At 46.6% G+C, this 57,284-nt stretch carries 61 protein-coding genes, 1 tRNA gene and 2 pseudogenes (2 of these 64 cut by a window edge); 53 read left to right on the forward strand and 11 right to left on the reverse strand.

The genetic code is table 11. The features are described from left to right. The 3 genes and pseudogenes from A3848_RS26725 to A3848_RS26735 form a co-directional block, all read left to right on the forward strand. Positions 1–2,158, forward strand: partial view of an nSTAND3 domain-containing NTPase gene (locus tag A3848_RS26725; RefSeq protein WP_074087999.1) — the 3' portion only. Its footprint begins 1,781 nt before the window's first position; the window shows 2,158 of its 3,939 coding nt (coding positions 1,782–3,939); its start codon lies beyond the left edge, outside the window; its stop codon occupies positions 2,156–2,158. Between the two features lie 181 nt (positions 2,159–2,339). Next, a pseudogene (locus A3848_RS26730) lies at positions 2,340–2,498 on the forward strand (DUF255 domain-containing protein); the annotation flags it as partial. A 139-nt stretch (positions 2,499–2,637) separates the two neighbouring features. Further along, the gene (locus A3848_RS26735) at positions 2,638–3,645 is read left to right on the forward strand and encodes a PIN domain-containing protein (RefSeq protein WP_074088002.1); all 1,008 of its coding nucleotides are present in this window, start codon (positions 2,638–2,640) and stop codon (positions 3,643–3,645) included. Positions 3,646–3,668: 23 nt separating this feature from the next. On the opposite strand, the gene A3848_RS26740 is transcribed toward A3848_RS26735, so the two are convergent. Then, positions 3,669–4,610, reverse strand: a complete 942-nt coding sequence (locus tag A3848_RS26740; protein WP_074088004.1) for a HEPN domain-containing protein — start codon at positions 4,608–4,610, stop codon at positions 3,669–3,671. 187 nt (positions 4,611–4,797) lie between these two features. On the opposite strand from A3848_RS26740, the gene A3848_RS26745 reads away from it, so the two are divergent. The 3 genes from A3848_RS26745 (at position 4,798) to A3848_RS26755 (ending at position 8,199) form a co-directional block, all read left to right on the forward strand. Beyond that, complete coding sequence (locus tag A3848_RS26745) at positions 4,798–5,715, forward strand: hypothetical protein (RefSeq protein ID WP_074088005.1); 918 nt, start codon at positions 4,798–4,800, stop codon at positions 5,713–5,715. A 359-nt stretch (positions 5,716–6,074) separates the two neighbouring features. Next, positions 6,075–6,236: a DUF255 domain-containing protein gene (locus tag A3848_RS26750; RefSeq protein WP_074088006.1), complete on the forward strand. Its 162-nt coding sequence runs from the start codon at positions 6,075–6,077 to the stop codon at positions 6,234–6,236. 37 nt (positions 6,237–6,273) lie between these two features. Continuing rightward, the gene (locus A3848_RS26755) at positions 6,274–8,199 is read left to right on the forward strand and encodes a thioredoxin domain-containing protein (protein ID WP_074088008.1); all 1,926 of its coding nucleotides are present in this window, start codon (positions 6,274–6,276) and stop codon (positions 8,197–8,199) included. A 122-nt stretch (positions 8,200–8,321) separates the two neighbouring features. Here A3848_RS26755 and A3848_RS26760 read toward each other — a convergent pair whose 3' ends face one another. Beyond that, positions 8,322–9,089, reverse strand: a complete 768-nt coding sequence (locus A3848_RS26760) for a PaaX family transcriptional regulator C-terminal domain-containing protein (protein WP_083612410.1) — start codon at positions 9,087–9,089, stop codon at positions 8,322–8,324. Positions 9,090–9,315: 226 nt separating this feature from the next. On the opposite strand from A3848_RS26760, the gene A3848_RS26765 reads away from it, so the two are divergent. Continuing rightward, the gene (locus A3848_RS26765; protein WP_074088011.1) at positions 9,316–10,002 is read left to right on the forward strand and encodes a metal-dependent hydrolase; all 687 of its coding nucleotides are present in this window, start codon (positions 9,316–9,318) and stop codon (positions 10,000–10,002) included. A 162-nt stretch (positions 10,003–10,164) separates the two neighbouring features. Continuing rightward, a complete protein-coding gene (locus A3848_RS26770) occupies positions 10,165–11,151 on the forward strand; it encodes an aldo/keto reductase (protein WP_074088013.1) in 987 nt (328 codons plus the stop codon). A gap of 187 nt (positions 11,152–11,338) precedes the next feature. On the opposite strand, the gene A3848_RS26775 is transcribed toward A3848_RS26770, so the two are convergent. Further along, entirely contained in the window at positions 11,339–11,554 is a 216-nt protein-coding gene (locus A3848_RS26775) for a hypothetical protein (protein WP_074088015.1), read from the reverse strand. 165 nt (positions 11,555–11,719) lie between these two features. Here A3848_RS26775 and A3848_RS26780 point away from each other — a divergent pair, with 165 nt between their 5' ends. The 7 genes from A3848_RS26780 (at position 11,720) to A3848_RS26810 (ending at position 18,107) form a co-directional block, all read left to right on the forward strand. Continuing rightward, complete coding sequence (locus A3848_RS26780) at positions 11,720–12,559, forward strand: DegV family protein (RefSeq protein WP_074088017.1); 840 nt, start codon at positions 11,720–11,722, stop codon at positions 12,557–12,559. Positions 12,560–12,815: 256 nt separating this feature from the next. Continuing rightward, positions 12,816–13,520, forward strand: coding sequence for a response regulator transcription factor (locus tag A3848_RS26785; protein ID WP_074088018.1), 705 nt, complete (start codon positions 12,816–12,818; stop codon positions 13,518–13,520). Beyond that, complete coding sequence (locus A3848_RS26790; RefSeq protein WP_074088020.1) at positions 13,498–14,916, forward strand: sensor histidine kinase; 1,419 nt, start codon at positions 13,498–13,500, stop codon at positions 14,914–14,916. The genes A3848_RS26785 and A3848_RS26790 overlap by 23 nt, the downstream gene beginning before the upstream one ends. Positions 14,917–14,950: 34 nt before the next feature. After that, positions 14,951–16,057 (forward strand): AI-2E family transporter, encoded by a 1,107-nt coding sequence (locus A3848_RS26795; RefSeq protein ID WP_074088021.1) that lies wholly within the window; start codon positions 14,951–14,953, stop codon positions 16,055–16,057. A 106-nt stretch (positions 16,058–16,163) separates the two neighbouring features. Next, entirely contained in the window at positions 16,164–16,511 is a 348-nt protein-coding gene (locus A3848_RS26800; protein ID WP_074088023.1) for an Asp23/Gls24 family envelope stress response protein, read from the forward strand. A gap of 79 nt (positions 16,512–16,590) precedes the next feature. Then, a complete protein-coding gene (locus tag A3848_RS26805) occupies positions 16,591–16,956 on the forward strand; it encodes a hypothetical protein (RefSeq protein ID WP_074088024.1) in 366 nt (121 codons plus the stop codon). Positions 16,957–17,090: 134 nt separating this feature from the next. Next, entirely contained in the window at positions 17,091–18,107 is a 1,017-nt protein-coding gene (locus A3848_RS26810; protein ID WP_074088026.1) for a S66 family peptidase, read from the forward strand. Between the two features lie 52 nt (positions 18,108–18,159). Here A3848_RS26810 and A3848_RS26815 read toward each other — a convergent pair whose 3' ends face one another. The 5 genes and pseudogenes from A3848_RS26815 to A3848_RS31955 form a co-directional block, all read right to left on the reverse strand. After that, a complete protein-coding gene (locus A3848_RS26815) occupies positions 18,160–18,456 on the reverse strand; it encodes a YxcD family protein (RefSeq protein WP_074088027.1) in 297 nt (98 codons plus the stop codon). A gap of 1 nt (position 18,457) precedes the next feature. After that, the gene (locus A3848_RS33195; protein ID WP_256701955.1) at positions 18,458–18,580 is read right to left on the reverse strand and encodes a hypothetical protein; all 123 of its coding nucleotides are present in this window, start codon (positions 18,578–18,580) and stop codon (positions 18,458–18,460) included. Between the two features lie 15 nt (positions 18,581–18,595). Beyond that, complete coding sequence (locus A3848_RS26820) at positions 18,596–19,174, reverse strand: beta-class carbonic anhydrase (RefSeq protein WP_074088029.1); 579 nt, start codon at positions 19,172–19,174, stop codon at positions 18,596–18,598. Positions 19,175–19,352: 178 nt separating this feature from the next. Next, the gene (locus A3848_RS26825; protein ID WP_074088030.1) at positions 19,353–19,607 is read right to left on the reverse strand and encodes an iron-sulfur cluster biosynthesis family protein; all 255 of its coding nucleotides are present in this window, start codon (positions 19,605–19,607) and stop codon (positions 19,353–19,355) included. Between the two features lie 78 nt (positions 19,608–19,685). Then, positions 19,686–19,925, reverse strand: a pseudogene (locus A3848_RS31955) (cytidine/deoxycytidylate deaminase family protein); the annotation flags it as partial. A 119-nt stretch (positions 19,926–20,044) separates the two neighbouring features. Between A3848_RS31955 and A3848_RS26835 the strand changes: the two are divergent. The 9 genes from A3848_RS26835 (at position 20,045) to A3848_RS26875 (ending at position 27,385) form a co-directional block, all read left to right on the forward strand. Continuing rightward, positions 20,045–21,562, forward strand: coding sequence for a carboxypeptidase M32 (locus A3848_RS26835; protein ID WP_074088032.1), 1,518 nt, complete (start codon positions 20,045–20,047; stop codon positions 21,560–21,562). Positions 21,563–21,655: 93 nt separating this feature from the next. Next, entirely contained in the window at positions 21,656–22,303 is a 648-nt protein-coding gene (trhA, locus tag A3848_RS26840; protein ID WP_074088034.1) for a PAQR family membrane homeostasis protein TrhA, read from the forward strand. Positions 22,304–22,451: 148 nt separating this feature from the next. Further along, positions 22,452–22,808, forward strand: coding sequence for a putative DNA-binding protein (locus tag A3848_RS26845; RefSeq protein ID WP_074088036.1), 357 nt, complete (start codon positions 22,452–22,454; stop codon positions 22,806–22,808). 21 nt (positions 22,809–22,829) lie between these two features. Then, a complete protein-coding gene (gene ffh / locus A3848_RS26850; protein WP_074088038.1) occupies positions 22,830–24,215 on the forward strand; it encodes a signal recognition particle protein in 1,386 nt (461 codons plus the stop codon). 368 nt (positions 24,216–24,583) lie between these two features. Further along, on the forward strand, positions 24,584–24,856 hold the full coding sequence (rpsP, locus tag A3848_RS26855) for a 30S ribosomal protein S16 (RefSeq protein ID WP_019910363.1): 273 nt from the start codon (positions 24,584–24,586) through the stop codon (positions 24,854–24,856). Between the two features lie 22 nt (positions 24,857–24,878). After that, positions 24,879–25,109, forward strand: a complete 231-nt coding sequence (locus A3848_RS26860) for a KH domain-containing protein (protein ID WP_074088041.1) — start codon at positions 24,879–24,881, stop codon at positions 25,107–25,109. A 105-nt stretch (positions 25,110–25,214) separates the two neighbouring features. Continuing rightward, positions 25,215–25,739, forward strand: a complete 525-nt coding sequence (gene rimM / locus A3848_RS26865; RefSeq protein WP_074088042.1) for a ribosome maturation factor RimM — start codon at positions 25,215–25,217, stop codon at positions 25,737–25,739. After that, positions 25,739–26,491, forward strand: coding sequence for a tRNA (guanosine(37)-N1)-methyltransferase TrmD (gene trmD / locus A3848_RS26870; RefSeq protein WP_074088231.1), 753 nt, complete (start codon positions 25,739–25,741; stop codon positions 26,489–26,491). Before rimM ends, trmD begins: the two co-directional genes overlap by 1 nt. 820 nt (positions 26,492–27,311) lie before the next feature. Further along, positions 27,312–27,385, forward strand: a tRNA-Pro gene (locus tag A3848_RS26875). 172 nt (positions 27,386–27,557) lie between these two features. Here the strand turns inward: A3848_RS26875 and A3848_RS26880 are convergent. After that, positions 27,558–27,764 (reverse strand): hypothetical protein, encoded by a 207-nt coding sequence (locus A3848_RS26880; protein WP_074088044.1) that lies wholly within the window; start codon positions 27,762–27,764, stop codon positions 27,558–27,560. Positions 27,765–27,993: 229 nt separating this feature from the next. Between A3848_RS26880 and A3848_RS26885 the strand changes: the two genes are divergently transcribed. Continuing rightward, the gene (locus tag A3848_RS26885; protein ID WP_074088046.1) at positions 27,994–28,245 is read left to right on the forward strand and encodes a hypothetical protein; all 252 of its coding nucleotides are present in this window, start codon (positions 27,994–27,996) and stop codon (positions 28,243–28,245) included. A 92-nt stretch (positions 28,246–28,337) separates the two neighbouring features. Here the strand turns inward: A3848_RS26885 and A3848_RS26890 are convergent, their stop codons facing one another. Further along, on the reverse strand, positions 28,338–29,285 hold the full coding sequence (locus A3848_RS26890; protein WP_074088047.1) for a hypothetical protein: 948 nt from the start codon (positions 29,283–29,285) through the stop codon (positions 28,338–28,340). Between the two features lie 363 nt (positions 29,286–29,648). Here A3848_RS26890 and A3848_RS26895 point away from each other — a divergent pair, with 363 nt between their 5' ends. The 11 genes from A3848_RS26895 (at position 29,649) to A3848_RS26945 (ending at position 38,972) form a co-directional block, all read left to right on the forward strand. Then, positions 29,649–29,936 carry a hypothetical protein gene (locus A3848_RS26895; RefSeq protein ID WP_074088049.1) on the forward strand — a complete coding sequence of 96 codons (288 nt, stop codon included), beginning with the start codon at positions 29,649–29,651 and terminating at the stop codon, positions 29,934–29,936. A gap of 148 nt (positions 29,937–30,084) precedes the next feature. After that, a complete protein-coding gene (rplS, locus tag A3848_RS26900) occupies positions 30,085–30,429 on the forward strand; it encodes a 50S ribosomal protein L19 (RefSeq protein WP_074088051.1) in 345 nt (114 codons plus the stop codon). Positions 30,430–30,620: 191 nt separating this feature from the next. Beyond that, on the forward strand, positions 30,621–31,241 hold the full coding sequence (lepB, locus tag A3848_RS26905; protein WP_074088052.1) for a signal peptidase I: 621 nt from the start codon (positions 30,621–30,623) through the stop codon (positions 31,239–31,241). Between the two features lie 29 nt (positions 31,242–31,270). Then, a complete protein-coding gene (gene ylqF, locus A3848_RS26910; protein ID WP_074088054.1) occupies positions 31,271–32,131 on the forward strand; it encodes a ribosome biogenesis GTPase YlqF in 861 nt (286 codons plus the stop codon). 203 nt (positions 32,132–32,334) lie between these two features. Further along, positions 32,335–32,946, forward strand: coding sequence for a ribonuclease HII (locus A3848_RS26915; protein WP_074088057.1), 612 nt, complete (start codon positions 32,335–32,337; stop codon positions 32,944–32,946). Between the two features lie 153 nt (positions 32,947–33,099). Further along, on the forward strand, positions 33,100–35,316 hold the full coding sequence (locus A3848_RS26920) for a hypothetical protein (protein WP_074088059.1): 2,217 nt from the start codon (positions 33,100–33,102) through the stop codon (positions 35,314–35,316). Continuing rightward, a complete protein-coding gene (locus A3848_RS26925) occupies positions 35,313–35,615 on the forward strand; it encodes an EscU/YscU/HrcU family type III secretion system export apparatus switch protein (protein ID WP_074088061.1) in 303 nt (100 codons plus the stop codon). The genes A3848_RS26920 and A3848_RS26925 overlap by 4 nt, the downstream gene beginning before the upstream one ends. Further along, complete coding sequence (locus A3848_RS26930; RefSeq protein ID WP_074088063.1) at positions 35,612–35,998, forward strand: YraN family protein; 387 nt, start codon at positions 35,612–35,614, stop codon at positions 35,996–35,998. The genes A3848_RS26925 and A3848_RS26930 overlap by 4 nt, the downstream gene beginning before the upstream one ends. A gap of 132 nt (positions 35,999–36,130) precedes the next feature. Then, a complete protein-coding gene (locus tag A3848_RS26935) occupies positions 36,131–36,547 on the forward strand; it encodes a hypothetical protein (protein WP_083606844.1) in 417 nt (138 codons plus the stop codon). A 45-nt stretch (positions 36,548–36,592) separates the two neighbouring features. Further along, positions 36,593–37,102: a metallophosphoesterase gene (locus A3848_RS26940; RefSeq protein WP_074088067.1), complete on the forward strand. Its 510-nt coding sequence runs from the start codon at positions 36,593–36,595 to the stop codon at positions 37,100–37,102. 199 nt (positions 37,103–37,301) lie between these two features. Continuing rightward, a complete protein-coding gene (locus tag A3848_RS26945; protein WP_074088069.1) occupies positions 37,302–38,972 on the forward strand; it encodes a YifB family Mg chelatase-like AAA ATPase in 1,671 nt (556 codons plus the stop codon). A gap of 98 nt (positions 38,973–39,070) precedes the next feature. Here A3848_RS26945 and A3848_RS26950 read toward each other — a convergent pair whose 3' ends face one another. Further along, positions 39,071–39,499, reverse strand: a complete 429-nt coding sequence (locus A3848_RS26950; protein ID WP_074088071.1) for an organic hydroperoxide resistance protein — start codon at positions 39,497–39,499, stop codon at positions 39,071–39,073. A 147-nt stretch (positions 39,500–39,646) separates the two neighbouring features. Between A3848_RS26950 and A3848_RS26955 the strand changes: the two genes are divergently transcribed. The 17 genes from A3848_RS26955 to A3848_RS27035 form a co-directional block, all read left to right on the forward strand. Beyond that, positions 39,647–40,111, forward strand: a complete 465-nt coding sequence (locus A3848_RS26955) for a MarR family winged helix-turn-helix transcriptional regulator (RefSeq protein ID WP_074088073.1) — start codon at positions 39,647–39,649, stop codon at positions 40,109–40,111. A 351-nt stretch (positions 40,112–40,462) separates the two neighbouring features. Next, positions 40,463–41,620 carry an ADP-forming succinate--CoA ligase subunit beta gene (sucC, locus tag A3848_RS26960; RefSeq protein ID WP_074088075.1) on the forward strand — a complete coding sequence of 386 codons (1,158 nt, stop codon included), beginning with the start codon at positions 40,463–40,465 and terminating at the stop codon, positions 41,618–41,620. A 30-nt stretch (positions 41,621–41,650) separates the two neighbouring features. Beyond that, complete coding sequence (gene sucD / locus A3848_RS26965; RefSeq protein ID WP_074088077.1) at positions 41,651–42,580, forward strand: succinate--CoA ligase subunit alpha; 930 nt, start codon at positions 41,651–41,653, stop codon at positions 42,578–42,580. A 203-nt stretch (positions 42,581–42,783) separates the two neighbouring features. Then, the gene (dprA, locus tag A3848_RS26970) at positions 42,784–43,902 is read left to right on the forward strand and encodes a DNA-processing protein DprA (RefSeq protein WP_074088079.1); all 1,119 of its coding nucleotides are present in this window, start codon (positions 42,784–42,786) and stop codon (positions 43,900–43,902) included. 32 nt (positions 43,903–43,934) lie between these two features. After that, on the forward strand, positions 43,935–46,031 hold the full coding sequence (gene topA / locus A3848_RS26975) for a type I DNA topoisomerase (RefSeq protein WP_074088080.1): 2,097 nt from the start codon (positions 43,935–43,937) through the stop codon (positions 46,029–46,031). Between the two features lie 23 nt (positions 46,032–46,054). After that, positions 46,055–47,413 carry an FADH(2)-oxidizing methylenetetrahydrofolate--tRNA-(uracil(54)-C(5))-methyltransferase TrmFO gene (trmFO, locus tag A3848_RS26980; RefSeq protein ID WP_074088082.1) on the forward strand — a complete coding sequence of 453 codons (1,359 nt, stop codon included), beginning with the start codon at positions 46,055–46,057 and terminating at the stop codon, positions 47,411–47,413. A gap of 115 nt (positions 47,414–47,528) precedes the next feature. Then, complete coding sequence (gene hslV / locus A3848_RS26985) at positions 47,529–48,071, forward strand: ATP-dependent protease subunit HslV (protein ID WP_074088084.1); 543 nt, start codon at positions 47,529–47,531, stop codon at positions 48,069–48,071. Between the two features lie 32 nt (positions 48,072–48,103). Continuing rightward, a complete protein-coding gene (gene hslU / locus A3848_RS26990) occupies positions 48,104–49,504 on the forward strand; it encodes an ATP-dependent protease ATPase subunit HslU (protein WP_074088086.1) in 1,401 nt (466 codons plus the stop codon). 378 nt (positions 49,505–49,882) lie between these two features. Next, entirely contained in the window at positions 49,883–50,290 is a 408-nt protein-coding gene (gene flgB, locus A3848_RS26995) for a flagellar basal body rod protein FlgB (RefSeq protein WP_074088087.1), read from the forward strand. Positions 50,291–50,296: 6 nt separating this feature from the next. Beyond that, a complete protein-coding gene (gene flgC / locus A3848_RS27000) occupies positions 50,297–50,746 on the forward strand; it encodes a flagellar basal body rod protein FlgC (RefSeq protein ID WP_074088089.1) in 450 nt (149 codons plus the stop codon). Positions 50,747–50,779: 33 nt separating this feature from the next. Continuing rightward, the gene (fliE, locus tag A3848_RS27005) at positions 50,780–51,088 is read left to right on the forward strand and encodes a flagellar hook-basal body complex protein FliE (protein WP_074088091.1); all 309 of its coding nucleotides are present in this window, start codon (positions 50,780–50,782) and stop codon (positions 51,086–51,088) included. Between the two features lie 34 nt (positions 51,089–51,122). Next, positions 51,123–52,712 (forward strand): flagellar basal-body MS-ring/collar protein FliF, encoded by a 1,590-nt coding sequence (gene fliF, locus A3848_RS27010; protein WP_074088092.1) that lies wholly within the window; start codon positions 51,123–51,125, stop codon positions 52,710–52,712. Between the two features lie 4 nt (positions 52,713–52,716). Further along, the gene (fliG, locus tag A3848_RS27015; protein ID WP_074088093.1) at positions 52,717–53,733 is read left to right on the forward strand and encodes a flagellar motor switch protein FliG; all 1,017 of its coding nucleotides are present in this window, start codon (positions 52,717–52,719) and stop codon (positions 53,731–53,733) included. Beyond that, a complete protein-coding gene (locus A3848_RS27020; RefSeq protein WP_074088095.1) occupies positions 53,726–54,577 on the forward strand; it encodes a FliH/SctL family protein in 852 nt (283 codons plus the stop codon). Before fliG ends, A3848_RS27020 begins: the two co-directional genes overlap by 8 nt. Then, positions 54,558–55,883: a flagellar protein export ATPase FliI gene (gene fliI / locus A3848_RS27025; protein WP_074088096.1), complete on the forward strand. Its 1,326-nt coding sequence runs from the start codon at positions 54,558–54,560 to the stop codon at positions 55,881–55,883. Before A3848_RS27020 ends, fliI begins: the two co-directional genes overlap by 20 nt. 6 nt (positions 55,884–55,889) lie before the next feature. After that, entirely contained in the window at positions 55,890–56,333 is a 444-nt protein-coding gene (gene fliJ, locus A3848_RS27030) for a flagellar export protein FliJ (protein ID WP_074088097.1), read from the forward strand. Between the two features lie 18 nt (positions 56,334–56,351). Then, positions 56,352–57,284, forward strand: the 5' portion of a protein-coding gene (locus A3848_RS27035) for a MotE family protein (RefSeq protein WP_256702564.1). 15 nt of this gene lie beyond the right edge of the window; only the first 933 of its 948 coding nucleotides appear in the window; the start codon lies at positions 56,352–56,354; its stop codon lies off the right edge, out of view.

Here is a 57,284-nt window from a genome sequence, read left to right on the forward strand (position 1 = left end):
TATTTTTGATGCAAGTGAAATATCTGAAGTAGCCAAGCGTGCTTTAGCGTCGTTAGATAAAGATATAAATCTATGTGCAATAAATTTATTAGAATGGTATTACAATAATAAGAAGGAAGATCATATTAAACAAATGATTTTTAGATGTTTAGACTCAATTTACCCATCAGTAAAGGATAGAGTTATAATTTTCTTTAATAACAACTTTTCTGAACTAGATGAACAGGAGCAAAAGAAATTTGCGGATTCGATTAAATTTCAAGACACTGCTGAAAATGAGGGAATATTATGGCACAATGGCAATCCATATTTTAATTTATCTAAAGAACGTGAATTTAGTTTTTTCTGGCTTCTTGGAGAAGATAATGAGAGTAAGGCTTTGAAACTAAAAGAAAAATTTATTGGGAATGAAATTTTGTCAGCTGAAGACATGTGGTATTTACTGAATTCTAAAAGTTTGTATCTCAACGACTCAGTAACTTTAGATTTGTTAAAATTAGGTTTAACGTATGACGAAAGTTTCATTAGGGAAAAGAGTATGTTTACGTTATTTAAGGACTATGCTTATCAATTTAGTGATCTGAAAAAATATTTTGACTTACATGAGCATCCCAATGTGATCTTTAATTTATTTAAAGGTGCATTAACAAGTTGGAATAAATACAATTTTGAATTTAAAGAAGAGATAATTTATTTTTATAAAAATGCACTATTTGTGACTACAGTTGCATTACGCTCAGTAAGGTTTTTAGAAACTTTTGAAGATGAGCATTCTAATGAGGGAATTAGCTGGTCGGAATTTAGTGAGCAAGAGAAAAGGGAGTTATGGTTAGTATGGTATGACGTTTTTATTGAATTATTACAAAAATTCCCTTCGAAGTTTATTACTATGAATGAAGCTCACATGGTAAATGTAATTAGAACTTCTTTAAAATATATTTTTGAGGAAAGTAAAGTTGTGGGCCTAACTAGTGCTTGGATAGAATGGATGGATGAATACTCTAAGTATTATTTTGTTGATGATTATGGTATGAGTGTAGCAAAATACTTAATGGAAGGAACTAAAGATGAACGAACATTAAGACAAAATGTATTTGATAAATTAGTTAGTGCTAGTAAAACAAGTTTTATTACGACTCATATTAAGACATTTGTGGACTATTGGGAATTATTATCGAATTATGAAAAAAGTACAATTTTTAAGTTGCTCAACTCAGAAAGAACTGATATAAATTGGATAATTGCAGTGATTTTAAATTGTGATATTGTACCTAGCGAAATTCAAAAAACAATTTTTGGAGAACTGTTATTTGAGAAAAACATTGAACAAATTGTTGATCGTTTAGATGCTCGAAATCTTTTGGAATATTGTGTTAATATACACTGTGGATTTCCACAACCTCTTTGGTGGAACGGGTATCATCATAATAATTATGAAGTTTGGGATAAAGTTATTTTAGAGGTTCTAAGAAGAAACAATACGTATAACAGATCATTTGATATTTCCCTGAGGGAATTGATAGATTGTTTATACAATCATAATAGAACCAGATTTAGAGAAGGAATCAAATTCTTAAAGAATGAATTTTTATGTGATCCCAGCAAGAGGGAATTAATGTTTAACAAACTACTAACAGTAACAATAACTCAAAATCAAGTCAATAAAAAATTATGGGACATATTAATTGATATGAGCGAAGATACGGAGCTTCAGTTTTATTTTGAAAAAATAGTAGAAGTGATTGAATCGGTCCAATACTACCAGACTAATTATGGCGATCTCTTAGGTTTATTCGATAAAGAAATTGTTTTTAATGAATTAATTCCTAGATTAGACTCGGACGAATTAATAATTCAATTTTGTAATACACAATATGAATTTAAGAAAATTTTTGATGGAGTTAAGATCCAAAATGGCGACCTTAAAGAAAAAATGAATACTGCATTTATTTTGTTTATTAACAAAGTATATAGTACAGATCCTCCTAGATTATCACTATCAAATAAATTTGTACTAAAAACTATGAAGAAATTAAATATTACTGATAAAGAAACAACAGATATGATTGAGAAAAATCGAAAATTTCAATCAGACACTGCTGTAAAAATGAAGGAACGATTTAATGATGAATATAAGCTTGATAACTGGATTGAATAATTATCTGTAACATTTTCTATGTATTGGCTAAATTAAAATCACACTATGAATCTGATGGGAGTGGCTCTTGAAAAACTAAACGATGTAGTTTTTTTATTCCCTGAGCCTTCCCCCACCATTTTGGGTAAACTAACCCTAAGCAATACTTTACCCAAATCCCACCGAAAAGAGGTGATGCCCCATGACAACTCAAATAGTACCCAATAGATTAGCCAAGGAAAAGTCGCCGTATTTGTTGCAGCATGCGTATAACCCGGTGAACTGGTTCCCTTGGTCGGAAGAAGCTTTTGAAATCGCCAAGCGCGACAACAAGCCTGTCTTCCTTTCTATTGGGTATAGCTAGTTTAGTGAAATATTTCCGGTTGCTATTGGCGGATGTTCGCGTGAATCAATTTGAAATGTAACCTTTCAATTTTAATTCTGTTATGATAAAAATTAAATCCCGAAAATTAACATTTCGTACAAAGAGGAGGGGGAATATGGAAAAAAAGAGTTGTGTTGTTTTTGATACTAATATTTGGGTGTGCGATACATATTTACTGAAAACACCTGTAGGTATATCTACTTTATATTATTTGAATACAAACAAGATGGTTATTGCTTTACCTGAAGTAGTAGAACTAGAGATGAAAAAACATTATTTGAAATTAGGAAATGAAGCAGTGAAACATATTGAAAAGCATTTTGAAACAATAGAGATTCTGATGGGTGAGAGAGACAAATACCACTTGCCAACTAATGAAGATTTGATTATGGCTTTCGATAAGCAGATTAATTTGTTGGAACATTTGATTATTAAAATTCCTTTAACTCTCCAACAAGCACGGAAGGCTTTGATGAAAACAATAGATGAAATTCCTCCCAATGCGTATAAGAATCAACAATATAAAGACTCATGTATTTGGGAAGCAATTATGGACTTGGCAAAGGAACATAAGGTTTATTTTATAACTCAAGATAAAGGTTTTTTTGAAAATAGAGAACCAAGAAATGGATTGGCTAGAGAACTTAAAAGAGAAGTAAGTGGGCATAATTTTGAAATTTACATATATGAAAGTTTAAACATTTTCCTTAATGATATTAAATCGAAAACACCAGAACTTAATCGGAGTAATTTGTCTGAACAGTTATACCGTAAAATTTTAAGCGACTATATTCCAGAAAATGAAGTATTAAGAGAAATGAAATCATGTGAACTTTCAATATTTTTGACAGAAAAGCTCAATTTTCTATCAATTTCCTTCATCCTTGAAGTGAAGGCCGAATTTCTAGAAAATGAATCAGAGGAAGCCCATTCAGGTTTTGTTAAATTTGAAGGTGAATGTTTTTACGATTCATTTTTGAATCAAGTAATCAGCGTCCAATTAAGTACTATTACCTACTATAAGGAAGATGGTACAAAGAAAACACGAACAGTTTATATGTCTGCACTTGCGTCGTATGGAAGAGATTCTAAGAAATACATGATAAGAAATTTGATTGAATAATATTCATTTAAATGAATGTATAATTACACAGGAAAATATCTACATAAGATAATTTCATTTTTCAATTCAGCAATAATGTCTTTTTTATTTTTTCGATATTCTAAATATTTTAAAATAGACTTCCTAACACATTCGCGGAGGTAAATAATATCTTTTTCTTGTATGTTTACGTTGCCTTCGTGGACAAAATTCGACCTTTTGGAGTATAAGTTCTTAAGCTTGGAGAAAATTATCAATCGTTCTTGTTGATCTTGACTAATGAAGACTGCGCAACGTTTAGACATATCTATTTTTTTGAAGTCGCCTTTTATCAAAAATAGCATTTCTAAGCATGTTATCAATAACAAGAGAGCATTTGCATAAGTAAGCTGATGATATGATAAGTCATAGAGCAAGTAGCATTGATTTAGATGCTGATCTTCAAATGGTATTTTAATTGTGCCAAGAGTTTTATTAATAAACTCTGCCTCTTCTTTTGTTAGAGAAGAGGCAATTGGACGGGAATAAGCCTCTTGAAGTGGTGCTTTTCCTTGCAAAAATAGTGTTTTAGTGTTATTTGAAGTCATTGAATAGATGTTATAAACAAATTCTTTAAAACGAATGGATTGTTCTGCAATTAGCCGTATTGTCCTAATTTGATTGTCCAGGATTGTTAACTCATTAGAAATTAATTGATGAAGTGCTTCAATAGAATCATTAGCCTGTTTGGGAGGAAACACAATCTGGTATTTCTTAATTGCACAAGCAATATTAAGGGAGCTATCTATAACAGCAGAATTATAACTTCTTCTCAGTTCTATTGCATTCACATTAAAAATTTCATCTAAATGGGATATGTTTGGGACCAAAGACATTCTCTCAATACGATAGTCGTTTAAAAGGTTAATATCAAATATTTTTTCATCAACTCCAAACAAAATAACATGTATCTCAACTAAGAAACAAGAACTTAGATTTTCTTGCATATTATTCTCCTTCCTGCGAGAAATATAACCGACTATAATTCATTCTCCAGGTGAAATAAATCGCTATTCTTTCCTGAAAATATTTATGATTAATATATCTGAATTTACTTGATGTACATATTTCTAGTCAATCACTTTTCTGGTTCAAAATATTAAAATTTTTTAAATGGCTATTAGGAGGATATTTATGAGTTCCTATGAAGGGAAATATTTTAAAGATAGAGATTTCTATGATTATGGAATTGACTATGAATTATTAAAGCTAAGAGAGAAATTTAATGAAGAAATAGACCAATTAAAATTCTACAGGCGTACTCTCTCTGAGATTACCCAATTTGGTTCGATTAACTTCAAAAGTTTACCAGACGCTGAAATGAAGATTATTGAATGCTATTTAGAAAATGCAACAATAGATGATCTTGAAAAAATAATGCATTCTCACAGAGATGATGTACGAGAAGAATTTTCATGGATCAGTAAAATTGAAGAATTAGAAAAAGATCTAGAAGAAAGAGACTCATTCGTTCAAACTATTATAGTAAGAGAATATATGAAACAATTACAAGTACATAATAAAATGTGTTTTGTGAATGCTTACACTATTTTAGATGATTATTTAAATGAAATAATCAAAGTGTTTGGTATGTATCTCAATGATTTTCTTATTGAAACGAGTATAAAAATAAGTTATAAACAACTAAATGAATTTGACAATAAAACAGACCTAAGAGAACACTTTGTTGATAGTATTATGATTAGCGATAAAAATATGTCGGGTGCTTTCAGTAAAGTTAAGTATTTATTGAAACACCTCAACCTTACTAACAACGATATGTTAAATGAAATAAAGATTTTTAATGAAGAAAGAAACTGTATAGTACATAATAGAGGGCTTTATAATAAAAAATCGATTAAAAATATTGGTGAGACCTTAGTTGAAAAAAATAATTTAAAAATCGATAGTAAAGTTATATTAAATAACAAAAAAGTTGACTCTTCAATTTTTCTCATAAAAGAAACTTTAAGTTATCTTATTGACATAGCAATAAAAGAGTTTTGCGACACTGGACCAATAAATTTAGACAGTTACGAATTAACGGAGTGAATGGTTTGGGAGAGCCCGTACTAGTAAAAATAAAAATGACTATAAGTATGATTTTTCGGAGTCTTCCTAAGACTTGATTATTTAGTTGGTACTTTCCATAGAAAGAAACCAATAATTCGCAGTGCTTTTTCGGAAAATAATAATGAATACATACACGCTCAAGGTGGCAAGTTGTAATAGATTGGGGGATTTTGCCCGTTTTAAGTTCGTTCTATTTTCCTATAGGGTAAATAAATTATTAAATCACTATGAGGTATTGCCCTCCAAGTAATTTCCCCTTGAGCCTTCCCCCACCTTTTTGGGTAAACTAACCCTAAGCAACACTCTACCCAAATCCAAGCGAAACGAGGTGATGCCCCATGACAACTCACAAAGTACCCAATAGATTAGCCAAGGAAAAGTCACCGTATCTGCTGCAACACGCACATAACCCGGTGAACTGGTTTCCGTGGTCAGAAGAGGCTTTTAAAGTCGCCAAGCGCGACAACAAGCCTATCTTCTTATCTATTGGGTATAGCTAGTTGTTGATTCACACGTACTTGTCATTGGTGTCACGTTATGGAACGCGAAAGTTTCGAAGACCAGGAAGTAGCGAAGCTTCTTAACGATCACTATATCGCCATCAAGGTAGACCGCGAGGAGCGGCCGGATATTGATGCGTTATATATGTCGGTGTGTCAGGCGCTGACGGGGAGCGGGGGGTGGCCGCTGACGGTGCTGCTGACGCCGGAGAAGAAGCCGTTTTATGCGGGGACGTATTTTCCGAAGCGGCAGATGTTCGGGCGCATTGGGCTGATGGATGTGCTGGAGCAGATTCACCGCAAATGGGAGCAGGATGGTGAAGCGCTGGACAAGCTTGGAGATGATCTTCTTGCGGATCTTCAGTCACTGGACCGCAAGAACTCGCTAAGTGTCAGTGAAGGAAGTGAGGGAATTCCCGGGGAAGAGCTGCTGCACGAAGCCTATGAGCTGTACCGCCGTCAATTCGATGAGGAATACGGCGGGTTCGGCAATGCGCCGAAATTCCCTTCGCCGCATAATCTGTCGTTCCTGCTGGCCTATAGCCAGACATACAACCAGCCGGAAGCGCTGCGTATGGTCGAGAAGACACTGGAGTCGATGTACCGGGGCGGCATGTACGACCATGTGGGCTTCGGGTTCGCGCGTTATTCCACGGACCGGGAGTGGCTGGTGCCGCATTTTGAGAAAATGCTCTACGATAATGCCCTGCTGGCGATTGCTTACTTGGAGGCTTACCAGATCACGAAGAAACCGCTGTACGCGGAGGTCGCTGAGCAGATCTTTGCGTATGTTGAGCGTGATATGACTTCGCCGGAGGGTGCTTTCTACTCAGCGGAGGATGCCGATTCCGAAGGGGTGGAAGGGAAGTTCTACGTCTTCTCCCGAGAGGAGATTGAAGAAGCACTTGGCCTGGAGGATATGCATTCCTACTGCCATGTGTACGGAATAACCCCTGAGGGAAATTTTGAAGGTGAGAATATTCCGAATCTGCTGGAGGGCTTGCCTGACGTGATGGCGGAGCGCTTGGGTATGAATCCGCTGGGTCTCCGGACAAGGATGGAGGAGTGGCGTGAGAAGCTGTTCGCCTACCGGGATCAGCGTATCCATCCGTCAAAGGATGACAAGGTGCTCACTTCCTGGAACGGGCTGATGATTGCGGCGCTGGCGAAGGGTGCGAAGGCGCTGCAAAAGCCCGAGTGTGCCCAAGCCGCAATAGCGGCGGCAGACTTTATCTGGGACAAGCTGCGGCGAGAGGACGGCAGGCTGCTGGCCCGCTACCGGGACGGTGAATCTGCGATTCCCGCTTATCTGGATGATTATACGTTTATGATCTGGGGCCTGACTGAACTGTACGAGGCGACGGGTCAATCCGTCTATCTGGAGCGGGCGCTGACCCTGAAGGATGGACTGCTGGAGCTGTTCGTTGACAAGGAGAAAAGCGGATTCTTTTTCACGGGGCATGATGGGGAAGAACTGCCGATCCGTTCCAAAGAATGGTATGACGGAGCGATACCTTCGGGAAACTCGGTGGCTGCGAAGCTGCTGTGGAAGCTGTCGGTAATGAGTCAGGATGTAGAACTGAAGATGGTTGCTGAGCATACAGCAGCAGTGATGGCTTCGGCAGCATCTGCTTATCCGCCGGGCTACGCCATGTATTTGCAGGCTCATCTGGCAATAGCATCTGGCGGCAGGGAATGGGTGCTATCCGGCAAACGGGAAGACGCTGCCCTCCACAGCATGTTGGCCCACGTCCAGCAGGCGTATCTGCCGGACGCGGCACTCCTTGTCAACTGGGAAGGGGATGCCGAAGGGATTCTCCGTCTGCTGCCGCATCTGGCGGACAAACCAGCCATGAACGGGGAAGCCACGGCTTATGTCTGCCGGAACTTCGCCTGCCGTGCTCCGGTAACGAATATGGAAGCGGTCAGGGAGCTGCTGGTCTCCGGCCATAGTGAAGTTTAGCGATAGAAATATGAAGGGCAGCCTGCGGTTTGGGCTGCTTTTTGTGATTTGTGCTTTTTTCCGGGGCAGCACAAAAAAGCCAACCATAGGTCAGCTTCTTCATCTGCCGCAGCTCATACGGCTCACCTGATAAATTGTGCATAAAAGGAATCCTGGGGAATCGCTCCAGCGAGTGTAGCCCCATATTCATTCATTTGTTGAAGAACGCGTTTGCCTGACCAATTGTCCGGCAGCAGTTCATCCGGGAGGTACGGGTCGGTCATGAACATCCCGCTTAGCTCCTCGCCCATCTGCAGATATAACAGGAAAAGCTGTAAAGGCTGCCCGGCCTCAAGCGCCTCATGCATTAATGGAGCAAACTCCTGCTGCAGCCAGCCTGATTTCTCCTGATATAAGGTATGGACCTTATCGAGCTGCCAGATGGACTGTGCTTTGAGCGGTGTAATCGAACCTTCCAGGAATTGGCCCTGCAGGATAGATACCTTGCCTTCGAGCTCCAGCTTCCGGATCTGTGCAACGACTTCATTACGGTAATTCCATGGAGAAATGTACACACTGTTATACAGAGGTCCATAACCTAGCTGTAAAAGCGCCGAACGAAACAGGTCGCGTTTTTTGCGTTCGGATTCAGGGACTTCGAGCATGACCACATCCCAGGTCTGATCCCACTGCTCCTGATAACGGGCGGGCTTGCTGTTAATCGCCTTGATGTATGCGAGGCCGGCTGCTGTAACTTGATACCAGGAGCGCGACGGGGATGTAATATAACCTTCTTTTTTCAGGCGGGATAAGGCATTTCGGATATAGGTGGAGGTATACCCCCTTTGTTGGTAGATCTCTACAAACTGCTGGGCGCCCATCTGCTCCACTTTGGATAACAGAAACAGCATGGTTTTTTCAACGGACAGCAACGTTCTTCACACCTCTCTTGACAATAGGCATTGATGGATATATCATAAAGTCATACGAACGGCATAAAAATAGTTATATTAACGATTTCCGGTGACGACCGGACTTCTGTGTATTTGGTGTCATTGTAACGTAAACTTTAGGGTTTTGCACGGTTTAGTCGATTTGCACCCAATGAATTTCCATTCGAGAAGAGGAGAGATACTTATGAAAATCATTTATCATGGCCATTCCTGTATACAGATTGAGGTGAACGGCAAGTCGCTGATTATCGATCCGTTTCTCAGAGGCAATCCTGCTGCGGTCACCAAACCGGAGGATATTCAGACGGATATGGTGCTGCTGACACATGCTCATGTGGATCATATTCTGGATGCAGCCCCGATTGCACTGCAGAATAATGTGCCGGTTGTGGCGAATGTGGAGCTGGCAGGCTATATGGAAGGGAAGGGCGTCCAGACCATTGGGATGAACATCGGGGGGACGGTTGATTTTGGTTTTGCGAAGGCGACGATGATCCATGCGTTCCACACTTCAAGCATTACACTAGAGGATGGACAGCGCATCTATGGAGGTACACCTGCGGGCTTCATTATTGAGGCGGAAGGACGCACCGTTCTGCATTCGGGAGACACCGGACTTTTCGGAGATTTGAAAATGTTCGGCGAGCTCTATGACATCGATCTGGCGATTCTGCCGATTGGTGGACATTTCACCATGGGACCGGAGCATGCGCTAATCGCCGCCAAATGGCTGGGAGCCAAACACGTGCTGCCGATTCACTACAATACTTTTCCGCCCATCGTGCAGGATGTGGGAGCTTTTGTTCAGGCGCTGGGTAAGGCCGGGATCAAGGGAACACCGCTTGCCTATGGGGAGTCGCTTGAGCTGTAAGAAGGCCGAAGATAGGGTGAAATAGCAGAAGTTTACAGATGAAGGACATCATTTTGGTGATGTTCTTTTTTTGCGTTCATATTTACATCATTAGAGGAACTGAAATTTAAGCATTGGAAGCCCCTATGGTATGATAATTAGAATAAAGGAGGCGGTTTGGAAATGAAGACCAGAATTCTGGGAAGTGGCAAGCTGCAGGTTTCGGCGCTGGGACTGGGCTGCATGGGGATGTCCGACTTTTACAGCGGTCGGGATGAAGCGGAATCCATCCGTACCATCCACCGGGCACTTGAACTGGGTGTGACTTTTTTGGATACGGCAGATATGTATGGAGTCGGGAAGAACGAAGAGCTAGTGGGACAAGCGATTAAGGGGCAACGGAATCATGTGGTGCTCGCCACCAAATTTGGCAATGTGCGGAGTGCAGAAGGGAAAATGCTCGGTGTAAATGGCCGTCCTGAATATGTGAAGTCTGCCTGTGATGCCAGCCTTCGGCGTCTGGGAGTAGATCATATCGATCTGTACTATCAGCACAGGGTAGATCCTTACACACCGATCGAGGAGACTGTAGGCGCGATGGCTGATCTCGTAACGGCGGGAAAAGTCCGCTTCCTCGGTATGTCAGAAGCGGCTCCCGGAACGATCCGCCGTGCCCATGCGGTTCATCCGATCACGGCGCTGCAGACAGAGTACTCGCTATGGAGCCGCGATGTGGAGGATGAGATCCTGCCTGTTTGCCGTGAGCTTGGCATCGGTTTTGTTCCGTACAGCCCGCTGGGCCGGGGATTTCTTACCGGTCAAATTCAAACATTCGAGGATTTGGCGGAAGACGACTATCGCCGTTTTTCTCCGCGTTTTCAAGGGGAGAATTTCGCCAGAAATCTGGATCTGGTGAAGCGTATCCGGGAGATTGCTGCGGCGAAGGAATGCGAGCCTTCCCAGCTGGCGTTGGCCTGGCTGCTTGCACAGGGTGACGACATTATTCCGATTCCCGGTACGAAGCGGTTGAAATATCTGGAGGAGAACATCGGTTCACTGGATGTCAGCCTAGATGATGACGATCTGAAGAGCATTGATGATGCTGCGCCACTAGGAGTGGCAGCCGGAACCCGCTATCCGGAACAGAGCATGAAGAGTGTGAATCTCTAGTACAGAAGACTGGTGATTAGTGATCTGACATTAGATTCAGGGAACAGTTATAAATGTCCATGAGGATACGACAAACAGGCAGTGGCGTAGGAATTACGCTGCTGCCTGTTTTTTGCCACAATATTATACGCTTCACGCCAGAAATGATCCTTATGTGTCTCGCTGGAAATTCAATTCCTTAACTGGTTTATGACTTCTTCTCCGGCTCCTTAGGAGTCGTCCGGGACGGCCGGGTTACCCAGTTGCTGCGGTTCATTGGCTTGACCGTATCAATGCGCGGAATGAAACTCTCCTCAGCCTCTACAGGCTGCATTTGTCCCTCTGTTTCCTCTGACGCTATATTTTTCTTCGATAGACCTCTTCCGTTATGTTTGCCTTTATTCCATACTCTTCCCTTGCTCATGATTACACTCCATTTCTGTAGGCTTATACTTTCACCATATCACATCACGAACCGTTAAGAAAGATCGGAAAGCATAAAACAAGACTTTTGACAAGTTATAAAATGTACTATTGATTGCCCATCAGGCTGGCTATAATAATATAGAATTGAAAGGAGAGCACTCTGATGCCCATCAAGATCATTACCGACAGCGGTTCGGATTTACCCCTTGAATATGCAGAGAAATATAATGTGGATATCGTTCATTTGCCCGTTCACTTCGAGCATGATCTCATGCCGGAAGATACCGATACGAAGGCTTTTTATGCCAGAATGCGGGACTCCAAAGAGCTGCCGAAGACGGCCAGTCCCAGTCCGCAGGTCTTCCTGAACAAGTTCAAAGAAGTGGAAGCAGGCACTGACATTATGGTCGTCTGTATGTCATCCAATATAAGCAGCACTTATCAGACCGCATTGATTGCCAAGGAAATGTATGAAGAAGAAGGCCAACCCAATGCGATTGAAATTATAGATTCCAAAACCTTTTCCGGGGGCTTATCCCTCCTTGTCGCCATGACGGCTAAATGGTCACTGACCTGCTCAAGCCTAGAAGAGCTTAAGGCTATGGTTCTGGACAAAGCCGAGGAAGTGACAGCCTACTTTACCCTGGACACCCTGGAGAATGTAATCAAAGGCGGGCGTCTGAACCGGTTATCCGGTGCCGTAGCTTCCGTGCTGAATATTAAGCTGCTGCTGAAGATCAGCGACGAGGGGACTGTCGAGGTGGTTGAGAAGACACGGGGTCTGCCGAAGGCACTAACTCATCTGCTGGCGAAGCTCGAAGACAAACAGCATGATTACGAAAAGGCGGTTATCGCCATTGTACACAGCAATTGCGAAAAACTTGCGCTGGAGATCAAGGAGCGTATTCTTGAGAAGCACCCTTTCAAAGAGATTTTGTTCTCCAGTATGGGACCTGTGATGGGTACATATGCCGGAGAAGGCGGAATCGGCGTGGCTTTTTAACCACCGCTCCGCCCCTCAGCAGTCAGGCCGTACCTGGGATTCGCCCGGTGTACGGCTTTTTTTAAATTTAAGAATTTATATGTTTCACGCTATAACTTATCCTTATATTTACTGCCCTTAGAAGGACGGCCAAACCGTTTCTGCTTGCTTCAGTAAACTTTATCTATTCTTAAGATTTGGTTTAGACAGGATAAAGAATGGCAGGCTATAGTTATAATTAACGCACCTTGCGGAAAAAGATAGAGGGGGATTCACGATGTATACCATTCTGATTGCCGATGATGAATCGGAAATTGTAGAGCTGCTGCAGCTCTATTTGGAGAAGGAATACAACATTCTGCAAGCACAGAACGGAAATGAGGCGCTCAAGCTGATGCAGAGCCATACCGTTGATCTGGCGATTCTCGATATTATGATGCCGGGCATGGACGGGCTGCAGCTGCTGAAGCGAATCCGTGAAAACAATCATTTTCCAGTGCTGTTTCTATCAGCCAAAAGCCAGTATCATGATAAAATCCTGGGGCTTGAGCTGGGGGCGGATGACTATATTTCCAAACCGTTCAATCCGCTGGAAATTGTCGCCCGTGTAGGGTCGATGCTCCGGCGGGTTCACCAGTTCGACGCCCCGGCGGTACAAGAAGCGAAGAAGGAACAGATCGTGCTCGGACGCCTGTTGCTCGACCGGAGCAGCTGTCAGGTACAGGTATCGGGAGAGCCAGTTAGCTTGACCTCTACAGAGTACAAAATTCTGGAACTGCTGATGGAGCAGCCGGGCCGGGTCTTCACCCGGAAGAAGATTTACGAAGCCGTATGGGAAGACTTTTACGTCTATGAAGATAACAGCATCATGGTGCATATCAGCAATATCCGGGACAAAATTGAACGTGATTCCAAGAAGCCGGAATACCTGAAGACGATCAGGGGATTGGGGTACAAAATTGAAGCACCCGTGGAAAAGTAGGGATAACCGTCCGCTGCAGACGTCACTTACGCTGGATTTCCTGCTATTCAATTGTATGCTGCTGATGATTGTACTGATAGTCTACCTGTTCATCCAGAAGGATATCACCCATCTGATTCTGAACAAACAGCTCACGGACCCGAATCTTTCCGTCGAGGCTGGGGATTACCGGGAAGAGCTGGGCGAGGGTATACAGAGCAGGCGGCTGCTGCATAGCGGAGGATGGCTGGAGATCCTTGATTCCGGTAAACAGGTGATCCGCGTCATTGGAGAGAAGCAGGATCAGACCCTCTCCTATGATGAGAATAGTCTCTTTCTGGGATTAGAGAACCGCACAGATCAGCCTTATTACTATTCGATTACCCAACTAGATGGAGAGAGCCACGCAGCCTGGCTGCTGCTCAAAATCCCCCGAAGTGTAATCAAAGTATCCATTAACAACGTTGTACTGGTTTCCTATTTGAATCATTCTGTGTTTTTCTATGTGTTTATGGTCAGCGGATTAATTCTCATGCTGATCTTTGTATACAGCTATTGGGTCACAAGACGCATCAAGAAGCCGCTGCGGGTGCTGAATCTCGGTCTGAAGCAGATGATGGAAGGGCACTACAGCACACGGATTGCGCTTTATGCCGAGACAGAATTCCTCCGGATCGGCGAGAGCTTCAATTACATGGCCGACGTGATTGAGAAGACAACAGATGAGAAGCGGAAGGCTGAGAAAAGCAAGCAGAGGCTGATGGTGGACTTGTCTCATGATCTGAAAACACCGATTACAAGTATCCAGGGCTATGCGCAGGCCTTGATGGAAGGCCGGGGGACTGACCCTGAACGCCAGACGAAGTACTTGAATTATATCTACACCAAATCGGTGCAGGTGACGAAGCTGATCCAGCATATGCTGGAGTTGCTGAAGCTGGACTCTCCGGATTTCATTCTTCATACAGAACGGCTGGAGCTGGGGGATCATCTGCGGGAGATTGTTGCTGATACCTACGGCGAAATTGAGCAAAAAGACTTCCAGCTTCAGCTTCAGGTTCCAGATGAAGAAGTATATGCCCGCTATGATCCGGAGCTGTTCGCAAGTGTTATCAATAATCTGATCTCCAATGCGCTGGCCTACAATCCTGAAGGGACCAGCCTGCGGGTAACCGTCATCCCGGAGGATACTGAGGTTCGTATAGAGATTGCAGATAACGGAATAGGCATCCCCAAAGAGCTCTGGTCAACGATTTTCGATCCGTTTGTACGTGGGGACGAATCCCGGACGGCAAGTGGCGGAACAGGGCTTGGATTATCCATTGCGAAGAAGAACGTAGAGAAGATGGACGGTTCGCTTACGCTTGAGAGCAGAGAGGGAGAACCAACGGTTTTCACCGTCCGTATTCCAAAATAGGACGGCAGGATGAATTCAGGAACGGGAGAGGGTCATGGCCAAATTAAATTTGTTTATCCGCATTTGTATCGCTGTGCTTTTGGTGCTGGGAATTATTTATGTAGGCACCCTAGTGAATTTTATTTTTACACCGGTTTTCTCGTTATTCCGTGTGGTCATCGTGCCTTTAATGCTGGCGGTGTTCTTCTATTATCTGCTGCGGCCGCTGATTGATCTGCTGGAGTCACGGAAGCTGAACCGTACGGCAGCTATTTTGCTGGTCTATTTGATCATAGCCGTGCTGTTCATGTGCTTCAGTGTAGGAGTTTGGCCATCGCTGAAGAATCAGCTGGTGAATCTCGGCAATAACATGCCAAACGTGTTCACGGCCGTGGGCGAACAACTGAAGAAGCTGGAGGAGAGTAAGCTGTTATCTTCGCTGATACCTGCGGATATGAATCCGGCGGGCCAACTGATGGATTATCTGAATAAAGGCTTTTCCCTGATGACGAGTTCTGTATCGGAGTTGTTCTCCTTTGTATCCAATTTTGCCATGGTGCTGTTTACTTTTCCCATTCTTCTGTTCTACATGCTCAAGGAAGGCGGTAAGTTTGGCGCAAAAGTGGTGAGCTTTTTCCCGAAACGCTTTCAGGCAGAAGGCGCTGGGGTGGTTTCCGACATTGACGGGGCGCTCAGCGGATTTATCGTAGGCAGAGTACTGGTGAATCTGGCCCTTGGCGTATTGATGTATATTGGGTTTTTGATTATAGGCCTGCCTTATGCGCTTCTCCTGACACTGCTAGCTGTGTTGATGAACTTTATTCCCTTTATAGGAGCAATTCTGTCAACAGTTCCTATCTTAATTATCGGACTGTTTGAGTCACCTTCAACGGCAGTCTGGTCCATTGTGGTTGTGCTTGTTGCCCAGCAGATTCAGGATAACCTGGTAGCACCCTATATTTTTGGAAAAAGCCTTGATATCCATCCGATTACTACGATTATTCTGGTATTGGCCGGTGGGGATTTTGGCGGTATTATCGGTATACTCCTGATTATTCCGGTCTATATGATGCTCAAAATTATTACAGTGAAGCTGTACCAGATGTTTATCCGGCAGCGCTGGCCGGAAGAGCCGCAGCTGGCTGCGGATTCAGGAGAGTAAGCCTATCTGTACTTGGTAGATATTAGGCGCATGCATTCGAAGTGAATTTTGTACGAAGCGATTCGGACGATGCTTAAACTAACCATACTTTGAGGAGGAACTTACCATGGATCAAGGTGTTCAAAAAGGGCTTGTTGATATTTCTGATCGGGTGATATCGGCTATTATTAGCTATGTAGTTATGGATACTCCGGGGATCGCAGGAATGTCCGGGAGTTCCGTTACGGGGAATCTGGCCAAACTTCTGGGCAGCAAAATCGGGGCTAAAGGAATGTCCGTGGAAGTGTCAGAGGAGGAGGTTGCCGTTCATCTTCAAATCATAGTGGACTATGGCTGCCGGATTCAAGAGGTATGTAAAAGTCTGCAGTATAATGTCCGCGGGGCTGTGGAGAATATGCTTGGCCTGACGCTGGCTGTTGTCAACATTCGGGTGGAGAAGCTGGCTCTTCCATAAACCTGGTACACAGTATAGGCACCGTGCTCTGGGCAGATGCATAGAATGGAGCAAATCCATTTACGGAGGTTATAAAGCTATGTCATTCTATCAGTCCGGCCAGCCTGCAACGTTGATCTATCAGGCCGATCCGGCCGTTGTCCAGCATCTGCACCGGGTCCGCGATTCCCTGCACCACTCCTGTAAGCCTTATCTTAATCACCAAGTCAATGTACAGATGATTGACGGTCAGATGCATGAAGGAACGATTGCCGGAATGGACTGCAAGCATCTATATCTCATGGTGGGGGGGACCGCAGATATGGAGCGCGGATATTACAATCCATACTACAATCCCTATTACCAGCCTTATCCAGGCCCGGGCTACCCTTACCCTGGACCCGTCAATAACAATGGGATTCTGCCGCTGGTGCTATTCGAGCTGCTGGCCATATCCTTGATCTGACCCTTTCCAAATTCCCAAAGACATGAACGTGATGACCGGCAGCGTGCCGAATCTAAGTTCATGTTTTTTTTGCCCGGAAAACACCGGAGAATGATAGACTAAGTATAAAGCAAGTAAGTTATAGGAGGTTCAAGATGATTACATACCCTGTACTTGAAAAAAGAGCAACCATTGGTGTGACCGCATCCTCGGCAGGGGTTGGCCCAGGATCTGTGGAGCTGTTCGGGGAAGCCTGCAGCCGCATGAAGGAGAGAGGGTTTCAGGTTATTTGCGGCGATACGGTCTATAAGCATGACAAGGCCAAATCCGCATCCGGCAAGGAGCGTGGCACTGAGTTCAATCAGATGATGAGTGATGACAGGATTGACCTGATCATTCCGCCCTGGGGCGGAGAACTGCTGATCGAGATGCTGGAGCATATTGACTTTGGGAAGGTGCGGCACAAATGGGTCCTGGGCTTCTCTGATATTAGCCTGCTGCTGCTAGTGATCACCTTGCGGACAGGGATAGCGACTGCGCATGGACCAAGTTTTGGAGATTTGCGCGGAAAGGTTACAGACGAGACTACAGCGATGTGGCAGACGGTGTTATCCACCGCAAGTGGACAACCGGTCGTCCAGCGCTCTTCGCTGAACTACCATCAGGAGGTGGAGGGAGCGGAACCATCGCCGTCCCTATTCCATTTAAATACCAGAACACAGTGGAAGACGGTCTCAGGTGATGCTGTGTCTCTCAGGGGCCGGCTGCTTGGAGGCTGCATTGATATCATCCGCCATATCATAGGCACACCCTACGGAGATGTGCGTCACTTTCAAGAAGCCTTCATTCATCAGGAACCGGTCATTTGGTATCTGGAGTATTGTGAATTGAACACAGTTGATCTACGCCGCTCTCTGGTGCAGATGAAGCTGGCCGGCTGGTTCGAGAACTGTTCCGGTGTGATGTTCGGCAGAGGCGGCACCAACACACCCATAGACAATTACACGGCAGAGGATGCATATAAAGAATTGGCCGAAGAACTGCAGTTACCCGTTGTTTACGATTTGGATTATGGTCATGTTCCTCCGCAAATGACGCTGATCAATGGAGCATACGCCGAGGTAAATGTTGCCGGTGGCTCAGGGGTAATCACACAATATTTTTATGAATAGCAGTATCTTCAGAAAAAAAGAGACAGCCAAGGTGCTGTCTCTTTTTTTGGAACTATAAAGTTGACGTATTCACAACCGCCGTGATCTCATCATCCAGTTCCAGTCGGACATCTTCACGGTAGGCACGTATGCCATACTCACTGTGCGTGTAACGGAGGATTGCTTCGATCATATTGGACTCCACCAGGAACGGGCTGCGGCCTTCGATCCACACCTCTGCGGTGTATCCGGTGTCTTCTTCCCAGCTAAGCTCCACCTGGACATCCTGAACCCGAACGCTCTTGCGTTCAGCCATATGCATACAGATGGCATTAATAATCTCATCCATCGTAAGAATGGTTGCCCCCATATTAGTAACGTCCACCCTGTTCCTGAAGTCTGCGCCGTTCCTTTCTGCGCCGGAAGAAGGACATAATCATGATTACGACGAGATAGATGGCCAGCATAAAAAATGCGCGGATCGTATGATCCACGCAAACAGCAGATTATCAGAGAGTTGCCTTGTTCTCCACGTAACCGTCAGACACCAGTTCAAGCGCTCCGGTAGCCGGATCGATGATCATGCCGTGAACAGGTACGTTTGGGGGGAGTAAAGGATGGCGCTTAATCAGCTCCACAGTCTGAATTACCCCTTCTTCCACATTGTCAAACCCGCGCAGCCACTTCGTGAGCTTAATTCCCGAGTTCTCCAGAGTGGATAACACCTGCTCTGATACCCCGCGTTCTTTAATGGAGTTGATCATTTTGTCCGCATTCAGTGAAGCCATCCCGCATTCATAGTGTCCCACGACAATTACTTCATCCGCATCCAGCTCATACAGGGCTACCATAACGCTGCGCATTACGCTGCCAAAAGGCTGGGATATGACGGCACCGGCGTTTTTAATGATTTTGACGTCCCCGTTCTTGAAATTCATAGCCTTGGGGAGAAGCTCTACAAGCCTTGTGTCCATGCAGGTGATGATCAGCATCTTTTTGTCAGGAAAGCGGCTGGTCAGATAGGTTTCATATTCTTTTTGTTCGACGAATTTCTTGTTAAACTCCATAATATCAGTGATTTGGCTCATGACCTGCTGCCTCCTAAAAGTTTTTTTAGCGATACACCCTCCGATTCAGCCCCGAAAAACTGTCTCGAAAGCATACGCCAAGTTTTGTGAGCATCCTGCTCCGAGAATGTTAATTCCTAATATACTCCTTAAACACCCTTTTCGCACATATGTACTTGATAAAAAGGATGTTAAAACATTATTTGGTGGTTACGCTGCATAGAGTTCCGGTGGTCTCCAGGGGCATACCGGTGCTCCGCACATCCCGCACAAGAATATTCATGCCATAAATCTGTGAATTGCTGTCCAGCTTGAAGGAAGATATACGCTCGTCTGCATCTAGACGCATACTGTCCTCATAGAAGATTTCCTGCTGGCGGCTGATAACAAAAGGAAGATTGTCCGTCTCTATCGTAGTATCTCCGGCTTCCGCTTGATTCACGACCAGCAGCATATGGATACACTCCTTTGGATGAAGTTTGAGGGTTATTTAAAATTTAAAGATATAATCCTCTGAAGTTGATTATACGGATTATAATGAACCGGCGTCAATATTCCGTGATTTATCTGGACACTTCACTAGAAAAGGAGTGGATCGGTTATCTAAGATACCGAAGCCTTCGAATACATTCAGCCCTTCTGCTTGCTGATCATGTGACATACTATAGACTACTTTCCCTGAATTTGACCATACCATGGCTCCAGTACACATTATGCAAGGCTCACAGCGGGTATGCAAAGTATATTCATTCAGATCAAAAATGTTGTTTTCAGAGCAACAAGAGAATAATCTCGTCTAAGCCATATTCATGCAGGTGCGGTTGATTATAAGGATTTAAAAAAGTATCATCAAGAGGAGCTGGTAAAAATAGAGAAAGCGGGTGTTCAATCATGGAACAACTGGTCCAGGAAGAGTGGGAGAAATTCAGCGGGCTATTATCCAAAATTAGCGGGTACACAGAAGCGATTGGCTTACTGCATTGGGATTTGCGCACAGGCGCCCCACGCAAAGGTGTGGAGATTCGTTCCAATACCATCGGGTTGATCAGCGGAGAGATCTTCAGACTGCAGACTTCTCCGGAAATGGGCGAGTTCACAAAATATTTCAGCCGCCCGGAAGTCATGACCCAATTAAGCGACATCCAGAACAAGATCGTTAAAGATTGCCGCAAGGAGTATGAGCGCAGCCAGAGTATACCTTCCAAAAGCTATGAGGAGTACTCCATGCTCACCGCCCATGCCCAGACGATTTGGGAGGAAGCCAAGGAAACTGATGATTTTGATTCCTTCGAACCGTACCTAAGCAAAATTGTTGCGTTCACACAGGAGTTTATCGACCACTGGGGTGTGAAGGACACCCGCTATGATACTCTGCTCGACATGTACGAGCCCGATCTGACGGTTGAGAAGCTGGATGATATCTTCGGACGTCTGCGCAGCCGCCTCGTTCCCCTTGTCGAGGCTATAACCGCATCCAAGAATAAGCCCGATACAGAGTTCCTGGCCCAGATATTCCCTAAGGAGCAGCAAGAGAAGTTCGGGTTATTCATTCTAGAGCAAATGGGCTTCGACTTTGAAGCTGGTAGATTGGATGAAAGTGTGCATCCGTTCGCTACCGGGCTAAACCCGGGGGATGTGCGCATCACGACAAACTACTTGCTGGACAATGTCTTAAGCGCTGTATTCAGCTCACTGCATGAAGGTGGACATGCTCTATATGAACAGAATATCAGCAAGGATCTTGTAGGCACACCTCTGGCTCAAGGGGCATCCATGGGTATTCATGAATCCCAGTCCAGACTATGGGAAAATATGATTGGCCGCAGCCGTTCATTCTGGCAACGCTACTACGGAGATCTTCAGCAGCATTTCCCTGAGCAGCTGGCCAACGTCGAAGTGGAAGACTTTTACCGTGCAATCAACAGTGTAGCGAATTCCTTCATCCGCATTGAAGCCGATGAATTGACGTACAACCTGCATATCATTGTCCGCTATGAGATTGAAAAGCTTATTTATAATGAAGGACTGGAAGTGAAGGATCTGCCTGGGGTATGGAATGCCAAGTATCAGGAATACCTGGGGATTACCCCTCCGAGCAATGCCCTGGGAGTGCTGCAGGATGTTCACTGGTCCGGCGGGGACTTCGGTTATTTTGCCTCATATTCACTGGGAAATATGTATGCCGCACAAATTTTGAATACACTTCGTAAGGAATTGCCGGAGCTTGAAGATCTGATAGCCGCCGGCAACCTGTTGCCGATCAAGGAATGGCTAACAAACAAAATCTACCGTTTTGGTCAGAGCCTGACTCCATCACAAATCATTGAACAGGTGACAGGTGAGCCGCTGAACCCTGATTATCTGGCCGATTATTTAGAAGCTAAATATACGGAGCTGTATAAACTATAATCAACTTATAGACCCAGGGTCTGCAGCAAAGTGGAAGGACTTCGCAGAAGGGAATATAATAGAAGGAAAGCGCAGAATGGAAGGAATAGTGGAATGGCAAATACACACACATACAGTCGCAAGGAAGAGGTCGCAAATGCAGTAACGCATGGGATTGGAGCGGTATTGAGCATAGTAGCTCTTGTGCTGCTGGTCGTCTTCGCTGTACAGAACGGCACAGCCTGGCATGTGGTCAGCTTCTCCATTTACGGTGCCACGATGCTGCTGCTGTATATTAATTCAACACTGGTGCATAGTCTTAGAGAAGGGAAGGCCAAGGACTTCTTTGAATTTCTGGACCATTCCTCCATCTACTTGTTTATTGCCGGTACATACACACCCTTTATGCTGGTGGCGATCCGGGGGACACTAGGTTGGACCTTGTTTGGGATTGCCTGGGGCGTAGCTGTGTTCGGCGTTTTCTTCAAAGCCTTTTTCGTTAAGAAATTTCTGTTCATGTCCACCATTTTTTACATCGCCATGGGCTGGATGATTGTGATTGCCTGGAATCCGCTCTCAGCGGTGATGGCAGATGGGGGCATGGCCTGGCTGCTGGTCGGCGGGCTGCTGTATACACTGGGAACGGTTTTTTATGTGTGGCGGGGATTCCCCTACCATCATGCAATTTGGCATTTGTTTGTTCTCGGAGGCACCATAGTCCACTTTTTTGTTGTGCTTCTTTACGTGCTGCCAATTCACTGATGGGTGCGCTCCGCCATGGGGAAATACACTTTTAGAACAAAGAACGAGATGACAAGCAAAAAGGCTTGACATCTTTCTTTGTTTTAGGTATCATAAGGGACGTTGTGAAGCTGTAAAGTGTTTTTCCTTGACGAAGGGAGTGCCCTTAATGAGTCAGGAGAATAGGCTCGAGAAAACCAACCGGATTAACTTGTTGTTTGCTTTTTATGAACGCCTGCTTACGGATAAGCAGCAAACGTTTCTTAAATATTATTTTCACGATGACTTCTCCCTGGGAGAAATCGCCGCTGAATTTGAAATTAGCCGCCAAGCCGTATATGAGCACATTAAGCGTGCGGAGCAGGTTCTGGAGAATTACGAAGAAAAGCTGGGATTGCTTACGAAGCATGAGAGCCGCAACAAATACTTAGAAGAACTGCGCAGACTGCCGGAGAATGGGATGCTGCCTGAGCAATATACACTGCGGTTCACGGAGCTCGTGGATCGTTTGCAGAGGTTAGAGTAGCATGAAGGGAGAAAGCTGCATATGGCGTTTGAAGGTTTAACCGGAAGATTGCAGAATGTGTTCAGCAAGCTGCGTGGCAAAGGTAAAGTATCCGAAGAAGACGTAAATGAAGCCATGCGCGAAGTACGGCTGGCCCTTCTGGAAGCCGACGTTAACTTCAAGGTAGTCAAGGACTTTGTGTCCAAGGTGAAGGAGAAGTCCGTTGGCAAGGAAGTAATGGACAGCTTTACTCCCGGCATGGTAATTATTGATATCGTCAACAAGGAACTGACCGAGCTGATGGGCGGAAGCCAGGCAAAGCTGGCTAAGTCGAACAAGCCGCCGACCGTGATCATGATGGCTGGTTTACAAGGGGCAGGGAAGACGACCACTTCAGGCAAGCTGGCTAAGCTGCTGCAGAAGGGGAATCACCGCCCGCTGTTGGTAGCTGCCGATATTTACCGCCCGGCTGCGATCAAGCAGTTGCAGGTGCTGGGTGAACAGATCAAGGCTCCTGTATTTACGCTGGGTGATCAGACGAGTCCGGTGGAAATTGCCAGACAAGCTGTTCAGCATGCGAAGGATAACAACCTGGATTACGTGATTATCGATACTGCAGGCCGACTGCATATTGATGAAGAGCTTATGGAAGAGCTGAAGCAGATTCATAACGTTGTAAGTCCTGACGAAGTGCTGCTCGTTGTAGACGCAATGACTGGTCAGGATGCCGTTAACGTTGCCGACAGCTTCAATAAGCAGCTCGAACTTACCGGGGTTGTACTGACGAAGCTTGATGGCGACAGCCGCGGTGGTGCCGCACTGTCTGTCAAGGCGGTCACTGGCTGCCCGATCAAATTCGCTGCACTAGGTGAGAAGATTGATGCGCTGGAGCCTTTCCATCCTGAGCGGATGGCATCCCGTATTCTCGGAATGGGTGACATGCTGTCGCTGATCGAGAAGGCACAGGCCAACATCGATACCGAAAAAGCCAAGGAAATGGAACGTAAGATGCGCAATGCAGAATTTACGTTCGATGACTTCCTGGAGCAAATGGACCAAGTCAAGAAGCTTGGCCCTATCGACCAGATTCTCGACATGCTTCCTGGCATGAACAAAGCCAAGGGCATGAAGGACCTCAAGGTCGACGACAAGCAGATGGGCCGCGTCGAAGCTATTGTTCATTCCATGACCAAAGCCGAGAAGGCTCAGCCTGAGATCATCAACCACAACCGCCGCAAACGCATTGCCACCGGCAGTGGAACCAACGTGGCTGAGGTTAACCGTCTCATCAAGCAGTTCGATGAAATGCGCAAAATGATGAAGCAGTTTTCCGGCATGATGGGCGGCGGAGGCAAGGGTGGCAAGAAAAACGCCATGAAGCAGCTCAAAGGACTTGGCGGTAAAGGAATGAAGTTCCCTTTCCGTTGATCACATCTTTTGATCTCAGTCCTTTGATCTTCATATAGATCAGACATTGTACAACATCAGATGATCAAGGGTTTTGATCTTATTCTTTTGACCTTGATCTTAGTCTTTTGATCTTAAATGTTAAATCTTTACCCGTTGCTAGGTACCGCTGCAGTTAAGCGTGTCCCGCAGGGACGGCAAGCGTTCCTACTCCCAACATTCCAAGGTAGAGCCAGTCTGAATGCCCACGCCAGTTGCACTTAGCCGGGTGTCCAGAGGGCGGAGCCCTTGGGGCCCTCCCTTGGCTAAGGGAGGGTTTGGGAGGGATCGAAAAAGGTTTCTCAAACATATTGTAAAATTTTCGATATTCTTATAAGGAGGTGAATTTCGTGGCAGTACGTATTCGTCTGAAAAGAATGGGTGCACATAAAGCGCCTTTCTATCGTGTAGTGGTTTCCGATTCCCGGTCCCCTCGTGACGGTCGTTTTATCGAGGAAATCGGTTATTATAATCCGATTGAAGTACCGGCAGTAGTTAAGATCGATGAGGAAAAAGCTCTTAAATGGCTTCAAACAGGTGCGCAGGCATCTGATACCGTCCGCAATCTGCTTTCCAAAGCAGGCGTGATGAAGAAGTTCCATGAGCTGAAGCAACAGAAATAATGACTGATTGCGAGGGTCCTCTATGGAAGAATTAGTTGGAGTTATTGCTAAGGCTTTAGTGGATCATCCAGAGGATGTGGCTGTACGGACTGTGGAGAAGGAACACCTGATTGTCTATGAGCTTTCTGTGCATCCAGATGATGTCGGCAAGGTCATCGGCAAGCAGGGCAGGATCGCCAAAGCGTTCCGTACCGTGGTCACATCTGCAGCAGTCAAGAGCGATAAACGCGTTACCGTGGATATTTTATCTTAAAGAATGCGTTCAATGAGGGGCTAGGGATAGTATATCCCGGCTCCTTTTTGTTGAAATATATAAGCAGGAACATACTGTACAATTATAAGTAAAGGAGAGGATCAGATGACGGAAGAGCTGAATGTAGGCAAGCTGGTCAATACACATGGAATTCGCGGGGAGATCAAAATATTATCCTCTACCGATTTTCCGGAAGTCCGATTTGCACCGGGTAAAAAACTGCTTGTGGTTCCCGCCGATGGAAGCCCAAAATTCGAGGTAACCGTGGAAACCGCAAGAGAGCATAAAGGAATGTATATTGCCAAGCTGGAGGGATACACCAACATTAATCAGGTCGAGAAATATAAAGGAAGCATGCTGAAGGTTCCGAGTGACGATTTGGTGGAGCTGCCAGAGAATGAATACTACTTCCACCAGATTGTCGGCTGTGAGGTGTATACCGATGTGGACGACAGTCAACCCCTCGGCCAAATTACTGAAATTCTTCAGCCTGGTGCCAATGATGTATGGGTGGTAAAGCCGGCTAAAGGTCCCGAAATCCTGATTCCGGTAATCAACGATGTCGTACTAGATGTGGATATTCAGGCCAAGAAAATTAAGGTGCACTTGATGGAAGGGCTGCTGCCATGATGCGGATTGATGTGCTGACGCTTTTTCCTGAAATGTGTGAAGGTGTATTCGGCACTAGCATTCTAGGCAAAGCACGAGAAAAAGGGATCGTCTCACTGAATGCAGTTAACTTCCGTGACTTCTCCGGAAACAAGCATAACAGCGTGGATGATACGCCATATGGTGGTGGAGGTGGGATGGTGTTGAAGCCAGACCCTATCTTTGCCGCTGTGGAGCATGTGCTTGCTGTACTGGGAAATCAGAAGAAACCGCGCATCATTTTGATGTGCCCTCAGGGCCAGACGTATACTCAGCAGATGGCAGAGGAATTGGCACAGGAAGAGCATCTTATTTTTATCTGCGGTCATTATGAAGGCTACGATGAGCGGATTAGAGAGCATCTGGTGACGGATGAATTGTCGATCGGAGACTACGTACTTACCGGGGGGGAGCTTCCTGCGCTTACAGTGATCGATTCGATTGTGAGGCTGCAGCCTGGGGCGCTGGGCAATGAGACCTCTGCGGTGACTGATTCGTTCAGTACCGGTCTGCTGGAGTATCCGCATTATACCCGTCCGGCTGAATTTAGAGGGTGGAAGGTACCGGACATTCTGCTCAGTGGACATCATGCGAACATCGAAGTATGGCGGCGTGAACAGGCACTACAGCGTACTTTGGAACGCAGGCCGGACCTGTTAGAGACAGCTGAGTTGACGGTGAAGGATAAGACTGCTCTGGAACGACTGAAGAGATCGAGCAGTAATACACTTTAGTGGATATTTACTATAAAATGGAATATTTGACGTCTCGTTAACATATACTATGTTAATGAGGCGTTTTTTGTTGTGTTTGTTCTGCAATACAAATCTATGCAAAAGCTGAAAGGAAAATGAGACCCATAGAATATCTAAAAAAAAATGCGAGCAGATGTGCGTTACAATCCTGTTTTTTGGGTAATTAGAAGAGGCGACGGAAATGAAGCTCAGATACAGCTATTTCAACTATCGAAAGGAATGAACATTAGTGACTACGAATACGCGTGAAGAATTCAAGCCAGACGTGGACACTGTCCACAAGGAAGCGGAGCCGCTCCGCACAGTAAATGATATTATCGATTTCTATACCAATCGTAAATCATAAGACCAATATAGTATGAATAAAAACCACTACCTCAGCTGACCTGCCGGAGTAGTGGTTTTTTATATCGGGATCAAAGGCATGGCATAAAGAGATTTGAAATATAAAAAAGACCGTCCGAAGACGGTCTCTTTACCCGAGGCGCTAGTTAAAACTTTGATCCGTATCCCGCGCCACCAGGGCTAGAACTTCAGCCGTTGGTCCGGGTAAGGGATACGTTCAACATGTCATGATTGATGTGAACGCACCTCCTTTCCTTGTGCCAAGAGTATAGCATAGCTGCTGCGAAAAAACCATGAATTTTAAGAAAAAAATAGTTTAGAGATTTGGAAAATTCCACTTGAAACTATTATAAATCTGCGGTATACATAAAATGAAGGTAAAAATCAGAGGCGCTTCAGTTCTACTATTGCGTTGAATGCGTATATTGAACAAAGGGCAGCAATACATATGCGTCGGGGTATAGCGCAGCCTGGTAGCGCGCACCCTTGGGGTGGGTGAGGTCGCAGGTTCAAATCCTGTTACTCCGATCAACTGGATATCATTGAGACAAAGAGAATCACGTTCAGCTGGTTAAGATACCGAAGCGACGTGATTCTTTTTGATGTGCTCGTAGTAAGCTTGTCTGCAATAAAAAACACTTCCTGCTGAACCAAAGGTCCAGAGGAAGTGTTAAGGAAGAATATGGAGGTTATCCGTGGCTCAAACCCTAGAACCGTGATCGCGGTGGTTCCGGCGATCTTTGGCAAGCATCACAATACCCGAACCGAGCGCGTAGATAGCTACTACCGAAAATAATACGACCACCCATGTGTAATTCCGTACAGTATAGGTAAGCGATGCAAAGATGATGAACCAGGCGATACGAAGCACCCCTTCATTGATAAATCTTTTGCCAGCTGCACTCATGAGAATTGCCTCCTCTGATAAAACTAAATTTGTCCATCCTTCGTAAGCGCTCTAATTATGAATATTATAATAATAATAACTCCTTTTTCTCAAAAATGATACACAATGTTCACAAGTACTTTGTTTCACAGATATTTTTTTTATTGCTATCTGCCACACGGCTACTGCCGTTCCCGGCTTATCCCCCTCCGCATACCATACAGAATCACGAATGAGGAGGGGTTCTCAGGTGGAAGCCTATTATAATTGTCTGCATTGTATGAACAAAAGAGTTCGCATCATGACTACAGACGGTAAGCGGCATGAAGGAATCATTGTGAATGTGGATAGAAATAATGTATATTTGAAAACAAAGGGCAACGGTAAAATGAAGACATCGGCATTTAATCCTTACGGAAATTACTATGGCGGGTTTTACGGGTACGGCAGTGAGATCCTGACGTTAAGCTTGTTCACTTTGCTGGCTATAGCACTGATTTAGTTCCAGACACACAAAAGAAGCCAATCTCAAGGCGAGACTGGCTTCTTTTGTGTGTCACAGTGAGGCTGGTTCAGCCCCACTGATTTCATATGCTATTGAACTGTAATAGAACCAATTTGTGTGGATAGTGAGATGAGTGGACCGCCGCCATTCATTTCCCTTTTTCGGGATCCGCTTCCGGTAATTTGACCGAGCTCGCTTTTAGTGGATACGGTGCACTTGAGTCCGCTGTTGAGATCAGCAGTTATTTTGCCGATATCGCTGCTTGCCATTAGTGAGCTTTCAGACTCCATGCCTCGGATATCCAGTTCGATGCTACCCGTATTGGATTTCACTGTTGATTTTCCGCTGAATTGTACAGCCTCGAGAACTATTGCGCCTACATTGCTGTCTATGTGGAAGGTGCCATTCAGGCCATGCAGCCGAATTGCTCCGACATTGTTGCTGATATAGTATTCATCCATAGTTGAAGGTACCTGAATCTCATAATTGATGCTGAAATCGGAAGAGCCATACTTCTTTTGGGCCCAGGTCCATAGATCTTTTTGGGGCTCATTCATGGCATGCGTGGATACCTTAAGCTCATTCCCGTCAGCTTGAACTGTAACTTCTGCGCTGTCTAGAATTTTCTGTTCTGTCTCCTGATTATGACCGGGGTGTGTGATGACTGTTGCTTTAATGGTGATGAAATCGCTATTCCCGGAAATGATCTTCACTTCACCAACGCTATTCTCCAGAACTAGTGCTGATACAGAATCGGCTTTTTTAGCAATATTGAGCTCTTTGCTCAAACTGCCCGTTTTTATTTCTTCAGCCACCTTTGCAGCGCCATTCTGAACAGCCTGCTCCACACCTAAGGTCGCCTCGCCTAAACCTTGCTTTACTGTCTCAACGGTTTCCTGCTGGAAATTTCCGTTTAATCGCTGTTCAAGCTGATGGTCCGCAGCTTCTTTGCCTGGCAGCTCCCGGCAACCGGATAGCAGTGCAATAGAGAGAACGGCGACCGCCGCGATGATTGCTGTATTATGATTTCTTTTCAATTTAGACCCTCCCGTAATTGCTTGTCGCTTATGTATAATCCATACTATATCTTATGGGAAAAAATTGAAAAACAGGCCGGGGACGGGTTACTGTACTGGACTAAAGTCTAGGATGCCTTGGTCGGCTACATTTCATTGAAGAGGTATGCTAGAATAAACAATGTAAGTGATGTTTTGAACGTGAAGTCATTGTTTTTGGCGAGGCTGAAGCAAACGGCTAACATATATTTGGATATAGGGCTGTTGCAGCCAGCTTGATTAAGCTTTGCTTCAGCGCTGGAGAAGTGTTATCGTCGCCATGTGAGGCCCGGGATGGTCTGTTTACTATTAGACTGACACCAGTCAAGGGAGCGGATGATACAGATGCAATATGCGGCAGTTGTAGTTGTGTTGTTAGTTGGTGTGGTTGTATATTTTGGTTACTTCAGCCCAAGAAGACAATCTTCAAGGCCGAAAAACAGCACTGCCAGTAATGTGATTTCTATGGACCGTCACCGAAAAGCCAAGCAGAGTACTGAGGAACAGCCTTGCTCTTCCTGTAAAAAGAAAAACGGTAAGCTGATCTTCTATGCTCAGGATAACGGGACGGTTGTCGGCTTGTGCAAGGACTGCAAAGTAAAGGCGAAGAAGCGGGATATGATGCCTCTCTGAATCTCGAAAAATAAGTTGTCTTTTCTGGTGGTTTATGATAATATTATTTCTGTTGTGTGGAATACGGTGGTCCTCTGCGGATAATGAGGGAGAGCAATGATCTCTCCGGAAGAGGCAAGAACACCTGTACGGAAGGAGGAAGTCCTAAATGAATATCCTACAAGCAATTACGCAAGAGCAACTTCGCAAAGATATCCCGAGTTTTCGCCCGGGTGATACTTTGAAAGTGCATGTAAAAGTTATCGAAGGAACTCGTGAACGGATCCAGTTGTTCGAAGGCGTTGTAATCAAACGTCGCGGCGGTGGAATTGGTGAGACTTTTACGGTTCGTAAAATCTCTTACGGTGTTGGTGTGGAAAGAACTTTCCCAATCAACTCGCCAAAGATCGAGAAAATCGAAGTGGCTCGCCGTGGTAAAGTGCGTCGTGCGAAGCTGTATTACCTTCGTGACCTGCGCGGTAAAGCTGCAAGAATTAAAGAAATCCGTCGCTAATATTGCGGCAAGGGAAAGGGGCTTGATTTCAAGCCCCTTTCGTTTATTCTTCTATTAATATAGTATAGATCATATATGCCTTAGGATCAGCTTCTCCGAAAAGGCCTCCTGACGGAGTATTCGTGGAGGAGTTTTTGGCAGGAGTTTTTTTGTTGTATAGTGAGGGTAGCATATAGAGAGGATGGTGAACTATGCAGCAGGATTTTCAGCAGGGACAAGGTGAAATTGTGGAGCCTGACGGCAAGAATCCCCGCAAGCCCAAAAATGAAGTGTTGGAATGGATTAAAGCAATCGCTATTGCTTTGATTCTGGTGATTTTGATACGCTGGCTTTTGTTCAAGCCGTTTATTGTGGATGGACCTTCTATGCGGCCGAATTTCCATACCGGTGAACGTGTGATTGTCAATGAAATCTTATATGACATCCGCTCGCCTCAGCGGGGTGAGGTTATTGTGTTCCATGTACCATCTGAAGGTAAGGATTTCATCAAACGTGTAATCGGCGTAGCTGGGGATACCGTAAAAGTCGAAGGCGATGTTGTTACTGTGAACGGCGAACCGGTAAATGAAACTTACATCAAAGGTGCGATGGACCAGGCACATAATAATAACACATTGTACAACAACACGAATTTCCCGAACGAAGACATTACGGATGGAACAGTTCCGAAAGGGCATGTCTTTGTTATGGGGGATAACCGTTCCGACAGTAAGGACAGCCGGATGATCGGCTATGTGCCGTTGAGCGATATTGTCGGACGTGCAGACCTGATCTTTTGGCCGGTCAAAGATATTACAATGATTAAACATTAAGTTGACGGAAGTCAAAGGAGGTGACGGCAATGGCCATTCAATGGTTTCCTGGTCATATGACGAAGGCTAGGCGGCAAATCGAGGATAAGCTGAAGCTGATTGATGTATGTATAGAATTGCTCGATTCCCGTCTGCCGCTATCCAGCCGCAATCCGATGATTGACGATATTTTGCGGGACAAGCCAAGACTGATTATTCTGAATAAAGCGGACTTGGCAGACCCTGAAGCTACACGGAAATGGCTGGCCTATTTCAGGGCAGAGGGCCATGTTGCGCATCCGGTAGATGCGGCTACTGGCACGGGCATCAAGGAGATTCCTGAGCAGGTTAAGCTGCTGCTGAAGGAGAAGATCGACCGGCAGATTGCCAAAGGGATGAATCCGCGTCCAAGCCGGGCGTTGATCGTTGGGATTCCTAATGTGGGCAAATCTACGCTCATTAACCGGATGGCTGGCAAAAACATCGCAGCAACGGGTGACCGCCCGGGCGTTACCAAAGGACAGCAATGGATTAAGACGGGTGGAAATCTGGAGCTTCTGGACACGCCAGGGATACTATGGCCGAAATTCGAGGATCAGGATGTAGGCTACCGTCTGGCGGTAACCGGTGCGATCAAGGAAGAGATCCTGAATATTGAGGATATCGCTTTTTTTGCAGTGAAGTATCTGGTCAAGGATTATGGAGCAAGCTTCCAGGAGCGTTTTGGAATCGAGAAGCTTCCTGAGGATCTGGAGAATCCAGACGAAATTGTTGCTGTTATGGAAGCTGTCGGCCGTAAACGGGGTTGTCTAATCAGCGGTGGCCGGGTGGACCTGGAGAAGGCTTCACGCCTATTGCTGCATGATCTGCGGGCGGGGAAGCTGGGACGGTTTACACTGGAGACACCTTAAATACAGAATCATGAGGAATGGAAGAACCATCCGAGTCATTGGGGTGGTTTTTTGTTATGCAAGCGTGAATGAATGGTCCTGAAATTGGAAGGGGTATTTTGAGCAAAAAGTGGGATGACCAGGGCGTATTCTTATGATAAGCTGGCTTGTACAAGGAATGGGAATTTAGAATTGGTGGTGGAGGAACAGTGAGTTCAATAGATATGTTAAGCTACGAAAAGGGATGCTGGGAGCAGGATTACCGGAGAATAGCAGGCGTTGATGAGGTAGGAAGAGGCTGTCTGTTCGGCGATGTGGTAGCGGCTGCGGTGATTTTACCGGAAGGCCTCATTATAGAGGGTGTTGATGATTCTAAGAAGCTAACAGCGAAAAAGCGGGAGAACCTGTTCGAGCAGATTATGGAGCAGGCGTTGGCGGTAGGTGTAGGTCATGTCGACTCAATGGTCATAGATGAGATCAATATCAAGCAGGCTTCCAGGCTGGCGATGAAAAAGGCGGTAGAAGGTCTGGGTAGTACTCCTGACTATATGCTGATCGATGCAGAAAAGGTAGATCTTCCCTTGCCACAGCGTTCGATTATCAAAGGGGATGCCAATAGCCAGTCTATTGCCGCTGCTTCTATAGTGGCCAAGGTAACACGTGACCGGCTGTGCGAAGGCCTGTGGGAAGAGTTATATCCGGACTACGGTATTAAAATACATAAAGGTTATGCGACTAAACTGCATAGAGAACAGATCCTGGCTCTGGGACCGACTCCCATGCACCGCCGCAGTTTTCTGGGGAGAATTCTATCGGATGAACTGACATTGTTTTAAGATGAAAGAGACGGATAGATACAACGCTTCCTATTATATAAGTTGTTATGATAACTGCACTGAAGAGGAGCTTAGATCAAGGGGCTATCTTATAAAAAGCTTAAAAATACCGATATAAATGAAAAGATATATACGAAAGGAGGGGAGATAGGCATGAACATCGGATCTTTGATTCGCGGATTACTTGGAGACAATAAACCGGGTGAGCCCAAGGCGGTAGAGCTAAAGGAAGGGCAGGTGGTCCGCGGTGTGGTGCTCAGTGTGTCGGATTCCGGCAAAGAGGCAGTAGTACAGATTCAAGGTACTCCTGTCCGTGCGGAGCTGGAGACACCGCTGCAGCCTGGACAAACGTTGAATTTGCAGGTTGCTCCTCCGGGAGAAGGCGGCTTGCCCGTATTAAAACCGGTCTCCTCCGGTGAGGCAGCATTGGCTTCGCCGCAAAGTATGGGGGAAGCACTTGAATCGCTGGGACTTACAGATTCCAAGGCAGGAAAGGAAATCATTCAGGCTATGGTATCTGGCGGCGTCGCTCTGACCAAGGAAACAGCAGCGAAGCTGGATGCAGTAATGAATACTAAACCGCCAAATATTCCAGTGTCAGAGTGGCTGGAGGCGGCAGTCATTTCGGTAAAACGTGGACTTCCTGTCACGGCGGAAAGTGTGAAAGGTCTACAGCAAGCGGTGTTCGGGCCTAAGCTGCATCAGCTTGTAGCTCAGCTTGAAACGGCGATCGGCCAATGGGCTCAGCAGGAAAACGATGCTGCGGGTGGAAATACTGCTTCACCGAATACCTCCACTCCGCCTGCCTCGGCTGTTATTCCAGGAGCAGCGACTCCTCCTGCAGCAGGAACACCTGTGAACGGAGGCGCTGCGACTTCTTTGGCAGCAGAAATCCCCGGAAACGGAAATTCGGCGGCTCCTGTTAATACTGCAGCAAATCAAGTTGCTGCAGTTAAAGTAAGTGGGACGGATGTAGCAGCGGTGCTAGCGGCTGCATCCGATTCAGCATTGGCTATTGAAGGGGCTGACGTTCCCGGAACGCCTTCTGGTGGCATTGTGAAAACCATGCAGCCTGCCGGGAACGAAGCTGCAGCAGTGGCGGTCAATACATCTGCTGATGCTGCGGAACCATCGGCTGCGGCCTTTGCTGGCCAAACAGGGACCGCTCCTGCTTCGCTGGATGGAGAAGTGGGTGCTGCTGATGCAGGCCCTGCACTAAAGACAGACAACACTCCAAAGGCTGGTAATGTCCAGCCTGCCGCAGCGGGATCTGGAGCCGCAGCGGGTAATCCTTCTGCAGAGCAGGCAGAAGGGACTGATGTTCGTTCCGGTACGCAGCCGGAACGAACGGCATTGCCAGCAGCAGAGAACTCTGCTGGCAAAGGTACCGCCCTGCTCGCGAAGCTGCAGGGCGTGCTCACCGAGCTGCGCGGCACACTGCCGCAGCTTGCTTCTGCCCCGCCCGCTGACGCGGCGGGACAAGTCCCTGCCCCAGCGGCCGCACAGCCGCCGCAGGGCACTACAGCCCCGCCAGCAGCGGCGGGGCAAGAGCCAGCCCCCGCGCCTGCAGGGCAGCGCGGGGAAGGACCGTCTGCGGCTGCGGCGCAGCAGACGGTTACCGCAGCCGCCCGCGACATGGAGTCGTGGGTGGGGCGGGTGCTGAAGCTGCTCGGTGCGGAGCACGAGCAGCAGGCCGTCCGCGGCGGCGGGCATGCCGCCGCTGAGGTGCGGGCCGCGGCAGGGCCGGCAGCCGCGGCAGGGCGTGAGGCAGCGCTGCCTCAGGCGGCGCTGGCGAGTGCTGCTATCGGCGATGATACGGCTGCCGATACGCTGAAAGGCGTGCTGCTGCAGGTGCTGGGCAGCAGCGAAGTGCCGCCCGCGGTCAAGGAAGCCGCGGGCCAGCTGGTGCAGCAATTGACAGGGCAGCAACTGCTCCTGAATACGGATCGGACGGCTCCGTTTGCACAAGTAACGATGTTCCTGCCGCTACACGGTCCGGACGGGCAGGAAACAGCTTCTGTCCATATCCAGTCGAGACGGGGCCGTAAGGGCGAACTCGATGCATCGAACTGCCGCCTGTGGTTTGACCTGGATATGAAGCAGCTGGGACAGACACTGGTAGATGTGCAGGTGGTGGACAGAATCGTAAGTCTGAAGCTGCATAACGATACACCATGGGTATTAGAGCTGCTTGAAGAACGTAAGGATGAAATTGGAGCAGCAGTGGAATCGATCGGCTATCAGCTGTCCAGCTTGAGGACAGAACCCCTCCCGCAGCCTAGTGCGGCATCTGCAGCCACTGCGGGCGGCGCGGGCAGACTGGCAGACTATGTGCCTGATTCCTACAAAGGAGTGGATTACCGCATATGAGTGAGTCCGCCGATGAAATTTCTCAAAACCTGAAAAAAGCGGTTGCTCTTAAATATTCGCCCGGTCAAAGTGAAGCGCCGGTCGTAGTCGCCAAAGGACAAGGTGCGGTAGCAGATAAGATTCTGCAGATGGCGAAGGATAGCGGGGTTGCTGTCCAAGAGGATGCTGCCCTGGTAGAAGTCCTCTCCAAGCTTGACCTGGACCAGCAGATTCCTCCACAGCTCTACCAGCTGGTAGCGGAAATTCTTAGCTTTGTTTACCAGAGTGACCGCTCTGCGGGAGAACGGAGGCAGATGTGAGTGAGGTTTCGTCTGAAGAACCCTATACCCGCAAGCAAAAAGGTGCTGATGGCGAGAAAGCCGCTCAACAATACCTAACTGCCCAAGGTTACCGGATCATAGAATGTAACTGGCGCTGCCGCAGCGGGGAACTGGATATAATTGCTGAATACGGTGAAGTGCTTGTTTTTATTGAAGTGCGGAGTCGCAGTGGAAGTCCTCTTCAGGGTACCCCGGAAGAATCTGTGGATGAGCGGAAGATTCGTCAGGTGCGTGCGACCGCCCAGGTATACATGCATATGAAGAATGCATATGAACGCCGGGTCTCTTTTGACGTCATCACGGTGATGCTGAATGAGGGTAGGAGTATTGCATCGCTGCATCATATACGGGAGGCTTTTTGAAAGTTTTTATACATTTTGTTGACTTTTCAAACATACAGTCTTGACATACCCTCCGTACTATGGGTCATTTCTCCAAGGAAATGGGTAAACATTATTGTAACTTTTAATGCCACCATGAGGAGGGCTGTCCGAGTGAGCAATCAACCGTTGGATATACAGGTGAATTTTACTTGCCAATATTGTAACACCAAAATTGCAGTAGAGCTTGGCGGAGAGCCTGTGTCCGTTATTTGCTGCAGCAAGTGTAACAAGACCTTTACCGTTATGCGGCCAGCCATAGCGGAGGAGATTTTGATTGATTGGGAAAATGAAGCATTATTCCAAAAAATCCGGGCCGAAAAAACCCAGAGCAGCAATAGCAGCCTTTTGTCGCTAGTCATCCGGGTGATTGAACTGCTGACCTGGCGCGACAAAGGAAACGGGCAGGTAGAAGCCATCAAAGAGATGCGGCACTGGCTTATAGAGCATGAGGAAGTGCCTCCGCTAGCGGAGTTGATTAAGCTGGATACGAACAGTCAGCGTTCTTCCAAACGGAACTGGAACGATTGAAGTGTTCGTAGAAGCTATTTCTGAGTACAGAAGAAGGGGATAGGGATGTCAAATATTTTTTTTACCTCAGATCAACATTTTGGGCATAAACTGATTATTGATTTTGAGTCCCGTCCCTTTGGCAGTGTGGAAGAAATGGACCGGGTGATGATCGAGAAGTGGAATTCTGTGGTCGGTACAGAAGATACAGTCTTTCACTTGGGGGATTTTTCTTTCTTGAACCTGGAAAAAACACGGGAGATTGTATCTGCTCTCAATGGCTATAAAATCCTGATTCTAGGCAATCATGACCGCAGCCGAGGCCGGAACTGGTGGCTTGAAGCCGGATTTAATGAAGTCAGTGAGTATCCTGTAATATATAAAGATTTCTTTTTTCTTTCACACGAACCCATGTATATGAATAAGCATATGCCTTACGTAAATGTGCACGGCCACATTCATAGCCAGAAGTATGAGGGGAAGAATTATTTCAACATTTGCGTAGAACACTGGGACTATACCCCTTTATCTTTTGCCCAAATCAGAGATTATGTTGTGGTGAATGAGGAAGGATAACGAAATTTTTGTATTTCGAAGCTTGCATACTTATGTAATTTGGGGCAATATCCCTTTTCATATCGGTAACCCTTGATTAAGCCCATGGAATATAAGTATACTAAGGATAAAAGAATAACCGGAAATTGAGGAAGCACCCTTTTTCTTGAATTTAGTCCGCCCGTCATGGGCGTATTTCAAGAGAAGAGGTGTTTTTGTTATGTATGGGAAAATGCACAGTGCGTGCCTGTATGGGATAGAGGGTGTCATGATTGGTGTGGAAATTGATCTGGCCAATGGTCTGCCGCAGACGAGCATCATTGGGTTGCCTGATTCGGCGATCCGGGAAGCTGTAGAGAGAGTACGTGCCGCCGTCAAAAATTGTGGTTACCGTTATCCGCAGCAGCGGGTCACCATAAATTTGGCTCCAGCTGACCTCCGTAAGGAAGGATCTGCATTCGATCTTGCCATTGCTCTTGGTATTTTGACTACAAGCGGGCAATTGGATATGCCTGAAGCGGAACAACTGTTATTAATTGGTGAGCTGGCGCTGGACGGAAGTTTGCGGCCCGTTACCGGAGTGCTGTCTATGGTAGAAGCAGCTCGCCGCAACGGCATGAAGGGTGTACTCGTTCCGAAAGGAAATGCCGCCGAAGCGTCATTAATCAGCGGAATGACCGTATATGCAGCGGAGCATTTACGACAGCTGACGCCACCGGATGCAGATAGGGAGCTATTAACTGTTCGCCCCTTATCTACTTTTTCTTCGCAACTGGGTGAGCTTCCTTTTCCAGTTACGGTTAGTACAAGCCAGATTGAAAAAGACTGCCCACCAGTTAAAGTGCTATCTCTAAATCATCTTAGATTCATTCCTGAATATGCGCACACTGATTCAGGAAGCTCCGAAGTGAATATGATGGCGGAGGACTATAGTGATGTTCTCGGGCAGAATCATGTGAAGCGCGCCTTGATGATAGCTGCTGCCGGGATGCACAATATTGTTCTGATGGGACCGCCGGGAACGGGAAAGACCATGCTGATCAAACGGCTTCCAGGCATACTTCCGGAACTTGATAATAATGAGTCGCTGGAGGTGACCAAAATCTTCAGTTCCGCAGGCAAATTGAAGGAAGCGAACAGCGGATTATTGCGCAGCCGCCCGTTTCGTTCCCCCCATCATACGATCTCAGCTGCAGGACTGATCGGTGGCGGGGGGATTCCCAAGCCGGGAGAGGTGAGCCTGGCACATCGAGGTGTTCTCTTTTTGGACGAGCTGCCCGAGTTCTCCCGCAATGTGCTTGAAGTACTCCGTCAGCCCCTTGAGGATGGAGTGGTAACGATCAGCCGCGCCCGGGCTGCATTTACATTTCCGGCACAATTTTTACTCGCATGTTCAATGAATCCTTGCAGCTGTGGATATTTAGGGAGCATAGGGACGACGAAGCGATGCACCTGCAGTCCGGCAAAGATCGCCCAATACCGCGGCAAAATTTCCGGACCGCTGCTGGACCGGATTGATATGCAGGTGGATGTTCCCCGTCCGAGAGACTGGGAGGAGCAGGGGGCCTCGATATCTTCGTCGGAGATGCGCACCGAGGTTCTTAAGGTACAAGCTATTCAAAAGGAACGTTACAGAGGTCTGCCGATCTCATGGAACAGCGAGCTTTCAGGGACTGCTCTGCGCCGTTATGCAAGGCTTCAAAAAGACGGGAGACAATTACTGAATGATATTCTGGAAAGTCTCGGCTTAAGTATGCGGGCGCATGACCGGATCATTAAGCTGGCCCGTACTATTGCTGATCTTGAAGGTGCAGCAGATATCGGTTCATCCCATCTTGCCGAAGCTGTCCAATACCGTAATTTGGATAGGCAAGTTGTAGTAGATGAGTGATTCTGTAAGTTTACAGAGCCTCACAGTTTACCTATACAAACAAGCCGTCCGGGAGACCGGACGGCCTGTGCTATGTTAACGAGATGTGCAATTAGTGCTTACAGCACATTCAACTCGACGGCAATGTTACCGCGGGTTGCGCGGGAGTAAGGGCACGCTCCATGAGCAGCTTCTACCAATTGTGCTGCGGTCTCTTTATCGACGCCTTTAACCAGGACATCCATCTTAACGGCGATACCGAACCCGCCATCCTCAACTTTTCCGAAACTGACGGTAGCCGTGACTTCACTGCCTTCGATTTTTACTTTTCCCATACGGGCTACCATGTTCAGTGCGCTGTCGAAGCAAGCGGAATAGCCAGCTGCGAACAGCTGCTCCGGATTGGTGCCTTCGCCGCCGGCACCGCCCATTTCACGTGGAGTGCTGATGTTGAGATTCAGTTTTGGGCTTTCGGATTCTATATATCCATTTCTTCCGCCTACTGCTTTTACTGTGGTTTCGTACATTTTCTGTTGGATAGTCATCATTATTAATCTCTCCCGTTCATTTGCTAATGTATTGTACACAATTTAATTTAACACAATAAAAATAATAGTCAATATATTTTTTGCTATTAACATGATATTAATTAGAAATTGTGATAAAATAATGTCACAAAGGCAGGTGAAGAAGATATGCAAGAGACAACTACAACCCCCGAGCTGCTGCTTGAGAATCAATTGTGTTTTACCATTTATGCCTGTTCACGTGAATTCACAAAGCTATACCAGCCACATCTGGACAAGATTGGACTAACGTATTCCCAATACCTTGTAATGCTTGTACTGTGGGAACGACACCAGTGTACAGTTAAAGAGCTGGGAGAAGCGCTTTTTTTGGATTCAGGCACATTAACGCCGCTGCTGAAGAGGTTGCAGGCTGCCGGTCTGATTCTTCGCGAACGATCACTTCAGGATGAACGGAAGGTACTGATCTCCTTAACCGAACAGGGTAAGGCTCTACGGGGTGAAGCAGCATGCATCCCCGGAAAAATGGCGGAAGGTACGATGTTATCGGCAGATGAATTTGTGGGTCTGCTGGGGCAATTCAAGGACCTGCTTGCCCGTGTACACGAAGCCAATACCAATGCCGTAAAATAGCTTGTTTATGTAAAGTCAATGCAATCGTTCGCATTCCGGCATGAAATCGAGCGAAAATGTATGTATAAATCATGAAAGTTTTTAAGGAAAGCGTTTTTAAAACATGTTACAATATTCTGGGTTTCATATTATGGCGCTGGGCGGAAATCGGTTCAAAACGATATTTTCGTCCCGGATGTCATAGACAGAAACCTGTGCCGATTTCAAATGATTCCGGCACGGGTATTCTGTATGTACCGGGATATTACTATATTTTACCGGTCTGGACCCGGCTTTGGACAATCAAAACGGAAAGCGGAATGGCAGCAGGCTGCCTGCTTCGCCACCGCAATACTTTAGGAGGCTTCCGGTATGAATATCCACGAGTATCAGGGAAAAGAAGTACTTAAGAAGTACGGCGTGGCCGTACCGAACGGAAAAGTAGCTTATACAGTGGAGGAAGCGGTAGAAGCCGCAGCGTCGCTGAGTACCCCGGTTGTAGTGGTCAAAGCGCAGATTCATGCTGGCGGACGCGGCAAAGCCGGAGGCGTAAAGGTCGCCAAAACAAGCGAAGAGGTTCGTGCATATGCGGAAGAGATTCTCGGAAAGACGCTGATTACCCATCAGACCGGGCCGGAAGGTAAGGTAGTAAAACGGCTGCTGATTGAGGAAGGCTGTCAGATTGTAAAAGAATACTATATTGGACTTGTTGTTGACCGTGGCTCCGGCCGTGTGGTGATGATGGCATCGGAGGAAGGCGGAACTGAGATTGAAGAGGTTGCGGCTACGCATCCTGAAAAGATTTTCAAGGAGATTATTGATCCGGCGGTAGGATTGCAGACGTTTCAAGCCCGGAAATTAGCGTACAGTATTGCGATCCCAACAGAACTGGTTAATAAAGCTGTCAAGTTCATGCAAGCGCTCTATTTGGCTTTTGTGGATAAGGATTGCTCCATTGCTGAGATTAATCCTCTCGTGGTTACGGGGGATGGAAACGTTATGGCACTTGATGCGAAGCTGAATTTCGATTCCAATGCCTTGTTCCGGCATAAGGATATTCTGGAGCTGCGTGACCTGGACGAAGAGGATGCGAAGGAGATTGAAGCTTCCAAATTCGATCTGAGCTACATCGCCCTGGACGGCAACATTGGATGCATGGTGAACGGTGCCGGACTGGCCATGGCCACGATGGATATTATCAAATACTATGGCGGTGAGCCGGCTAACTTCCTGGATGTAGGGGGCGGTGCCACCACCGAAAAGGTTACTGAGGCATTCAAAATTATTTTGTCCGATGACAAAGTAAATGGAATATTCGTCAATATTTTCGGCGGAATCATGCGTTGTGATGTTATCGCCAGCGGAGTAGTTGAAGCTGCAAGACAGCTTGGACTGACCAAGCCGCTTGTTGTCCGTCTTGAAGGCACCAATGTTGCACTGGGCAAGCAGATTCTTGCCGGGTCTGGGCTGAATATCGTAGCTGCGGATTCCATGGCGGATGGAGCCCGTAAGATTGTAGCTCTTGTGTAAAGACAATTCTAAGTAGGGATGTGACTATAGATGAGCATTCTTGTAGATAAAAATACGAAGGTCATCACGCAAGGGATCACAGGCTCGACCGGCTTGTTCCATACCAAGGGAGCCCTGGATTACGGTACCCAGATGGTAGGCGGGGTTACCCCGGGCAAAGGTGGGACCACTGTCAATATTACTTTGGACAATGGCAGTGAGGTCAGTCTGCCAGTATTCGATACGGTTGTAGCTGCCAAGACAGCTACGGGTGCAACGGCAAGTGTAATTTATGTGCCGCCGGCTTTTGCTGCGGACTCAATCATGGAGGCAGTGGATGCCGGGCTTGAGCTGGTCATCTGTATTACTGAAGGAATCCCAGTGCTGGATATGGTAAAAGTTTCACGCTATATGGAAGGACGCCCTACCGTACTGATCGGCCCTAACTGTCCGGGTGTCATTACACCAGGGGAGTGTAAAATAGGCATCATGCCGGGATATATTCATATGCCTGGTTACGTGGGAGTTGTGTCCCGCAGTGGAACGCTTACCTATGAAGCGGTACACCAGTTGACTGAGCGCGGAATCGGACAGTCTTCAGCAGTCGGTATTGGTGGTGACCCTGTAAAAGGTTCGGAGTTCATCGATATTTTGAAGCTGTTTAATGAGGATCCTGGAACCAAGGCTGTTATTATGATCGGAGAGATCGGTGGTACAGCGGAAGAGGAAGCGGCGGAGTGGATCAAAGAGCATATGACCAAGCCAGTTGTCGGCTTCATTGGAGGTGTAACCGCGCCTCCGGGTAAACGGATGGGGCACGCCGGAGCTATTATTTCTGGTGGGAAGGGGACGGCCAGCGAAAAGATTGCTGTACTGGAATCCTGCGGTATTAAAGTTGCGCCAACTCCAGCCGAAATGGGCTCTACCCTTGTGAGCGTTCTGGAAGAACGCGGCATTCTGAACGCTTTTACGACTCACTGATATTTCACAATACATTTGCGTCCAGATTAGGTATAATCAGCTTATAAGGTAAGCAACCTTTTGTTCTCTTTCATGGGGATAAAAGGTTGCTTTTTTGGCGTTCAGCCTTTTTTTACAAGGAGAATTCCTGCTATACCTTACCTCAGGTGGGATGGCTTATTTTATTTAGAAGGCTTGCCTTCATCTAAAGGAGAGAAGTACATATGGAAAGACGCGGACTGTTGATCGGATTGAATGAAGTAGAGGGTGTTGGCTGGAAAACCATCGACAGAATTCTCCAAGCGGGACTTTTGACGGAAAATGCATTTTTGTGTAGCTATGAGGATTGGGTAAAAGCGGGGATCCCTGCGAAAATTGCTCAGAAGCTCGCTGCTGATTTTAATGAAGAATGGATTTGTACCCGCTGCAATTTAATGAAGGAAAGCGGTGTAGAGGCGGCTACTCTGTTGGATGAAGATTATCCGGAGCGACTTAAAGAAACGCCGCAGCCCCCTTGGGTGTTGTATTACAGAGGCAATCTGAAGCTCGCTTCCTGTCCTTCAATCGCAATGGTTGGAACCCGTGTGCCAACGGCCTATGGGCGTAAGGTTGGTGAAATGCTGGCTTCAGAGCTAAGTGCGGCAGGCTTCACAGTGGTAAGTGGACTTGCCCGGGGCATTGACAGTGTCTGTCATGAAGCTGCGCTGGGGAGCAAAGGCGGTACCGTTGCTGTGGTTGCTACAGGACTCGACAGGATATATCCTCCGGAGAATAGGGAGCTGGAGCGGCAGATTTCGCGTGAAGGCCTAGTACTCAGTGAGTATCCGCTGGGAACCAAAAGCCATCCCGGACTTTTCCCTCAGCGGAATCGAATTATTGCGGGACTTACACTGGGAACGCTGGTTGTCGAAGCGGATGCCCGGAGTGGCTCACTGATTACCGCTGACGCCGCCCTTGAAGCCGGGAGAGATGTATTTGCCGTACCGGGACCGATTACTTCACCCAAAAGCCGGGGAGCACTAGACTTAATTAAGCAAGGGGCAAAACTCGTAACCGGAGCCTCTGATATTATTGAAGAATACCTGTCGCACGTGCCTTCAAAGTCTATAGGAGATACAGAAAAGGCCGTTTTGCAGCCGGTAGGGGAAGACAGGCTCAGGGAAAAGAAATTGACAAGTGAGGAGTCTCACCTATACCATATACTGCATCAAGGCCCTTTTACACTGGATGAGCTGCTGCTCAGAACGGGATGGGATTTTGGACATTTGCATTCAGTTCTGTTATCTTTAATCATAAAAAAAGCGGTATCACAATTACCAGGGGCAATTTATAAGGTAATTTAATATAGAAGGAACACTTTTAGGAGGAACAACCTATGGCGGAAGCATTGGTTATTGTCGAATCGCCGGCAAAAGCGAAGACAATTGGCAAATATTTAGGAAGTAAATATATCGTAAAGGCTTCTATGGGACATATCAGGGATTTGCCGAAGAGTCAGATTGGTGTAGAAGTGGAAAATGACTTCAATCCCAAGTATATTACGATCCGCGGTAAGGGTTCGATTTTAAAGGAACTTAAGGACGCCAGCAAAAAAGTGAAAAAAGTCTATCTGGCGGCTGACCCGGACCGCGAAGGTGAAGCCATTGCCTGGCATCTGGCGCATGCGCTGGATCTGGACAACACACAGGAATGCCGGGTCGTTTTTAATGAGATTACGAAGCAGGCTGTAAAAGATGCCTTCAAGACACCGCGCAAGATTAATATGGATCTGGTTAATGCTCAACAGGCACGGCGTATTCTGGATCGTCTGGTCGGCTACAAGATTAGCCCGCTATTATGGAAGAAAGTCAAAAAGGGTTTGTCCGCCGGCCGTGTGCAATCTGTTGCCGTCAAAATCATTATGGACCGCGAGAATGAAATTTCGGCATTTGTACCTACGGAATATTGGAGTATTACCGCGAAGCTGGGCATTCGGGATTCACTCTTCGAAGCCAAGTTCCACAAACTGAATGGTGAAAAGAAAGAACTTGGTCAGGAAAGCGATGTTCAGGAAGTCCTGAAAGCAATCAAAGATGCTGCCTTCAAGGTAAGTGAAGTAAAAGAGAAAGAAAGACAACGGCATCCTTCCGCACCTTTCACAACGAGCTCCCTGCAGCAGGAAGCAGCACGAAAGCTGGGCTTCCGCGCAGCCAAAACCATGTCTGTGGCTCAGCAGCTGTATGAGGGTGTTGAGCTCGGCAAAGAAGGAACGGTCGGTTTGATCACTTATATGCGTACCGACTCCACTCGTCTATCCGTAACCGCGCAGGATGAAGCCAAGGAATTGATCCTATCCAAATACGGTGAGAAATTCGTCCCTGAGACACCTCGTCAGTATTCCAAAAAAGCCGCCGGATCACAGGATGCACATGAAGCTATCCGCCCTACCTCCGCACTTCGTGAGCCTGAGATGGTTAAAGAATACATGAGCCGTGACCAATTCCGGCTGTATAAGCTGATATGGGAGCGGTTTGTTTCCAGTCAGATGTCTTCTGCAGTTCTGGATACGCTCTCGGTAGATATTACCGCAGGTGCTGCCGTGTTCCGGGCCGTCGGTTCCAAAGTGTCTTTTGCGGGTTTTATGAAGGTATATGTCGAAGGCAATGATGACGGAACTACGGATGAAGAAAAGTATTTACCTCCGCTCAAAGCGGGCGATGACCTGGTTAAACATGAGATTGAGCCGAAGCAGCATTTCACACAGCCGCCTCCGCGATACACAGAGGCACGTCTGGTCAAAACGTTGGAAGAGCTGGGAATAGGGCGTCCAAGTACTTATGCCCCTACACTGGAAACGATCCAAAAGCGTGGTTATGTGGCGATTGAAGAGAAGAAGTTCATGCCGACAGAACTTGGAGAATTAATCATCGAGCAGATGGAACAGTTTTTCCCTGAGATTCTGGATGTAGAATTCACGGCGCATATGGAAGGCGATCTTGACCATGTTGAAGAAGGCGCGGAGGATTGGGTAAAAGTATTATCTGAATTCTACACTTCCTTTGAGAAGCGGCTGGTGTTTGCTGAGGAAGAAATGAAGGAAATTGAAATTGAAGATGAAGTGTCGGATGAGCTGTGTGAGAAATGCGGCAAACCGATGGTATATAAGCTTGGTCGGTTCGGTAAGTTTCTGGCTTGCTCCGGATTCCCGGATTGCCGGAACACCAAGCCGATTGTCAAGGATATTGGGGTAAGTTGTCCGAAGTGTCATGAAGGTAAAGTCGTAGAGCGCCGTAGTAAAAAAGGCCGTGTCTTCTATGGCTGCGATCAATACCCTGGCTGTGATTTTGTATCGTGGGACAGACCATCCATTAAACCATGCCCTGTCTGCGGCTCCTGGATGATTGAGAAGCGTAATAAGCAGGGGACAAAGCTCCAGTGCACTTCTTGCGATCATACCGAGGCTGTACTTGAAGGCGAAGAACTGGCAGAATAAATGCTCTACAGGAGGAAAGGAAATTGACAGAATTAGCTAAGGTTACAGTAATAGGGGCCGGCCTCGCAGGGAGCGAAGCGGCCTGGCAGATAGCTTCCCGGGGGGTTCCGGTTAGATTATATGAGATGAGACCTGTTGTGAAGACTCCTGCGCATCATACCGATCAATTTGCAGAACTGGTATGCAGCAACTCGTTGCGTGCCAATGGACTGGGTAATGCGGTTGGGGTGCTTAAGGAAGAAATGCGGCGTCTGGATTCACTGGTGCTGGGTGCAGCCGACCGTCACGCAGTTCCTGCTGGCGGAGCACTTGCTGTTGACCGTGATGGATTCTCCGGTGAAATTACTGCCAAACTGCACAATCATCCCCTAGTAGAAGTCATAAATGAAGAACTTACGCATATACCGGAGGAAGGGATCGTTGTGGTTGCGACCGGCCCGTTGACTTCTCCGGCATTATCCGCCGAGATCAAAGGCCTGTTAGGTGAAGAGTACTTTTACTTCTATGATGCCGCCGCTCCGATCGTGGAAAAGGATACCATCGACATGAGCAAGGTATATCTGGCCTCCCGTTATGATAAAGGTGAGGCGGCTTATCTGAACTGTCCGATGACGGAAGAGGAATTTGACCGTTTTTATGATGCGCTAATTTCTGCAGAGACTGCAGCAATCAAAGATTTTGAGAAAGAGATTTATTTTGAAGGCTGTATGCCGATTGAAATCATGATGAAGCGCGGCAAACAGACTGCCTTGTTCGGACCCATGAAACCGGTGGGGCTCTTGAATCCTCATACAGGTAAACTTCCTTACGCGGTTGTACAGTTACGTCAGGATAACGCTGCCGGAACGCTTTATAATCTGGTTGGCTTCCAGACACATCTGAAGTGGGGCGAGCAGAAACGGGTATTCTCACTGATTCCGGGCCTGGAGAATGCCGAGTATGTCCGCTATGGAGTAATGCACCGTAATACATTTATTAATTCTCCGAAGCTCTTGCATCCTACCTATCAAATGAAGGGCCGGGAAAGACTTTTTTTTGCTGGTCAAATGACGGGGGTTGAAGGTTACGTAGAGTCCGCTGCATCGGGGCTGATTGCTGGCGTGAATGCAGCGAGGGCAGCGCTTGGGGATGAAGGCCTCATCTTCCCTCAGGAGACCGTGCTGGGCAGTATGCCTGCTTACATCACGTCTGCCGATCCGGAACATTTTCAGCCGATGAATGCCAATTTTGGTCTATTGCCCAAGCTTGCGCAAAGAATCCGCAGCAAAAAAGAAAAAAATGAGTTTCTTGCTCATCGTGCCCTGGATAGTCTCGCCGCGTACGCCGCTCATACGGGCCTTCCGCACAATGAACTGGAGAATGCGGATCAGACTTCTCAATAAAAGAAGATATGCAGCAAAACTCATAAAGCTTAGGGTTATGCTTTCGAAGCAAGTTTTGTACGTAGATGATCCCTGGCAGTAACGCTCACAAAACTTTTAGGAGGTTGCTTAAATTATGTTACCTAGCTTTCATGCAACTACAATTTGTGCGGTGAGACATAATGGCCATGCGGCAATAGCCGGAGATGGCCAGGTTACATTTGGCGAGAGTGTTATTATGAAAACAACGGCCAGAAAGGTACGTCGTTTATATAGGGGGCAGGTTATCGCCGGCTTTGCGGGATCCGTGGCGGATGCGATTACGTTGTTCGAGAAGTTCGAGGGTAAGCTGGAGGAGCATCATGGAAACTTACAGCGTGCGGCAGTAGAACTGGCCAAGGATTGGCGCCAGGACCGCATTTTGCGGAAGCTGGAAGCGCTGATGATTGTGATGGATAAAGAAGGTATGCTGCTGATTTCCGGAAATGGAGAAATTATTGAGCCGGATGATGATGTGCTTGCCATCGGTTCAGGAGGTAATTTCGCGCTCGCTTCAGGACGTGCTTTGAAACGGCATGCTTCCAATCTAAGCGCTGCAGAAATAGCCAAAGAAGCACTGACGATTGCATCCGAGATATGTGTGTATACCAATTCAAATATTATTGTCGAAGAACTGTAGGCACGGTGCCACAGAAAAGGGAGGAAGTCACAATGGTGAATCAATCGCTTACACCCCGGCAAATCGTAGCAGAACTAGATAAGTATATTGTAGGCCAGAAGCAGGCTAAGAAATCAGTGGCTGTTGCGCTCCGCAACCGTTATCGCCGCTCGCTGCTGTCTGAAGACCTGCGGGATGAGGTTGTCCCGAAGAATATTCTGATGATCGGACCTACTGGTGTCGGCAAGACTGAGATTGCACGGCGTCTGGCCAAGCTGGTCAATGCCCCGTTTATCAAAGTGGAGGCCACTAAGTTTACAGAGGTTGGTTACGTGGGTCGTGACGTAGAGTCAATGGTCCGTGATTTGGTGGAAACCTCTATTCGTATGGTGAAACTGGAGCGGACCGAGAAAGTAAAGGACCGCGCTGAAGAAATGGCCAATGACCGGATTGTGTCTATTCTGGTGCCTGGGGGATCCAAGAATAAATCACAACGGAATCCGTTTGAGATGATTTTTGGCGGTAACAACAGCGGAAGCGATGATACCAAAGAAGAAGCGGAGGATGGCAGTCTTAGTGAGCGCCGCCGTGGAGTCAAGTTCAAATTGCTTGCAGGACAGCTGGAGGACGACATCATCGAGGTGGATGTTGAGGATACGGCACCTAATATGCTTGACATGTTCGCTGGACAAGGTAATGATCAGATGGGTATGAACATGCAGGAAATGTTCGGCAGTCTTTTACCTAAGCGGACCAAGAAGCGCAAACTTCCGATCAGAGAAGCACGGAAAGTCCTGATCCAGGATGAAGCCGCAAAGCTGATCGATATGGATGATGTCATTCAGGAATCGGTATCACGCGCCGAACAGTCAGGGATTATATTTATCGACGAGATCGACAAAGTAGCCAGTCAAGGCAAAGGCTCGGGACCTGATGTATCCAGAGAAGGGGTACAGCGTGATATCTTGCCTATCGTTGAAGGTTCTACAGTAATGACCAAGTATGGTCCAGTTAAGACTGACTATGTATTGTTTATGGCTGCTGGAGCTTTTCATGTTGCCAAACCTTCTGACCTCATACCTGAGTTGCAGGGCCGGTTTCCAATCCGTGTGGAACTGAGCAGTCTGACACTTGAGGATTTTGTCTCTATTCTGACTGAACCGGAGAACGCTCTAACGAAACAATATGTCAATCTGCTGAGAACGGAAAATATCGAAGTTCAGTTTCAGCAAGAAGCGATTTATGAGATCGCTAGGATTGCAGCCTCAGTAAACCAGAATATGGAGAATATAGGTGCGCGTAGACTGCATACTATTTTAGAGAAACTGCTGGAAGACCTATCTTTTGAAGCTCCTGAGCTTACTTTGGATACAATGGTCATTACTCCAGAGTACGTTCGTGAAAAATTGGTAGGAATCGCACAGGATCGCGACTTAAGCCAATATATCCTGTAGTACATTGAGACTTGGGACAATTCAAATTTAGGTATTTGGAATTAGCTATATACAAAATGCCCCCTTAATCGGGGGTATTTATGTAATTATATGTTAAAAATAGTCATATCATGGCATTGAAAAGTAAAAAAATAGAAAAAACATGCTATAAGCCCTCTCTTTTCAGAAAAGATAGGGCTTATTTCTTATTGTAATAATATACAAATTCTAAGAGAATCAATGTATATGAGATTGACATTATTTTTGTCCATCGACAACTTTCGACCTATATTCGGCAAGTGTGGAAGAATTTTAGCTTTTTTTGTCGAATCAAGCAGGAATTCGTAAGGCGTTTGTGGAATTCTTTTCATCACAAAGGTTTTGGAAGGGGGATTTCCATTGGGTTTATTGAACAGTGTCAGTTTTCAAAGATTGCAGGGAGGCCTAGATGCCGCCACCAAACGACAAAGTGTTCTGGCTAATAATGTAGCCAACGTTGACACTCCTAATTTTAAACGCTCTGATGTCAATTTTGAGAGCTTTTTACAGCAACAGGAGAGTGGACTTCAGTCAACACTTAATGCGAAGGTGACAGATTCCCGGCACTTCCAATTCGGAACAAGTACTATAGTACCAGCAGCAGTAGTCAGTACAGATGAAACTACATCAATGAACAATAACGACAATAATGTGGATATGGATCGTGAGCAGGCGCTAAGCGCTGAGAATCAGCTCAGATACAATGCATATGTAGAGCAGTTGAACAGCCAGATTACAATGATGCGTACAGTGGTTGAAGGGAGATAATGAGAAATGAACTTTGGTAGCAGCTTTGGGATCAGCGCTTCAGCATTAACCGCCCAGCGCTTAAGAATGGATGTGATTTCCTCTAACATTGCAAATGCAGAGACAACAAGAGCCTCTGTGGTTGATGGAAAAGCCGTTCCTTACCGGCGAAAGATGGTTGTACTTGAAACAGCCCAGAATGACAGCTTCTCCAATATCCTGCATTCGAAAATGAATAGTGGTGGAAGCCAAGGGGTTAAGGTACAGTCCATCATTGAAGATTCATCACCACTGAAGCCGGTGTACAATCCGAGTCATCCGGATGCGGATGCCGATGGGTATGTGTACATGCCAAACGTGGATATCACCAAAGAAATGGTGGATATGCTGTCTACGACTCGATCCTATGAAGCTAACCTCACGATGCTGAATGCATCCAAATCCATGGTAAGCAAAGCGCTCGAAATCGGGCGGTAAAATAAAATATAAAACACACCAGGAGGGAAACAGTTGATACAAAATTTAAGTATCGGGGCGCAGGCAATCAAGCCGTTAGCTATGAAAACCCCAGCTGCTGAGTCAACAACCGTTGAAGGTTCAGGCCAGAGCTTTAGTTCTTATTTGCAGAATGCTTTGGATCAGGTAGCGGGTCAAGAACAGCAGGCAAAAGATATGAATAACAAATTCGTCCTGGGTGAAGTCAATGTTGATGAAGCAATGATTTCTTCCCAACAGGCATTGCTGAGTTTGCAGTTGACTACACAAGTCCGGAACAAAGTGATTGAAGCCTATCAGGAAATTATGAGAACTCAAATCTAAATAATCCTAGCTTAGTTTCGGATGGGGTGACACTGTGAATGAAAGATTTGCCCAGTACAGGGAAAAAATTACCCAGTATTGGAACAGATTCAGCGGTAAACAGAAAATATTATTTTTTTCCACACTGTTTATCATCATAATCATAATCGTAGTTTTATCGATGCAATTATCGAAGACGGAATACGAAGTGGCTTTTCAAGATTTAGATAGTACCGATTCAGCCGGAGTAATGAGTTACCTGGACACAGCTGGAGTTTCTTATCGCCTGAGTCCTGACGGTAAAAGCATCTCCGTCCCTAGTACAGATGCCGCCCGGGTCAAAGTGGACATTGGTTCCCAGGGGATTGTACAGGGGGGTTCAATCGGATACAAGGTTTTTGATGAATCATCGTCTATGATTGGTACAACGGACAGTGAATTTAATGTGAAGTACAACAATGCTTTGAATGGTGAAGTAGAGCAGCTAATGAGAAGAATGCAGGGCATTAAAGATGCCAAGGTTCTGATCAATCTGCCCAAGGAAACTGTTTTTGCCTCACAGGAGGATCAAGAGAAGGCTTCTGCTTCCGTGGTGCTTAGTTTTGACCCTGGATTTCGACCATCCCAGGAAAATATCGATGGTTACTTCAACCTTGTGAAGACTGCTGTGCCAAACCTGCCGATTGACAACATCACGATTGCCAATAATGAAGTTGAATTAATGCCAACGGCCAAAGGCGGGCAAGCGGGAGTTTCTAGTCAGGTTGAAGAAAATTTCACTCTCAAAAAGAAATTTGAAGAGGAAGTTAAAAAGAATGTAAAGCAGTTCCTGAGTACACTCACGGGTCCGGATAAAGTTGATGTTCTAGTCTTCTCCCAATTGAATTTTGATAAGGAGAACAGACAGGAGAAACTGGTAACGCCGGTAGATACGGAGAATATGAAAGGGATTGAGATCAGCTCGCAGATTATCAGCAATTCCTATTCAGGTAAAGGAAACACTACCGGAGGGGTTGCAGGTACAGGCTCTCAAGATGTCGCGGGTTATCCAGCGGATACAGGTTCAGGAAATTCTTCTTCTGAGGAGTCTTCGGAGACGAGAAACTTTGAAGTGAACCATATCACTAAGGATATTATTGCAAGTCCATATTCTGTTAAAGATTTAACCATAAATGTTGCGGTTGAACCACCTGCAGGACAAACAACTTTGGATGCTACTACTTCGGCAGCCATTCAGAACATTTTGGTGAATATCGTTCGGGCATCTCTTGCTGATTCTGGTGTCACTTATACAGACGCAGACTTAGCTAAAAAAGTTTCGGTATATTCCCAACAATTCGGAAGTACGGATGCTAATGCAGCTGCAGGCGGACTTGCAACATGGATGATTTGGGCTATTGCCGCCGCTGCTTTACTGGTTGGTGCAGGAGGCGGGTTCCTTATCTACCGCAGCCGTAAGAAGAAGGCAGAAGAAGAAGTGGAAGAAGATATTCCGCTTCAGATTCCTACCGAATTCCCATCGATTAATATGGAGAGCGTGACGAACGAAAGCCAGGTTCGTAAGCAACTGGAAAGTCTGGCGAAGAAGAAACCGGATGAATTCGTAAATCTGCTGCGTACATGGCTAGCAGACGAACAGAGGTGAAATAATGGCAAAAGCCGCTCAGCAGGTGCTTAGCGGCCGTCAAAAGGCGGCTATCCTGCTAATCACACTTGGGCCCGAGGTATCGGCGCAAATATTTAAACATCTGAGGGACGAGGAGATCGAACAGCTGACTCTGGAAATCGCCAATGTCCGCAAGGTAGACAGTTCGGAAAAAGAGTCCATTATGGCTGAGTTTCATCAAATCTGTCTCGCTCAGGAATATATATCGCAAGGCGGTATCAATTACGCCAAAGAGATTTTGGAGAAAGCGCTTGGCTCGACTAAGGCGATGGAGGTTATCAACCGCCTGACGGCAACACTTCAGGTACGGCCGTTCGATTTTGCCCGTAAGGCTGATCCGAACCAAATCCTGAACTTTATCCAGAATGAAAATGTACAGACGATAGCGCTTGTGTTGTCTTATCTGCAATTTGAACAGGCGGCATCCATTCTGTCTTCGCTTCCACAGGAGAAGCAAGCTGAAGTGGCCAGAAGAATTGCAATTATGGACAGCACCTCTCCTGAGGTAGTCACACAAATTGAGCGGGTGCTGGAGCAAAAGCTGTCTGCTACAGTAACGCAGGACTACACTAATGCCGGCGGTATAGAATCGATCGTCCAGATCCTGAATGGTGTTGACCGCGGTACAGAGCGCACGATTCTGGATTCACTGGAGATTCAGGATCCAGAGCTTGCCGAAGAAATCAAAAAACGGATGTTCGTGTTCGAGGATATCGTCAATGTGGACAATCGTTCGATCCAGCGAATTATCCGCGACATCGAAAATGCGGATTTGCAGTTGGCTCTCAAGGTGGCCAGCGAGGAAGTACGGGATGTTATTTTCCGCAACATGTCCAAGCGTATGGCCGAAACCTTCCGCGAGGAAATGGAATATATGGGTCCGGTACGGCTGCGTGATGTTGAGGAAGCTCAGACCCGCATCGTAGGCACGATCCGCAGACTCGAAGAATCAGGTGAAATAATCATCGCCCGTGGTGGAGGAGATGACATCATTGTCTAGGCTGATCAAACATTCACAATATGTTCCGGTTGATGTACTGAAACGGCTGGAACAAGCCAGACAGCATGCAGGTCTGGATGAGGAGCCCACTGCCTCTGATGAAGCGACAGGTGAGGTGCATATTCAGGACTCTGCCAAGGAAGCGGCGGAACAGGCCCGTAAGCAAATGCTGAAGGATGCACAGGAGTTTGCTGAAGGACAGGTCAGAAACGCAGCGCAGGAAGCAGAGAATATTGTGGAATCGGCTCGGACAGAGGCTGAAGAATGGTGGCGGCAGCGCAGGGAGCAGGATGAGCATCTTGTAGAGGCTGTCAAATCCGAGGCTTATCAGCAGGGTTATCAGGAAGGGCTTGCGCAGGCTGAACAGGAAATGTCGCTTAAGCTGGCTGAAATCATGGAGGAAGCAAGACAAGTCCTTCAGGATGCCTACCGCGCCAAAGAAGTTATTATTCAAGAGGCTGAGCCCTTTTTGGTAGAACTCAGCTGTGATATAGCTGAGAAAATTGTGGACAAGCAACTGACTGTGGAGCCGCAATTTGCAATGGATCTGATCCGCAAGAATCTTGCCCGCAAGCGCGAGCAGGGGCTGATCTCCCTATGTGTGTCACCTGCGCAGTTCTCCTTTGTGAATGCAGCTAGGGAAGAACTGGCTATGGCGGTTGATTCGCAGGCGGAACTGCAAATACTCCCTGATTCAACCGTTAGGGATCATGGTTGTGTAATCCGCTCATCTTTTGGCAGTATTGATGCACGAATTGATACACAGCTTGCCGAAATCAAAAAAGAACTGATTCGAATAGCACTGGATACCGATGAGAACAGAAATGGGGAAGAGGATGCTTGACAGCGGACGGTATAAGGAGCAATTGCGGAATTTTGACCCTGTCAGAATCAACGGGAAAGTCACCCAGGTGATTGGACTAATGGTCGAGTCGGAAGGGCCGGATGCCAGCATAGGTGATGTATGCTACATCTACCCGGCCAAAGGCAATAAGCCGCTACAGGCTGAAGTTGTTGGCTTTCGCGATAACAAGGTGCTGCTGATGCCGCTCGGAGAGCTGCAAGCCATCGGACCAGGCTGTGATGTGGTTGGAACTGGCAAACCGCTTAGTGTACAAGTGGGTTCTGAGTTACTTGGCAAGGTGCTTGACGGTTTGGGACAGCCGCTTGATGGTTCACTTATACCGGCACGAATGCCACACAGCTCAACATTCAACATTCCATCGAATCCATTAAACCGCCCACGGGTTCATGAACCCATCAGTATCGGAGTTAGAGCGATCGACGGGTTGCTTACCATAGGTAAAGGCCAGCGGGTGGGTATCTTTGCGGGATCAGGGGTTGGCAAGAGCACACTAATGGGTATGATTGCACGCAATACGTCAGCTGACGTAAACGTGATTGCCTTGATCGGAGAACGGGGCAGAGAGGTGCTGGATTTCATTGAACGCGATCTTGGACCAGAAGGTCTCCAGCGCTCAGTCGTTGTTGTCGCTACTTCTGACCAGCCCGCACTTATCCGCATCAAGGGTGCCCTTATTGCCACAACGATTGCTGAATATTTTCGTGACCGCGGCTTGAATGTCATGCTGATGATGGATTCGGTCACACGATATGCCATGGCACAGCGGGAGGTTGGGCTGGCAGTTGGTGAACCTCCTGCGATGAGGGGCTATACCCCTTCAGTATTCGCAAGTTTGCCGAAGCTGCTAGAAAGAGCCGGAACAGGGCCTTCGGGATCGATCACTGCATTCTACACAGTTCTTGTAGACGGTGACGATATGAATGAGCCTATTGCAGACGCAGTTAGAGGGATTCTGGATGGTCATATTGTGTTGAACCGGAATATCGCCAATAAGGGTCACTTCCCAGCCATAGATGTACTCTCAAGCATCAGCCGAGTGATGAAGGATATCGCTCCCGAGGAACAGATTGCTGCAGCCGAGAATGTAAAACGGCTTATGGCTGTGTATAAAGATTCAGAGGATTTAATTAACATCGGTGCCTATCAGAGAGGCTCCAATGCCCAAATCGACGAATCAATGCACTATATCGACAGCATTTGGAATTTCACCAAGCAGAAGGTGAATGAGAAGGTCACGCTAGCCGAAGTCCAAGAGTCTTTAATTTCTCAGTTCTCAAGGAGTTGATTGATAGTGAGATTCCATTATACTTTTCAAAAAGTTGTGGACTTGAAAGCAAATGAAAAAACACAGGCAGAGTGGTTGCTCTCAAGCGCACTCGGAGAACTGCAGGCCCAGGAGAAAAGTCTTGAAGACTTAATTCAGCAACGCCGTGAGCTAATGCAGTCACTTCAGCAAGCCGCTGAACAAAAAACGCCCTTGTCTAAGCTACGAGAAATGCAGGATTATGTGGATTACCTGGATCACTGCATAGCCCGGAAGCATTCAGATATCAGCCGTGCGCATGTTGAAGTACAGCATAAGCAGGACCACCTCAGCACGAAGGTTCTGGATGAAAAGGTGTGGCTGAAGGCCAAAGACAAAGCACAGACCGCTTTTCAGCAGAACATGACTTTACGGGAACAAAACGAACTGGATGAGATGGCTACCGTCCGCTTCGCGATGAAATCCCTCTAACCCAGGAGGTTTCTGCTAGTGGCTAAAAATGAAATGGAATTTGATAACGAAGGGTCAGCCAGTAAATTTGAACGGTTTTTATTTTTAATGATACCAATTATTTTTACACTTGTGCTGCTTGGAGTACTATTGACCCTGTTCAATATGGATATCCGCCAAAATGTGCTTTCGATTGCGAATAAGATTCCTTTTGTGGAGAAGTGGGTTCCTGATCCTAAGCCAACGACTGAAGATGGTGCAAAAACAGATCCGCAGAAGCAATTGAAAGAACAGGCAACGAGCTCGGCAACTACGATTAAGGAATTGAAAAGTCAGTTAGCGGCTCAGGCGGAGCAGCTCAAGAAGTCTAATGAAGACAAGACCGATCAAGTTGCCAAGACAGAAGCGCTGCAAAAACAGATTGACAGCATGAAAGACGAAGCTGCAGCTGCGGAAGCAAAAACAGGGGAATCAGAAGATCCCTATGTGAAACAGGTGACTGAGCTGGCGAAGCTGTATGCAGGCATGAAAGCCTCCAAAGCTGCTCCAATCATGGAGAATTTAACCACGGATGAAATGGTGCAAATCTTCAGTGTAATGAATAATGCGAGCAAAACGGCGATTTTAGAAAAAATGGATCCCAAAAAAGCAGCGGATGTATCCGTGAAGCTAAAGGAAACTACGAATTCAACCGATATGGCTATTGCAGCCCTTCAATCCAGACTGAAGCAGGATGCGGCTGCAACAACGACGGCCAAAACAACAGCCAACCTGGATAAAGAGAAACTAAGCCAGACCTTTACTACAATGCCTGCTGCAGATGCTGCTTCGCTGCTGGGGTCAATGTATACCATTAGCCCTGATAAAGTGATCACAATTCTTAATACGGTAAGTGACAGTGTCCGATCCTCTATTCTTGGGGAGATGACTAAGAAAAATAGCGCACAGACCGCTAAGGTTGTTAACCGGCTG

The organism is Paenibacillus sp. P32E, from assembly GCF_001909085.1.
Taxonomy (GTDB): domain Bacteria; phylum Bacillota; class Bacilli; order Paenibacillales; family Paenibacillaceae; genus Paenibacillus_AQ; species Paenibacillus_AQ helianthi.

Excerpts from the sequence above, each read along its gene's own strand:
- A3848_RS26735 (WP_074088002.1), top strand. The coding sequence starts at position 2,638 with ATGGAAAAAAAGAGTTGTGTTGTTTTTGATACTAATATTTGGGTGTGC.
- A3848_RS26740 (WP_074088004.1), bottom strand. The coding sequence starts at position 4,610 with ATGCAAGAAAATCTAAGTTCTTGTTTCTTAGTTGAGATACATGTTATT.
- A3848_RS26745 (WP_074088005.1), top strand. The coding sequence starts at position 4,798 with ATGAGTTCCTATGAAGGGAAATATTTTAAAGATAGAGATTTCTATGAT.
- A3848_RS26750 (WP_074088006.1), top strand. The coding sequence starts at position 6,075 with ATGACAACTCACAAAGTACCCAATAGATTAGCCAAGGAAAAGTCACCG.
- A3848_RS26755 (WP_074088008.1), top strand. The coding sequence starts at position 6,274 with ATGGAACGCGAAAGTTTCGAAGACCAGGAAGTAGCGAAGCTTCTTAAC.
- A3848_RS26760 (WP_083612410.1), bottom strand. The coding sequence starts at position 9,089 with ATGCTGTTTCTGTTATCCAAAGTGGAGCAGATGGGCGCCCAGCAGTTT.
- A3848_RS26765 (WP_074088011.1), top strand. The coding sequence starts at position 9,316 with ATGAAAATCATTTATCATGGCCATTCCTGTATACAGATTGAGGTGAAC.
- A3848_RS26770 (WP_074088013.1), top strand. The coding sequence starts at position 10,165 with ATGAAGACCAGAATTCTGGGAAGTGGCAAGCTGCAGGTTTCGGCGCTG.
- A3848_RS26775 (WP_074088015.1), bottom strand. The coding sequence starts at position 11,554 with ATGAGCAAGGGAAGAGTATGGAATAAAGGCAAACATAACGGAAGAGGT.
- A3848_RS26780 (WP_074088017.1), top strand. The coding sequence starts at position 11,720 with ATGCCCATCAAGATCATTACCGACAGCGGTTCGGATTTACCCCTTGAA.
- A3848_RS26785 (WP_074088018.1), top strand. The coding sequence starts at position 12,816 with ATGTATACCATTCTGATTGCCGATGATGAATCGGAAATTGTAGAGCTG.
- A3848_RS26795 (WP_074088021.1), top strand. The coding sequence starts at position 14,951 with ATGGCCAAATTAAATTTGTTTATCCGCATTTGTATCGCTGTGCTTTTG.
- A3848_RS26800 (WP_074088023.1), top strand. The coding sequence starts at position 16,164 with ATGGATCAAGGTGTTCAAAAAGGGCTTGTTGATATTTCTGATCGGGTG.
- A3848_RS26805 (WP_074088024.1), top strand. The coding sequence starts at position 16,591 with ATGTCATTCTATCAGTCCGGCCAGCCTGCAACGTTGATCTATCAGGCC.
- A3848_RS26810 (WP_074088026.1), top strand. The coding sequence starts at position 17,091 with ATGATTACATACCCTGTACTTGAAAAAAGAGCAACCATTGGTGTGACC.
- A3848_RS26815 (WP_074088027.1), bottom strand. The coding sequence starts at position 18,456 with ATGGGGGCAACCATTCTTACGATGGATGAGATTATTAATGCCATCTGT.
- A3848_RS26820 (WP_074088029.1), bottom strand. The coding sequence starts at position 19,174 with ATGAGCCAAATCACTGATATTATGGAGTTTAACAAGAAATTCGTCGAA.
- A3848_RS26825 (WP_074088030.1), bottom strand. The coding sequence starts at position 19,607 with ATGCTGCTGGTCGTGAATCAAGCGGAAGCCGGAGATACTACGATAGAG.
- A3848_RS26835 (WP_074088032.1), top strand. The coding sequence starts at position 20,045 with ATGGAACAACTGGTCCAGGAAGAGTGGGAGAAATTCAGCGGGCTATTA.
- trhA (WP_074088034.1), top strand. The coding sequence starts at position 21,656 with ATGGCAAATACACACACATACAGTCGCAAGGAAGAGGTCGCAAATGCA.
- A3848_RS26845 (WP_074088036.1), top strand. The coding sequence starts at position 22,452 with ATGAGTCAGGAGAATAGGCTCGAGAAAACCAACCGGATTAACTTGTTG.
- ffh (WP_074088038.1), top strand. The coding sequence starts at position 22,830 with ATGGCGTTTGAAGGTTTAACCGGAAGATTGCAGAATGTGTTCAGCAAG.
- A3848_RS26860 (WP_074088041.1), top strand. The coding sequence starts at position 24,879 with ATGGAAGAATTAGTTGGAGTTATTGCTAAGGCTTTAGTGGATCATCCA.
- rimM (WP_074088042.1), top strand. The coding sequence starts at position 25,215 with ATGACGGAAGAGCTGAATGTAGGCAAGCTGGTCAATACACATGGAATT.
- trmD (WP_074088231.1), top strand. The coding sequence starts at position 25,739 with ATGCGGATTGATGTGCTGACGCTTTTTCCTGAAATGTGTGAAGGTGTA.
- A3848_RS26880 (WP_074088044.1), bottom strand. The coding sequence starts at position 27,764 with ATGAGTGCAGCTGGCAAAAGATTTATCAATGAAGGGGTGCTTCGTATC.
- A3848_RS26895 (WP_074088049.1), top strand. The coding sequence starts at position 29,649 with ATGCAATATGCGGCAGTTGTAGTTGTGTTGTTAGTTGGTGTGGTTGTA.
- rplS (WP_074088051.1), top strand. The coding sequence starts at position 30,085 with ATGAATATCCTACAAGCAATTACGCAAGAGCAACTTCGCAAAGATATC.
- lepB (WP_074088052.1), top strand. The coding sequence starts at position 30,621 with ATGCAGCAGGATTTTCAGCAGGGACAAGGTGAAATTGTGGAGCCTGAC.
- ylqF (WP_074088054.1), top strand. The coding sequence starts at position 31,271 with ATGGCCATTCAATGGTTTCCTGGTCATATGACGAAGGCTAGGCGGCAA.
- A3848_RS26915 (WP_074088057.1), top strand. The coding sequence starts at position 32,335 with ATGTTAAGCTACGAAAAGGGATGCTGGGAGCAGGATTACCGGAGAATA.
- A3848_RS26920 (WP_074088059.1), top strand. The coding sequence starts at position 33,100 with ATGAACATCGGATCTTTGATTCGCGGATTACTTGGAGACAATAAACCG.
- A3848_RS26925 (WP_074088061.1), top strand. The coding sequence starts at position 35,313 with ATGAGTGAGTCCGCCGATGAAATTTCTCAAAACCTGAAAAAAGCGGTT.
- A3848_RS26940 (WP_074088067.1), top strand. The coding sequence starts at position 36,593 with ATGTCAAATATTTTTTTTACCTCAGATCAACATTTTGGGCATAAACTG.
- A3848_RS26945 (WP_074088069.1), top strand. The coding sequence starts at position 37,302 with ATGTATGGGAAAATGCACAGTGCGTGCCTGTATGGGATAGAGGGTGTC.
- A3848_RS26950 (WP_074088071.1), bottom strand. The coding sequence starts at position 39,499 with ATGATGACTATCCAACAGAAAATGTACGAAACCACAGTAAAAGCAGTA.
- A3848_RS26955 (WP_074088073.1), top strand. The coding sequence starts at position 39,647 with ATGCAAGAGACAACTACAACCCCCGAGCTGCTGCTTGAGAATCAATTG.
- sucC (WP_074088075.1), top strand. The coding sequence starts at position 40,463 with ATGAATATCCACGAGTATCAGGGAAAAGAAGTACTTAAGAAGTACGGC.
- sucD (WP_074088077.1), top strand. The coding sequence starts at position 41,651 with ATGAGCATTCTTGTAGATAAAAATACGAAGGTCATCACGCAAGGGATC.
- dprA (WP_074088079.1), top strand. The coding sequence starts at position 42,784 with ATGGAAAGACGCGGACTGTTGATCGGATTGAATGAAGTAGAGGGTGTT.
- topA (WP_074088080.1), top strand. The coding sequence starts at position 43,935 with ATGGCGGAAGCATTGGTTATTGTCGAATCGCCGGCAAAAGCGAAGACA.
- hslV (WP_074088084.1), top strand. The coding sequence starts at position 47,529 with ATGTTACCTAGCTTTCATGCAACTACAATTTGTGCGGTGAGACATAAT.
- hslU (WP_074088086.1), top strand. The coding sequence starts at position 48,104 with ATGGTGAATCAATCGCTTACACCCCGGCAAATCGTAGCAGAACTAGAT.
- flgC (WP_074088089.1), top strand. The coding sequence starts at position 50,297 with ATGAACTTTGGTAGCAGCTTTGGGATCAGCGCTTCAGCATTAACCGCC.
- fliG (WP_074088093.1), top strand. The coding sequence starts at position 52,717 with ATGGCAAAAGCCGCTCAGCAGGTGCTTAGCGGCCGTCAAAAGGCGGCT.
- fliI (WP_074088096.1), top strand. The coding sequence starts at position 54,558 with ATGGGGAAGAGGATGCTTGACAGCGGACGGTATAAGGAGCAATTGCGG.